Annotated in this window: 51 protein-coding genes, 3 pseudogenes and 1 riboswitch (2 of these 55 cut by a window edge); of the genes and pseudogenes, 30 read left to right on the top strand and 24 right to left on the bottom strand. The window is 70.1% G+C overall.

The features are described 5' to 3' along the window. From FNV62_RS45695 to FNV62_RS45665, 7 genes are all read left to right on the top strand, one after another. Window positions 1–419, top strand: partial view of a 3-hydroxyacyl-CoA dehydrogenase family protein gene (locus FNV62_RS45695; RefSeq protein ID WP_143629502.1) — the final stretch only. Its footprint begins 457 nt before the window's first position; the window shows 419 of its 876 coding nt (coding positions 458–876); its start codon lies off the left edge, out of view; it ends in the stop codon at window positions 417–419. 163 nt (window positions 420–582) lie between these two features. Further along, window positions 583–1,581, top strand: a complete 999-nt coding sequence (gene paaA / locus FNV62_RS45690; RefSeq protein WP_097287706.1) for a 1,2-phenylacetyl-CoA epoxidase subunit PaaA — start codon at window positions 583–585, stop codon at window positions 1,579–1,581. After that, complete coding sequence (paaB, locus tag FNV62_RS45685) at window positions 1,578–1,880, top strand: 1,2-phenylacetyl-CoA epoxidase subunit PaaB (protein WP_054232532.1); 303 nt, start codon at window positions 1,578–1,580, stop codon at window positions 1,878–1,880. The genes paaA and paaB overlap by 4 nt, the downstream gene beginning before the upstream one ends. 10 nt (window positions 1,881–1,890) lie before the next feature. Next, a complete protein-coding gene (gene paaC, locus FNV62_RS45680; RefSeq protein ID WP_143629500.1) occupies window positions 1,891–2,718 on the top strand; it encodes a 1,2-phenylacetyl-CoA epoxidase subunit PaaC in 828 nt (275 codons plus the stop codon). Beyond that, complete coding sequence (gene paaD / locus FNV62_RS45675; RefSeq protein ID WP_054232534.1) at window positions 2,712–3,230, top strand: 1,2-phenylacetyl-CoA epoxidase subunit PaaD; 519 nt, start codon at window positions 2,712–2,714, stop codon at window positions 3,228–3,230. The genes paaC and paaD overlap by 7 nt, the downstream gene beginning before the upstream one ends. Beyond that, window positions 3,230–4,348, top strand: a complete 1,119-nt coding sequence (gene paaE / locus FNV62_RS45670) for a 1,2-phenylacetyl-CoA epoxidase subunit PaaE (protein ID WP_060902497.1) — start codon at window positions 3,230–3,232, stop codon at window positions 4,346–4,348. Before paaD ends, paaE begins: the two co-directional genes overlap by 1 nt. Before the next feature lie 455 nt (window positions 4,349–4,803). Continuing rightward, window positions 4,804–5,688 (top strand): CAP domain-containing protein, encoded by an 885-nt coding sequence (locus FNV62_RS45665; RefSeq protein WP_143604073.1) that lies wholly within the window; start codon window positions 4,804–4,806, stop codon window positions 5,686–5,688. A 368-nt stretch (window positions 5,689–6,056) separates the two neighbouring features. On the opposite strand, the pseudogene FNV62_RS45660 reads toward FNV62_RS45665, so the two are convergent. Together FNV62_RS45660 and FNV62_RS45655 are read right to left on the bottom strand one after the other, a co-directional pair. Then, a pseudogene (locus tag FNV62_RS45660) lies at window positions 6,057–7,214 on the bottom strand (PP2C family protein-serine/threonine phosphatase); the annotation flags it as partial. Window positions 7,215–7,312: 98 nt separating this feature from the next. Next, entirely contained in the window at window positions 7,313–8,071 is a 759-nt protein-coding gene (locus FNV62_RS45655) for an IclR family transcriptional regulator (RefSeq protein WP_097287703.1), read from the bottom strand. Between the two features lie 205 nt (window positions 8,072–8,276). Between FNV62_RS45655 and FNV62_RS45650 the strand changes: the two genes are divergently transcribed. Beyond that, a complete protein-coding gene (locus FNV62_RS45650; protein WP_143604072.1) occupies window positions 8,277–10,706 on the top strand; it encodes a SpoIIE family protein phosphatase in 2,430 nt (809 codons plus the stop codon). A 78-nt stretch (window positions 10,707–10,784) separates the two neighbouring features. Here the strand turns inward: FNV62_RS45650 and FNV62_RS45645 are convergent, their stop codons facing one another. Next, the gene (locus FNV62_RS45645) at window positions 10,785–11,798 is read right to left on the bottom strand and encodes a helix-turn-helix transcriptional regulator (protein WP_143629498.1); all 1,014 of its coding nucleotides are present in this window, start codon (window positions 11,796–11,798) and stop codon (window positions 10,785–10,787) included. Window positions 11,799–11,894: 96 nt separating this feature from the next. Between FNV62_RS45645 and FNV62_RS45640 the strand changes: the two genes are divergently transcribed. After that, a complete protein-coding gene (locus FNV62_RS45640; RefSeq protein WP_143604070.1) occupies window positions 11,895–12,293 on the top strand; it encodes a VOC family protein in 399 nt (132 codons plus the stop codon). Window positions 12,294–12,354: 61 nt separating this feature from the next. Here FNV62_RS45640 and FNV62_RS45635 read toward each other — a convergent pair whose 3' ends face one another. The 4 genes from FNV62_RS45635 to FNV62_RS45620 all read right to left on the bottom strand — a co-directional run bounded on the left by FNV62_RS45635 (window position 12,355) and on the right by FNV62_RS45620 (window position 16,204). Continuing rightward, a complete protein-coding gene (locus tag FNV62_RS45635; protein ID WP_225900620.1) occupies window positions 12,355–13,257 on the bottom strand; it encodes a hypothetical protein in 903 nt (300 codons plus the stop codon). A 335-nt stretch (window positions 13,258–13,592) separates the two neighbouring features. Next, entirely contained in the window at window positions 13,593–14,345 is a 753-nt protein-coding gene (locus FNV62_RS45630) for a CbtA family protein (protein ID WP_054232542.1), read from the bottom strand. Window positions 14,346–14,368: 23 nt separating this feature from the next. Further along, complete coding sequence (locus tag FNV62_RS45625; protein ID WP_054232543.1) at window positions 14,369–14,590, bottom strand: CbtB domain-containing protein; 222 nt, start codon at window positions 14,588–14,590, stop codon at window positions 14,369–14,371. A 34-nt stretch (window positions 14,591–14,624) separates the two neighbouring features. Next, window positions 14,625–14,773, bottom strand: a riboswitch (cobalamin riboswitch). Window positions 14,774–14,893: 120 nt separating this feature from the next. Continuing rightward, window positions 14,894–16,204: an MFS transporter gene (locus FNV62_RS45620; protein ID WP_143629495.1), complete on the bottom strand. Its 1,311-nt coding sequence runs from the start codon at window positions 16,202–16,204 to the stop codon at window positions 14,894–14,896. Between the two features lie 123 nt (window positions 16,205–16,327). On the opposite strand from FNV62_RS45620, the gene FNV62_RS45615 reads away from it, so the two are divergent. Further along, on the top strand, window positions 16,328–17,260 hold the full coding sequence (locus FNV62_RS45615; protein ID WP_097287697.1) for a phytanoyl-CoA dioxygenase family protein: 933 nt from the start codon (window positions 16,328–16,330) through the stop codon (window positions 17,258–17,260). Here the strand turns inward: FNV62_RS45615 and FNV62_RS45610 are convergent. From FNV62_RS45610 to FNV62_RS45580, 7 genes are read right to left on the bottom strand one after another with little or no spacing between them, the layout of a single operon-like run. Next, a complete protein-coding gene (locus tag FNV62_RS45610; protein WP_143604067.1) occupies window positions 17,247–18,365 on the bottom strand; it encodes a GNAT family N-acetyltransferase in 1,119 nt (372 codons plus the stop codon). The two genes, FNV62_RS45615 and FNV62_RS45610, sit on opposite strands and share 14 nt — an antisense overlap. 18 nt (window positions 18,366–18,383) lie before the next feature. After that, on the bottom strand, window positions 18,384–19,559 hold the full coding sequence (locus tag FNV62_RS45605; RefSeq protein ID WP_144316221.1) for a GNAT family N-acetyltransferase: 1,176 nt from the start codon (window positions 19,557–19,559) through the stop codon (window positions 18,384–18,386). A 57-nt stretch (window positions 19,560–19,616) separates the two neighbouring features. Further along, window positions 19,617–20,144: a hypothetical protein gene (locus FNV62_RS45600; protein ID WP_079089826.1), complete on the bottom strand. Its 528-nt coding sequence runs from the start codon at window positions 20,142–20,144 to the stop codon at window positions 19,617–19,619. Next, window positions 20,141–20,956 (bottom strand): HAD family hydrolase, encoded by an 816-nt coding sequence (locus tag FNV62_RS45595; RefSeq protein ID WP_164331855.1) that lies wholly within the window; start codon window positions 20,954–20,956, stop codon window positions 20,141–20,143. Before FNV62_RS45595 ends, FNV62_RS45600 begins: the two co-directional genes overlap by 4 nt. 5 nt (window positions 20,957–20,961) lie before the next feature. Beyond that, window positions 20,962–21,645, bottom strand: a complete 684-nt coding sequence (locus FNV62_RS45590; protein ID WP_054232549.1) for an SAM-dependent methyltransferase — start codon at window positions 21,643–21,645, stop codon at window positions 20,962–20,964. Window positions 21,646–21,678: 33 nt separating this feature from the next. Then, complete coding sequence (locus tag FNV62_RS45585; protein ID WP_143604063.1) at window positions 21,679–23,529, bottom strand: B12-binding domain-containing radical SAM protein; 1,851 nt, start codon at window positions 23,527–23,529, stop codon at window positions 21,679–21,681. A 19-nt stretch (window positions 23,530–23,548) separates the two neighbouring features. Further along, complete coding sequence (locus tag FNV62_RS45580; protein ID WP_060896567.1) at window positions 23,549–24,541, bottom strand: thymidylate synthase; 993 nt, start codon at window positions 24,539–24,541, stop codon at window positions 23,549–23,551. 378 nt (window positions 24,542–24,919) lie between these two features. Between FNV62_RS45580 and FNV62_RS45575 the strand changes: the two genes are divergently transcribed. The 5 genes from FNV62_RS45575 (at window position 24,920) to FNV62_RS45555 (ending at window position 29,415) form a co-directional block, all read left to right on the top strand. Continuing rightward, window positions 24,920–25,615, top strand: coding sequence for a hypothetical protein (locus FNV62_RS45575; protein ID WP_054232552.1), 696 nt, complete (start codon window positions 24,920–24,922; stop codon window positions 25,613–25,615). Window positions 25,616–25,620: 5 nt separating this feature from the next. Continuing rightward, window positions 25,621–26,397, top strand: coding sequence for an energy-coupling factor transporter transmembrane component T family protein (locus FNV62_RS45570; RefSeq protein WP_143612398.1), 777 nt, complete (start codon window positions 25,621–25,623; stop codon window positions 26,395–26,397). Further along, entirely contained in the window at window positions 26,394–27,263 is an 870-nt protein-coding gene (locus FNV62_RS45565) for an energy-coupling factor ABC transporter ATP-binding protein (RefSeq protein ID WP_097287690.1), read from the top strand. The genes FNV62_RS45570 and FNV62_RS45565 overlap by 4 nt, the downstream gene beginning before the upstream one ends. After that, on the top strand, window positions 27,263–28,075 hold the full coding sequence (locus FNV62_RS45560) for an energy-coupling factor ABC transporter ATP-binding protein (RefSeq protein ID WP_144316220.1): 813 nt from the start codon (window positions 27,263–27,265) through the stop codon (window positions 28,073–28,075). Before FNV62_RS45565 ends, FNV62_RS45560 begins: the two co-directional genes overlap by 1 nt. A gap of 359 nt (window positions 28,076–28,434) precedes the next feature. Next, window positions 28,435–29,415 (top strand): NADPH:quinone reductase, encoded by a 981-nt coding sequence (locus FNV62_RS45555; protein WP_144316219.1) that lies wholly within the window; start codon window positions 28,435–28,437, stop codon window positions 29,413–29,415. Window positions 29,416–29,525: 110 nt separating this feature from the next. On the opposite strand, the gene FNV62_RS45550 is transcribed toward FNV62_RS45555, so the two are convergent. Then, window positions 29,526–29,963, bottom strand: coding sequence for an Lrp/AsnC family transcriptional regulator (locus FNV62_RS45550; RefSeq protein WP_143629492.1), 438 nt, complete (start codon window positions 29,961–29,963; stop codon window positions 29,526–29,528). Window positions 29,964–30,042: 79 nt separating this feature from the next. Between FNV62_RS45550 and FNV62_RS45545 the strand changes: the two genes are divergently transcribed. The 3 genes from FNV62_RS45545 to FNV62_RS45535 are packed head-to-tail and all read left to right on the top strand — an operon-like array spanning window position 30,043 to window position 31,994. Further along, the gene (locus FNV62_RS45545) at window positions 30,043–30,810 is read left to right on the top strand and encodes an AzlC family ABC transporter permease (protein WP_144316218.1); all 768 of its coding nucleotides are present in this window, start codon (window positions 30,043–30,045) and stop codon (window positions 30,808–30,810) included. Beyond that, window positions 30,803–31,129 carry a branched-chain amino acid transporter permease gene (locus FNV62_RS45540; protein WP_143656477.1) on the top strand — a complete coding sequence of 109 codons (327 nt, stop codon included), beginning with the start codon at window positions 30,803–30,805 and terminating at the stop codon, window positions 31,127–31,129. The genes FNV62_RS45545 and FNV62_RS45540 overlap by 8 nt, the downstream gene beginning before the upstream one ends. A gap of 58 nt (window positions 31,130–31,187) precedes the next feature. After that, on the top strand, window positions 31,188–31,994 hold the full coding sequence (locus FNV62_RS45535; protein ID WP_097287685.1) for a thioesterase family protein: 807 nt from the start codon (window positions 31,188–31,190) through the stop codon (window positions 31,992–31,994). Between the two features lie 82 nt (window positions 31,995–32,076). Here FNV62_RS45535 and FNV62_RS45530 read toward each other — a convergent pair whose 3' ends face one another. From FNV62_RS45530 to FNV62_RS45520, 3 genes are all read right to left on the bottom strand, one after another. Then, window positions 32,077–33,456 carry a multicopper oxidase family protein gene (locus FNV62_RS45530; protein ID WP_144316217.1) on the bottom strand — a complete coding sequence of 460 codons (1,380 nt, stop codon included), beginning with the start codon at window positions 33,454–33,456 and terminating at the stop codon, window positions 32,077–32,079. A 237-nt stretch (window positions 33,457–33,693) separates the two neighbouring features. Further along, window positions 33,694–34,452 (bottom strand): PIG-L family deacetylase, encoded by a 759-nt coding sequence (locus FNV62_RS45525; protein WP_144316216.1) that lies wholly within the window; start codon window positions 34,450–34,452, stop codon window positions 33,694–33,696. Between the two features lie 166 nt (window positions 34,453–34,618). Further along, on the bottom strand, window positions 34,619–35,665 hold the full coding sequence (locus tag FNV62_RS45520) for a LacI family DNA-binding transcriptional regulator (RefSeq protein WP_144316577.1): 1,047 nt from the start codon (window positions 35,663–35,665) through the stop codon (window positions 34,619–34,621). A gap of 108 nt (window positions 35,666–35,773) precedes the next feature. On the opposite strand from FNV62_RS45520, the gene FNV62_RS45515 reads away from it, so the two are divergent. The 3 genes from FNV62_RS45515 to FNV62_RS45500 all read left to right on the top strand — a co-directional run bounded on the left by FNV62_RS45515 (window position 35,774) and on the right by FNV62_RS45500 (window position 39,264). Then, the gene (locus tag FNV62_RS45515) at window positions 35,774–36,952 is read left to right on the top strand and encodes a phytanoyl-CoA dioxygenase family protein (RefSeq protein ID WP_144316215.1); all 1,179 of its coding nucleotides are present in this window, start codon (window positions 35,774–35,776) and stop codon (window positions 36,950–36,952) included. A 291-nt stretch (window positions 36,953–37,243) separates the two neighbouring features. After that, the gene (locus tag FNV62_RS45505) at window positions 37,244–38,245 is read left to right on the top strand and encodes a Gfo/Idh/MocA family oxidoreductase (protein ID WP_144316214.1); all 1,002 of its coding nucleotides are present in this window, start codon (window positions 37,244–37,246) and stop codon (window positions 38,243–38,245) included. Beyond that, window positions 38,245–39,264, top strand: a complete 1,020-nt coding sequence (locus FNV62_RS45500) for a Gfo/Idh/MocA family protein (protein WP_144316213.1) — start codon at window positions 38,245–38,247, stop codon at window positions 39,262–39,264. Before FNV62_RS45505 ends, FNV62_RS45500 begins: the two co-directional genes overlap by 1 nt. A 155-nt stretch (window positions 39,265–39,419) precedes the next feature. Here FNV62_RS45500 and FNV62_RS45495 read toward each other — a convergent pair whose 3' ends face one another. After that, complete coding sequence (locus FNV62_RS45495) at window positions 39,420–41,267, bottom strand: collagenase (RefSeq protein ID WP_225900619.1); 1,848 nt, start codon at window positions 41,265–41,267, stop codon at window positions 39,420–39,422. A 450-nt stretch (window positions 41,268–41,717) separates the two neighbouring features. Here FNV62_RS45495 and FNV62_RS45490 point away from each other — a divergent pair, with 450 nt between their 5' ends. After that, window positions 41,718–43,151, top strand: a complete 1,434-nt coding sequence (locus tag FNV62_RS45490) for an aminopeptidase P family protein (protein ID WP_144316211.1) — start codon at window positions 41,718–41,720, stop codon at window positions 43,149–43,151. Between the two features lie 37 nt (window positions 43,152–43,188). On the opposite strand, the gene FNV62_RS45485 is transcribed toward FNV62_RS45490, so the two are convergent. Further along, window positions 43,189–44,148, bottom strand: coding sequence for a LysR family transcriptional regulator (locus FNV62_RS45485; RefSeq protein ID WP_097287678.1), 960 nt, complete (start codon window positions 44,146–44,148; stop codon window positions 43,189–43,191). A gap of 95 nt (window positions 44,149–44,243) precedes the next feature. Here FNV62_RS45485 and FNV62_RS45480 point away from each other — a divergent pair. Continuing rightward, window positions 44,244–44,807, top strand: a pseudogene (locus FNV62_RS45480) (transposase); the annotation flags it as partial. Here FNV62_RS45480 and FNV62_RS45475 read toward each other — a convergent pair. Beyond that, the gene (locus FNV62_RS45475) at window positions 44,742–45,428 is read right to left on the bottom strand and encodes a DUF2848 domain-containing protein (protein WP_144316210.1); all 687 of its coding nucleotides are present in this window, start codon (window positions 45,426–45,428) and stop codon (window positions 44,742–44,744) included. The pseudogene FNV62_RS45480 and the gene FNV62_RS45475 overlap by 66 nt on opposite strands. Before the next feature lie 139 nt (window positions 45,429–45,567). Between FNV62_RS45475 and FNV62_RS45470 the strand changes: the two genes are divergently transcribed. Genes FNV62_RS45470 through FNV62_RS45460 form a run of 3 tightly spaced genes read left to right on the top strand, consistent with a single transcriptional unit; the run spans window position 45,568 to window position 48,102 of the window. Then, window positions 45,568–46,932 carry an MFS transporter gene (locus tag FNV62_RS45470; RefSeq protein WP_054232570.1) on the top strand — a complete coding sequence of 455 codons (1,365 nt, stop codon included), beginning with the start codon at window positions 45,568–45,570 and terminating at the stop codon, window positions 46,930–46,932. Between the two features lie 43 nt (window positions 46,933–46,975). Beyond that, window positions 46,976–47,767 (top strand): carbon-nitrogen hydrolase family protein, encoded by a 792-nt coding sequence (locus FNV62_RS45465; protein WP_144316209.1) that lies wholly within the window; start codon window positions 46,976–46,978, stop codon window positions 47,765–47,767. Beyond that, window positions 47,764–48,102, top strand: a complete 339-nt coding sequence (locus FNV62_RS45460) for a cupin domain-containing protein (RefSeq protein WP_054232572.1) — start codon at window positions 47,764–47,766, stop codon at window positions 48,100–48,102. The genes FNV62_RS45465 and FNV62_RS45460 overlap by 4 nt, the downstream gene beginning before the upstream one ends. A gap of 52 nt (window positions 48,103–48,154) precedes the next feature. Here FNV62_RS45460 and FNV62_RS45455 read toward each other — a convergent pair whose 3' ends face one another. Continuing rightward, the gene (locus tag FNV62_RS45455) at window positions 48,155–48,781 is read right to left on the bottom strand and encodes a GntR family transcriptional regulator (protein WP_144316576.1); all 627 of its coding nucleotides are present in this window, start codon (window positions 48,779–48,781) and stop codon (window positions 48,155–48,157) included. Window positions 48,782–49,217: 436 nt separating this feature from the next. Here FNV62_RS45455 and FNV62_RS45450 point away from each other — a divergent pair, with 436 nt between their 5' ends. Continuing rightward, complete coding sequence (locus FNV62_RS45450; RefSeq protein ID WP_054232574.1) at window positions 49,218–50,240, top strand: LLM class flavin-dependent oxidoreductase; 1,023 nt, start codon at window positions 49,218–49,220, stop codon at window positions 50,238–50,240. A 245-nt stretch (window positions 50,241–50,485) separates the two neighbouring features. Then, on the top strand, window positions 50,486–51,379 hold the full coding sequence (locus FNV62_RS45445) for an SAM-dependent methyltransferase (protein WP_144316208.1): 894 nt from the start codon (window positions 50,486–50,488) through the stop codon (window positions 51,377–51,379). 33 nt (window positions 51,380–51,412) lie between these two features. On the opposite strand, the pseudogene FNV62_RS58180 reads toward FNV62_RS45445, so the two are convergent. Then, a pseudogene (locus FNV62_RS58180) lies at window positions 51,413–51,515 on the bottom strand (DALR anticodon-binding domain-containing protein); the annotation flags it as partial. Between the two features lie 441 nt (window positions 51,516–51,956). On the opposite strand from FNV62_RS58180, the gene FNV62_RS45440 reads away from it, so the two are divergent. Further along, window positions 51,957–54,305, top strand: coding sequence for a GH92 family glycosyl hydrolase (locus FNV62_RS45440; RefSeq protein ID WP_144316207.1), 2,349 nt, complete (start codon window positions 51,957–51,959; stop codon window positions 54,303–54,305). 825 nt (window positions 54,306–55,130) lie between these two features. On the opposite strand, the gene FNV62_RS45435 is transcribed toward FNV62_RS45440, so the two are convergent. Beyond that, window positions 55,131–56,078 (bottom strand): GlxA family transcriptional regulator, encoded by a 948-nt coding sequence (locus FNV62_RS45435; RefSeq protein ID WP_144316206.1) that lies wholly within the window; start codon window positions 56,076–56,078, stop codon window positions 55,131–55,133. 288 nt (window positions 56,079–56,366) lie between these two features. On the opposite strand from FNV62_RS45435, the gene FNV62_RS45430 reads away from it, so the two are divergent. Continuing rightward, window positions 56,367–56,669: the beginning of an alpha/beta fold hydrolase gene (locus FNV62_RS45430; RefSeq protein WP_144316205.1), read on the top strand. Its footprint extends 498 nt past the window's final position; the window shows 303 of its 801 coding nt (coding positions 1–303); it begins with the start codon at window positions 56,367–56,369; its stop codon lies beyond the right edge, outside the window.

Here is a 56,669-nt window from a genome sequence, read left to right as displayed (position 1 = left end):
CGGTACCGGCCTCCGAGCTGATCGAGATCGTCGTCGCCCCGGAGACCGAGGACGCGACCGTAGGGCTGGCGCTCACCTGGACGCACGCCCTCGGCAAGAAGGACGTCGTCGTCAAGGACTCCCCCGGGTTCGCCAGCAGCCGCCTCGGCGTGGCGCTGGGCCTCGAGGCGATCCGCATGGTCGAGGAGGGGGTCGCGGGGCCGGAGGCCATCGACGACGCCATGCGTCTCGGCTACAAGCACCCCATGGGCCCGCTGCGCCTGACCGACCTGGTCGGACTGGACGTACGTCTCGCCATCGCCGAGCACCTGCACGCCACGCTCGGGGACCGCTTCGCGCCGCCGCGGCTGCTGCGTGACAAGGTCGCGCGCGGCGAGCTCGGGCGGAAGACCGGGCAGGGTTTCTACACCTGGCCCTGAGCGGCCCCGGCCGCGCCTTGGCCCCGGGTCCCGCGCCCTGGTCCCGGGTTCTGGTCTCGTGCCCCGGCCCCGGGCCCTGCCCGGCCGCACGAAAGTCTTGCCCGTCCGGAAGAAAACCGTCACACTGGAACCGAACGAATGGTCGGTAGGGAAGCTGGTATCGATGACCACGACACACTCCGCCGCCACCGGCGCCGACGGCGTCGGGCCGGCGGCCGAAGAGCGGCTCCAGGAGCACTTCGACGCGACCGTCGCGCGTGACCAGCGGGTCGAGCCGCGCGACTGGATGCCCGAGGGCTACCGCAAGACGCTGATCCGGCAGATCGCGCAGCACGCGCACTCGGAGATCATCGGCATGCAGCCGGAGGGCGAGTGGATCACCCGCGCGCCGTCGCTGCGCCGCAAGGCCATCCTGTTCGCGAAGGTCCAGGACGAGGCCGGGCACGGGCTGTATCTGTACTCGGCGGCCGAGACCCTCGGCGCGGACCGCGCCGACCTCACCGAGCGGCTCATCGAGGGCCGGCAGAAGTACTCGTCGATCTTCAACTACCCCACCCTGAGCTTCGCCGACGTCGGCGTGATCGGCTGGTTCGTCGACGGCGCCGCGATCTGCAACCAGGTGCCGCTGTGCAGGAGTTCCTACGGCCCCTACGCACGCTCCATGGTGCGGATCTGCAAGGAGGAGTCGTTCCACCAGCGCCAGGGGTACGAGCTGCTGCTGACCATGATGCGCGGCACCGACGCCCAGCGGGCGATGGTGCAGGACGCGGTGGACCGCTGGTGGTGGCCGTCGCTGATGATGTTCGGACCACCCGACGACAACTCCCCCAACTCGGCCCAGTCCATGGCCTGGAAGATCAAGCGCCACAGCAACGACGAACTGCGCCAACGCTTCGTGGACATGACCGTCCCGCAGGCCGAGAAGCTGGGCGTCGTCCTGCCCGACCCCGAGCTGCGCTGGAACGAGGAGCGCGGACGCCACGACTTCGGCACCCCGGACTGGGACGAGCTGATGCGGGTCATCAAGGGCGACGGACCGTGCAACGCCGAGCGGATCTCCCGGCGGCGGACGGCCCACGAGGAGGGCGCCTGGGTCCGTGAGGCGGCCACCGCCCACGCGGCCAAGCAGAGCGAGCGAGCCCGGAAGGAAGCGGCGGCATGAACGACATCGACGGCAAGAAGGACGGCTGGCCGCTGTACGAGGTGTTCGTACGGGGCAAGCGCGGACTGAACCACGTACACGTCGGCTCGCTGCACGCCGCCGACGACGCGATGGCCCTGACCCACGCCCGTGACCTGTACACGCGTCGCAACGAGGGCGTGAGCATCTGGGTGGTGCGCTCGGAGTACATCGCGGCCTCCACCCGCGACGAGAAGGACCCGTTCTTCGCGCCGAGCGCCGACAAGGTCTACCGCCATCCGACCTTCTACGACATCCCCGACGACGTCCCACACATCTGAGGAGCAGGGCATGAGTGACGACCACGTCTACCTGACCCTCGCCGAGGGACACGAGGACGACACCCGCTGGGCGTACGGCACCGGCTTCGAGGACCCCCTGCACGGGGTCGACACCACCGTGCCGGACGGGCTGGACGCCGCGGAGCTGGCGGCCTCCTGCGTCGCGCTCGCCGACGACGCGCTCGTGTGCGCCCAGCGACTGGCCGAGTGGACCACCCGTGCCCCCGAGCTGGAGGAGGAGGTGGCGCTCGCCAACATCGGTCTCGACCTGCTCGGCCAGGCCCGCCTGCTCTACGCGCGCGCCGGCCAGGTGGACGGCACGGGCCGCGACGAGGACGCCTACGCCTACTTCCGCGACGCCGACGACTTCCGCAACGTACGCCTGGCCGAACTCCCCAACGGGGACTTCGCGTTCTCCGTCGTGCGGCTCCTGGCGCTGTCCAGCTGGCGGCTCGCCCACTTCGAGCGGCTCGCCGCGCACCCCGACCCGGTGCTCTCCGCCATCGCCGCGAAGGGCGTCAAGGAACTGGCCTACCACCGCCAGTACGCGGCCGAGTGGGCCGTGCGACTCGGCGACGGTACGGCGGAGTCCCACCGCAGGATGCGTGCGGCGCTGGAGCGGGTCGCCCCGTACCTGGGCGAGTTGTTCACGGTCTACGACGTACGGGACGAGGTCGTCGCCGTGCTGCGCCAGGTGACCGAGGCGGGCGGACTGCCCATGCCCGTGTACCGGCCGCTGCCCGGCTCCGGACGCGCGGGCGGGCACACCGAGCATCTGGCGCCGCTGCTCGCCGAGTTGCAGAGCGTGGCCCGCGCCCACCCGGAGGCGACATGGTGAGCGTGCTGACCGACGTACGACGGGCCCGGCACATCGCCGAACAGGTGCCGGACCCCGAACTGCCCATGCTCACCCTCGCCGACCTGGGCGTGCTGCGCGAGGTGTCGCTCAACCCCGACGGCACGGTCGTCGCGAGCCTCACACCGACCTACTCGGGCTGCCCGGCGATGGCGGAGATGCGCGCCGACGTGGCCGCGCGGCTCGCCGCCGCCGGGTACGAGCGCGTCGAGATCCGTACCGTCCTCGACCCGCCGTGGACCAGCGACTGGATCACCCCGGCGGGCCGCCGCAAGCTCACCGAACACGGGATCGCCCCGCCCGGCGCCGCGCCTCGGCGCCCGGCCGGTCCGGTGCCGCTCGTGCTGACCACCACCCGGCGGGCCGCCGTGCCCTGCCCGCGCTGCGGCTCGGCGGACACGGAGGAGACGTCCCGCTTCGCCGCCACGTCCTGCAAGGCGCTCTGGCGCTGCCGCGCCTGCCTGGAACCGTTCGAGTACGTCAAGGAGATCTGATGGACGACCTGATGGAGTCGGCCGCCCCCGCCCCGGCGGTACGCCCGCGTACCCGCCGTCGGCCGGCCTTCCACTCCCTGCGGGTCGCCGCCGTGCAGCCCCTGTGCGAGGACGCGGCCGCGGTCAGCTTCGACATCCCGGCGGAGCTGGCGGAGGAGTTCGCCTTCGCCCCCGGGCAGTCGCTCACCCTGCGGCGCGAGATCGACGGCCGTGACGAGCGCCGCTCGTACTCCATCTGCTCTCCGGCCGGATCGGTGCCGCGCATCGGGGTGCGGGTGGTGCCGGGCGGCCTGTTCTCCGCCTGGCTGGTGCGGGAGGTGCGCCCCGGAGACATGGTCGAGGTCATGGCCCCGACGGGCGCCTTCACTCCCGACCTCGCCACCCCCGGCCATCATGTGCTGATCGCCGCGGGCTCCGGCATCACCCCCATGCTGTCCATCGCCGAGTCGGTGCTGGCCGCGGACTCCCGCTCGACGGTCACTCTCTTCTACGGCAACCGGCGCACCGACACCGTGATGTTCGCCGACGAGCTGGCCGACCTGAAGGACCTCTACCCGGCCCGGTTCCAGCTCGCCCACGTCCTCTCCCGCGAGCCCCGCGAGGCCGAGGTGCTCTCCGGCCGTCTGGACGCCGAGCGGCTGTCGGCGCTCGTCGGCTCGCTGGTCGACGTGGCGGGCGCGGACCACTGGTGGTTGTGCGGCCCGCACGGCATGGTCCGCGACGCCCAGCGGGTGCTGGCCGGGCTCGACGTGCCGGCCGACCGGGTCCACCAGGAGCTGTTCTACGCCGACGACGAGCCCGTGCGGGAGGTGCACCACCAGGACACGGCCGTCGTGGGCCCGGTCAGCGAGGTCACCATCACGCTCGACGGCCGCTCCACGACCGCCGCGCTGTCCCGCGGTCGGAGCATCCTCGACGGCGCCCAGAAGACCCGCCCCGACCTGCCCTTCGCCTGCAAGGGCGGCGTGTGCGGCACCTGCCGGGCCCTGGTCACCGACGGCAAGGCCGACATGCGCCGCAACTTCGCCCTCGAACCCGCCGAGGTCGACGCGGGGTATGTCCTTACCTGCCAGTCGTTCCCGGTCACGGAGACGCTCGCCGTCGACTACGACAGCTGACGCTGTCGTCCATCACCATCGCCATCATCGTCGTCGGGAATGGTTGTGGCAGCTCGGCGTGACATCCGTCACGCCGAGTTCCCGTATCAACGTGGTGCGGTAGTACATGGCGCCTGGGCGATATAGCCAGACTTGCCACCCGCAATCCGACATACACGCGCATGTTCCTCCGGCGTACGCCATACGCGGTCGCGTCACCTCGCCCGCCGGGCACATGAAGCATCCTGACGGAACGTCAGACCATGCCGCGCTCCGGTCAGCCGGGTCTGCACACCCATGCGCCCGATTCAAGGACGTTCAGGTCTACGAGGCCGGGTAGTAGTGACGCTCGTTGCCGCTTCCTCACGCAGGTTTTAACAATGGCGGCCCCAAACGGCGTCACCACAGCTCAAGCACCGTGTCCGTGCGGAGCCGGCCCACCGGTGGCGCCCCCGCGACGACCGAGCGAGGCCCGCATGAGCAAGCACCGCAGGAAGACGCGCCACCGGCAGATCACCATCGCTGCCGTCGTGCTCAGCGCGCTGGCAGTACCGACCGCCGCCATGGCGTGCATGAACGACCAGAGCGGCGCGGGCGCCGAGTCCTCCAGTCACTGGCAGGGCTGGAAGCACTGGCAGAACTGGCAGAACGCGTCCCTGCAGGAGCGCGTGTCCCTGAAGGAGCGGTGGAAGGGCGGCAGGTGGACCGCTCACACCCAGGAGCCGACTTCGCAGGCCACCACCGCGCCCACCGCTCCCGCCGCGCCCGAGGCACCGGCCTCCACGTCTCCCGCCGCACCGGAGGCGCCCGCTTCGACGGCACCCTCCGCGCCCGCGGCACCCAGCTGGACGGCACCGTCCCGGCCCGAGACTCCCGCCTCGTCGGCGCCCGCCACACCCAAGGCACCGGCCTCGACGGCGCCCGCCACACCGAAGGCCACCGCCAGCGCGTCCCCGAGCACCGCGGGCACGACCGCCCCGGCATCCGCCGCCGTGGCTCGCGTCCTGGCCCTGGTCAACAGTGAGCGCGGCAAGGTCGGCTGCTCCTCGCTGACCCTGAACGCGAAGCTCTCGAAGGCCGCCCAGGACCACAGCGCGGACATGGCGAGCCACCAGAACATGTCGCACACGGGCTCCGACGGTTCGGATCCCGGTCAACGCATCACGACCGCCGGCTACACGTGGAGTGCGTACGGCGAGAACGTCGCGTTCGGATACTCCACCCCCGAGGCGGTCATGGCGGGCTGGATGTCCAGTCCCGGCCACAAGCGCAACATCCTGGACTGCGGCTTCAAGGAGATCGGCATAGGTCTCGCACAGCCCGGCAGCTACTGGACGCAGGACTTCGGCACGGCCCGTTGACCTACGCCTCGCGACGGCCTTCGTCAGCCTCCTCCGTTGCGGCCGCACGGCGTGAAGGAGCCGAGCGCAACACCCGGGTCCACCGGTTCGCCGACCCGCTCGGCGAACCGGATGCGGCTGCCCCGGGACGGGACGGAGCCGGGGCAGCCGTCGCGACCGACCTCGGCCGCCGCTTCGGGAACGGCCGAGTACGGAACGCCCGGGTAATGAAGGGCGGGGTCGGCGACTGCCGGGTCGGCAACTGACAGGCCGTGAACCGCCGGCTCGTGAACCACCGCGTCGGCAACCGCCAGGTCGGGAACGGCCACCTCGGCAACTGCCGGGTCTTGGACCTCCCGGTCCTGAACCGCCGGGTCTTGGACCGCCGGATCGGCAACCGCCGGGTCGGCAACCGCCGGCTTGTGGAGCAGGAGCAGTGCCGCGTCGTCGTGCAGTCGGCCGCCCACGTGCGCCAGCAGTTCGTCGTGCAGGGCGGTGAGAGTGCGCGCCGGCTCGTCGCACAGGTGGCGCGCCAGGCCCTCGGCCAGCGGGTAGAACTCACGGCGGTGGTTGCGGGCCTCGGTGACCCCGTCGGTGTAGAGCAGCAGCTGATCCCCGTCGGCGAAGGGCAGCACCTGGAGGCTGGGAGTCTCGCCCGTGAGAGCGCTCAGCCCGAGCGGCGGGGCGGGATGGGTGGGATCCACCGGCACGACACCCCCGGACGCACGCACCAGCAGCGGCGGCGCGTGTCCGCAGTTCACCACCTCCAGATGCCCTGCCTGCGGATATCCGGCCACAACGGCGGTGACGAAGTCGTCGGTACCGAGGTTGCGCGCCAGGCTCCGCTCGATCCTGGCGACGACGGCGAGGAGGTCGGGCTCGTCGTAGGCGGCCTCCTGGAAGACACCCAGGACGAGTGCGGCGGTGCTCACGGCCGGCAGCCCCTTGCCGCGCACATCCCCGACGATCAGCCTGACGCCGTACGGAGTGGGCAGCAGCGCGTAGAGATCCCCGCCGATACGGGCCTCCGCCGCCGCCGCGCTGTAGCGGACCGCCACCTGAAACGGCCCGACCGTCGCCGGTACCGGCCTGAGCAGCGCGTGCTGGGCGGCCTCCGCGACCGAGCGGACGGCCGCGAGCACCCGCTCACGACGTCCCCGCAGAGCGCCGGACAGGCCACTCGCGAGAGTGACGGCCGCCAGCCCGGACAGTACGGCCACCAGTTCGCGGCCCGGCAGACCGTCCCGGATCCCGAGCGCGGCACCCAGCACCGCGGCGAGGAGACCGACGCACAGGACCCCGCGCGGCCCACTCGTGGTGGCGGCCAGCGCGGGCCCGGCCACGAGCAGGGAGAGCCAGATCACGCCTGCTCCGCCGACGAGGCCGACGAGCACGACCCCGAGAACGATCAGCACGGACAGTACCGGCGTACCCGAAGCCAGGTGTGCGGCGGCGCGGGTCCGGGCCGACGCCCCGGGACCGGCCACTCGGTTCCTGAACAGCCCTATCGGCCAGGGGTCGCCACCATGGTCTCGGGCCTGACTCATGTTTCGTCCGCACTCCTCACCGTGCGTCGACCGCACTCCAGAAATGTCCGTTTCATCCAGGAAACGGGTTCGGCTCGGAAGCGACAAGGACAGGGATTTCAGATAGTGAGCGACAGGCTCCTGGTCACGCGGTTCGCGGTCGGCGTCAACCGCTCCAGAACCTCCTCGAGCCGGGAGAGCCGGTTCACCGGCAGCGAGACGCCGAGCGAGCCGAGCGTCTCCCCGCTGTACACCGGCACCGCGACACACACCGTCCCCAGCGCGTACTCCTCCAGATCCGTGACGGCCGGAGCCATCGGCGAGGAGTCCAGCCGCCGCAACAGTTCCCACGGACTCGTGATCGTCCGTGGCGTGAGATCCGCCAGGGGATGCCGCGAGAGGTAGTCCTCGCGCGACTCGTCGTCCAGCTCCCGCAGCACACACTTGCCCAGCGCGGTCGCGTGCCCCGCGTCCTCCATCCCCACCCACAGGTCCACCCGCGGCGCCCGGGGACTGTCGACGATCTCCGCGACCCGGATCTCACCGTCCTCGTAGAAGGTGAGATACGCGGCAGCCGTGACCTCGTCCCGCAGCGCCGCCAGCGTGGGACGCACCCGCCCCAGCAACGCCTGCCCGCGCCCCGAACTGTGCAGCGACTGCACCTTGTCCCCCAGCACGAACCCGCCGTCGTCCAGCTTCCGCACATAGCCGTCGTGCACCATCGTCCGCAGCAGGTGGTACGCCGTGGCCAGGGGCAGCCCCGTCTCCCGCGCGAGATGCTTCGCCGGCACACCGTTCTCGTGCGCGCCCACCGCCTCCAGCAGACGAAACGCCCGCTGCACGGACGTGATCAGCGTGGGGCCCTCACGAACACCCATACGACCAGACTGCGCCGGACACGCCGCACGAGCAAGGCGGCACCGCCCCACCCGACCCCGCGCACGAATCCGGCGTACGGCCGGTGCCCTGGCTTGAGGGTGGAACGGCGCCGCGGGAGGCTGGAGACGACGCCCGCGATGCGCGCCCGGTTTCCTCGGGGCGCGCCTCAGGGCTCCGCCGAGGCGAGGACGAGGGTAAGAACCCATGGATAGCGAGCACGTCGCATCCGGAGGAAAGGTGCCGACGCCCGTACCGGAGGACTCCGCCGTCGTGGTCGACGCCCGGGGGTCGGTCATGGTGTGGAGTGCCGGAGCCACGCAGCTGCTCGGTTACGAACCCGAAGAGATCGTGGGCCGCCACGCCACCGACCTGCTCGCCGCCGACCTGCCCGCCTCCGCGCGGCGCCACATCGCCGAGGGACGCCAGTGGGCCACCGAGGTAGCCCTTCGGCACCGGGAGGGGGGTCGTGTCGTGGTGCGGCTGCGAGGAGCCCCGCTGGTGGACGCGGCGCGCCGGAGGCTCTGGCTCGTGACCGGCGCGGCGCTGACGAACCCTGCCGGACCCACCGACCCGAACGCTGCCGCGATGTGGGGCCGCACGCTCGCGCAGCTCCCGTTGCCGGTGGCGGTCTACGACCTCGATGCGCGGCTCGTGGCCGCCAACGAGGTCATGACACGGGTGATGGGCAGGACCGAGGAGGAGATGCGGGGCCTGACGCTGTGGGAGATCGAGCCGAGCTGGCCCTTCGACGAGTACGACCGCCTCCAGCGGGAGGTGCTGCGCACCGGTGAGATGATCTTCCATGAGCAGCACGGCCAGGCTCCCGGCGAGACGCGGGAGCATGCGTGGTCGATGTTCTTGTCGCCGTTGAAGGACGAGAACGGCACGGTGCACGGGCTGTCCGCGGCCGTGTTCGACACCACCGAGCAGTACTGGGCCCGACAGCGCCTGGCCGTGCTCAACGACGCGAGCCTCCGCATCGGCAGCACCCTGGATGTGACCCGAACGGCCGAAGAGCTGGCCGAGGTGGCTGTGACGGGGTTCGCGGACTTCGTCACCGTGGACCTGCTGGAATCGGTGGCGCAGGGCGAGGAGCCCCGGTCGGTGCCGCCCGGCGAGTCGGTCACGGTCCGCCGTGCCGCGCAGCGCTCGGTGCTGGAGGGATGCCCGGAGTCGGTGGTCGCCGCGGGCGGCACGAGTCTCTACCCGGCGGATTCGCTGCCGGTGCTGGCGCTGGTCAGCGGCCGGGGCACCCGGCACCGGTCGGACGATCCGGCGCTGCGGGCGTGGGTCGAATCGTCCCCGGCCCGTGCCGAGACCGTGGGCAAGTACATGATCCACTCGGTGATGATGGTCCCGCTGCGGGCCCGGGGCGTGACCCTGGGCATGGTGCACTTCCTGCGGCACCGGACGCCGGAGTCCTTCGGCGAGGACGACCTGCTGCTCGCGGAGGAGATCGTCGCCAGGGCGGCGGTGAGTGTGGACAACGCCCGCCGCTACACCCATGAACGCCGCACGGCGCTGGCACTCCAACGCAGTCTGCTGCCCGAGCGGCCACCGGCTCTCACCGCGGTGGAGGTCGCCTACCGTTACCTCCCGGCCGGTTCCGGAGCCGACATCGGAGGGGACTGGCTCGACGTGATCCAGCTGTCCGGCGCGCGGGTCGCCCTGGTCGTGGGCGACGTGGTGGGCCATGGCATTCAGGCCTCGGCCACGATGGGGCGCCTGCGGACCGCCGTACGGACTCTCGCGGACGTCGATCTCGCGCCCGACGAGTTGCTCACCCAGCTCGACGACCTCGTCATCAGGCTCGACCGGGAAGAGGGTCCGGAGGCGCGCGGACGGGCGGAGGAGACGTCGGGTGAGGTCGGGGCGACCTGTCTGTACGCCGTGTACGACCCGGCGTCCCGCCGCTGCACCCTGGCCCGTGCCGGGCACCCGCCGCCCGCCCTGGTCACCCCGGACGGCACCGTGCGGTTTCTGGACCTGCCCGCCGGGCCGCCGCTCGGCCTCGGCGGCCTGCCGTACGAGTCCACCGAGGTGGAGCTCGGCGAGGGAAGCCTGCTCGCTCTCTACACCGACGGCCTGGTGGAGGCCGCCGATTGGGACATCGGCGTCGGGCTCGAACTGCTGCGCCGGGCGCTCAGCAGTCCGGCCGACACGCTGGAGGAGACCTGTGACCAGGTGCTGAGTACCGTGCTGACCGGCCGTCCCACCGACGACACCGTCCTGCTCCTGGCCCGCACCTCCGCGCTCGACGCCCGGCAGATGGGGACCTGGCACCTGCCGCGGGATCCCGCGGCCGTCGCCGGGGCCCGCAAGGTGGCGAGTGAGCAGGTGGCCGCGTGGGGGCTGGACGAAACGGCGTTCGCCACGGAGCTGATCGTCAGCGAACTGGTCACCAACGCCATCCGCTACGGCGAGGCGCCGATCCGGCTACGTCTCATCCGTGACTCCACGCTCATCTGCGAGGTCTCGGACGGCAGCGGCACCGCCCCGCACCTGCGCCGGGCCCGGGTCTTCGACGAGGGCGGGCGCGGGCTGCTGCTGGTTGCCCAGGTCGCCGAGCGCTGGGGCAGTCGCCAGACCCCCACCGGCAAGACCATCTGGGCCGAACAGCCACTGCCCGCCTGACACCGGCACGGCCCCGCGCCGCCACCGGCGCCGACCGTGGCGGTGGCGACGGTGGTGGCGGTGACGGTGGTGGCAGGCTCACGGCACCGGTCGTACGTCGGGCGGGCGCCGCCGGGCGGAGTCCACGAGCCGGTCGGCGAGCGCGACGACGAGATCGCGGAGCTCGTCGGGTCGCTCGATCACGAAGGGCAGATCGAGCGACGCGAGCACCGGAGGCAACCAGTCGAGCCGTTCCACACGCAACCGGACACGCGACCAGAGCTCGGAATCACCGTCCGCCCGGCCCGCCGCCCGCGGCTCCTCGACGATCGCGACGCTTGCCGGAAGCCCGACACGGATCTGCTCGACCGTCCCCCGGATCCACAGGATCACTTCGTGCCGGTACGGAGCCTCGGCGAACCCCGACACGACGCGCCGCGCCGGATCGAATCCCGCGGGCGGCTCGAAGGAGCCGGGCAGGGACCTCGCGTCCGCGATGCGGTCGAGCCGGAACGTGCGGTCCGCGCCGCTCTCGGGCTCCGCTCCGGTGACGTACCACCGGCCCGAGTGGACGACGAGCCCGTACGGGTGCACCGTGCGGACGCTGTGCCGGCCGTCTCCGGCGGTGTACCGGATCGAGATCGGCCGGCGATGGCGGATCGCGTCGGCGATCGAGAGCAGGACCGCGCTCCGCGGTGCGGCTGTCTCGTCGGGCGGCGCGGTGAAGGCGAGGGAGTCGAGCACGGCGTCGAGCCTTCGAGTGAGGCGCTCGGGCAGGACCCGCCGGATCTTGGCCGTGGCCGTCTCATGAGCGGTGCCCGTGGTCGTCGGCAGCCCGGCTCGGCGACCGGCGATCAGGCCGAGCAGCACGGCCAGCGCTTCGTCGTCGCCGAGCATGAGCGGAGGCATGCGCCGACCGGGGGCCAGCCGGTACCCGCCGTAGCGGCCGCGCACCGATTCGACCGGCACGTCGAGGTCGACCAGGTGGTCCACATACCGGCGCACGGTGCGTTCGTCGACGTCGAGCCGCTCGGCGAGTTCGGCGGCTGTCCTGGTGCCGCTCGACTGCAGGAGCTCCAGCAGGGTGAGCACGCGAGCTGTGGGCCTGGGCATGCTCAGAAGTATCCCCGCAATACCGGGCGGAAAGTGTCCGCTATCCCTCCTAGCCTCCGTGAGTACGTATCCCACCCAACTCACCGGGAGATCATCGTGAACCTCGTCTCGATCCGCGTCATCACGGGCGATGTCGCTCGCCTCGTCGACTTCTACGAGCGCGCGACCGGCACCCGGGCGAACTGGTCCAACCAGGACTTCGCCGAGCTCAGGACGGCGTCGGCCACTCTCGCGATCGCCGGCGTGCGCACCGTGCCGCTGTTCGCACCCGACGCCGCCCGTCCGTCCGACAACCGTTCCGTGATCATCGAGTTCCTCGTCGACGACGTGGACGGCGTGTACGAGAACCTGACCGGCTTCGTGGAGGACGTCGTCACCAAGCCCACCACCATGCCTTGGGGCAACCGTTCGCTGCTGTTCCGCGACCCCGACGGCAATCTCGTCAACTTCTTCACCCCGGTCAGCCCTGACGCCGTCAAGAAGTTCGCTTCCTGACGGCGCCGAGGCGGGACTGTCGGGCTGGGCTATGCCACGAAGGTGACCCCTCGCGCCGATGTCATGAGCGGCGTGCGCGGCGGGACGCGTACACCGCCCCGGCACCGAGGGCGACCACCAGGGCCGCGCCGCCCGCGAGGGTGCCGACCGGCGCGCTCGCACCCGTCTCCGCCAGCGGCGGCCCGCTGTCGCTGGGCGACGGCTCGGGGGTGGCGGGCGGCGTCGACGCCAGCGGGGGCACGTCCGGCGTGGTGGGAGGCGTGGTGGAGGGCTTGGGGCTGGTCGGAGGCGGGGTCGTCCCCTCGGCCGGAGGCTGTCCGCCCGCGGGAGTCGTGGGCGTGACCGGGGTGGCGGGAGTGGTCGGGGTCGACTCCGACGGCGTCGGGGTGGGCGAGTCCGACGGGCCGGGGGTGCACGGCTGTTCGCCCCCGTTCCACGCCGCTATGAGGTGGTAGGGGGTGACGACGTTGTCGGGCTCGTAGGGCACGGGGCCGTGTCCCTCCCCCGTCTTCCCGTCGTAGGTGATGTCATCGCCGTACAGGTCGATCTGGCCGTAGCAGTCCGGCGTCTTCACGGAGAGCTTCTGCCAGGTCCGCTTCGCGTCGTCCGTCCCGGCGACGTCGTCGGCGGTGAGGTAGACCGTGGCCTTGTCGACCAGGCTCTGGTGTCCGGAGACGTACCAGTTCGGCCCCTCTGTGGTGTATTCGGCGAGGGACACGGGGTACTTGCAGCCCTCCCCGACCGTCTGGCCCGGAGCCAGCCGGACCTGGACGCTCCCGGGAACGGTGTCCCAGGAATGGAATCCGCCCTGCGAGGTCCAGTCGGCGCCCACGACGTTTCCGTCGGCGCCGACGATGCGGTACTGGACCGTGGCGGACTCGCACGCCCCGGTGGTCGTGGCACTGGCCACCCCCGCGCCGAGCAGGGGCACGGCGGCGGTGGCGAATGCGGTTGTGGCGAGCACAGCCAGAGTTCTGGAGTGTTGCGAACGCGACAAGATGAGCCTCTGTGAAATCGAGAGTGTGGGAGGTGATGGCGCGCGAGTGACCGACGCGGACGGCAGAACTGGATGACCCGACGCGGGATCCGGCGGCAGGCATGCCGCCCAAGCCACTCGTGTCGCTTCGCTCACTTCAGACGCGGCGAAGCGAGCTGGATTCTTCCAACTTTTAACAACTCCCGTCAATCCTTCACGGGTTGGCCACTTCCTCCATGGAACACACCCCGGCGGTAAGGGACTTACGACACGAGAAGGCCCCCGGACGGTTCCGGGGGCCCTCACTCGTGTGGCGGGTCGTGTCAGCTGGGGACGGCGACCCGTCCGCTCGCGGCGGCCGTCACCGGCTTGGGATTCAGCAACCGCTCGGCCAACTCGCCGAAGACCAGGCCGAATCCGCCCCACAGGACGGTCTGGATGGCCAGTGCGGAAAGACGGAACCGCCACAGCAGGGTGGCCGGGAAGTCCTTCGGCACCTCGTTGATGACCGGCAGGAACGCGTACGCCAGACCGATCACGACGGCGAAGGCGGCCACCGCGCCGACGGTGGCGTACCAGGTGCCGATCCTGGGTGCCAGTCGCTTGCCCAGGATGGTGGCGGCGATCGCGAGGAGCACGCTGAGCACCATCATCAGGAAGTACAGGGTGGTCCGCTTGCCGATGGTGTCGGGGTTGCCGACCGACGGCGGGTTGGCCGGGTACTTCAGGAACGGCACGACGTACACGGCCAGCAACGCGCAGCCGGACAGCAGCAGTGCGGTCGCCCGCGGGCTGAAGCGGCCGACGCGGCCGAGCGCGAAGGAGAAGGCGAGCGCGGCGATGCCGCCGAAGGCGACGCCGTAGACCAGGACGCCGGTGGCGAGACCGGCGGTGGACTGCAGAGAGCGGGAGACGATCTCCATCTCGTGCTCGTGGGAGTGGGCCGCCTCGAAGCTGATCGCGCTGTCGACGTTCGGCTCACCGAGGAAGTAGGCGGCAACCAGGGCGAGCAGGCCGGCGCCGAGGCCGGCCAGCATGCCCCGCACGAGCAGATTTCTTACCGTTGCGGAGTTCATGGCAGTGCTGGGGTTCCCCTCGGTCAGTGGCAGGGGAAGCCGAGAAGGTGGCGGGCGTCGTGGACCCACTCGTGGACGTCCGAGCCGGAGACGACGGAGGTGGCGCCCTGTTCGGCACCGACGAAGTACAGCAGGACGAGCATCAGGATGCCGAAGAAGACCGCCCACGGAGCTATCGCCTTGAGCGGCAGCTTGGCGGGGACGACGGGGGTGGTGGTTGTCGGCTGGGCGACGGTCTGCGCCATGGCAGGACCTCCTCGGGAGTTCGCGTCCCATCTCGGTGGTGCACTGGACGACGGCTACGGGTCTGACTCACGAGAGGTCCCAGCGGGCTGGAGCCTCTCGTTCACAGTGGCGCGACCGTGCCGGTTTCCCACCGGCTTCCGTCTTGCCGTCATCGATATCGCACCGACCGTACCGCGTGTCGGGTGCGGGGCCAAGACCGCGCCACCTGGCGTGATCTTCCTCTCGCACCAGGTGGCCTGTCCCGCGTGAACAGCGGGTCAGCGGTGGCGGAACCCAGCTGAGTTCGGGCCCCGGCCTCGCTCTCAGACCGAGGGGGACCGGTCCGCGTCCTGGGACTCGGGCGTGTCCGTCGTACGACCGAGCTTCTGTGCCTCCTCCAGCGTGCGAGCCCGGCGGAGGGGGGAGAACGTGAGCCAGAACGAGACGACGAGGTAGGAGATCCCGACGGCCCACAGGGCCCTGCCGGGTGACAGGGCGTCGGCCAGGGCACCGCCGACGACGGCTCCCAGAGGCAGCGTCCCCAGGGCGACAAGGCGGTAGCTCGCGGTCACCGCGCCGATCTGGTGCTCCGGCGGAATGGCCTGTCGCAGGCTGACGGCGAACACGTTGAACAGCGCGACACCGAAGCCGTTCACCATCATGGCGACCGACGCGAGCACGGCGACGTACCCGCCGACCTGGCTGACGGCGGGTACGAGCAGCAGACCCACCGCGGCCAGCACCGCGCCCAGCGCCAGCACACCGCCGACGGCCCACCGTCGGGTGAGCCGGGTGGCGCAGAGCGAACCGATCAGGGCACCCACACTGCCGATGCCGGTGATCACGCCCACGGTGGTGCCGCTCATGTCGAGGTCACGGACGGCGAACACCAGGAAGACGGTCAGGAAGGCCTTCTCGTGCAGGTTCGACAGGCCGGCCTGAACGCACAGGTCCCGGATCGGGCGCAGGGACCAGGTGTAGCGGAGCCCGGAGCCGATCGCCTTCAGTGCCGACTCACGTGGCTGTTCGGGGGCCTTGACGCCCCGCAGCAGCAGACCGCTCACGGCGGCACCGGCGGAGCACGCGGCGGCCACCGTCAGGGTCGGCGACACCCCCAACTGGCCGACGAGGAAGCCGGCCGCGGCCGGACCGGCGAGGGTGCTGACCGAATACGTCGCCTGGTGCAGGCCGTTGGCCGCGGCGATGGAGTTCAGCGGCAGGAGCCTGGGCAGCGTGGACTGGTAGGCGACTTCGTAGAAGACGGTGGCGACACCGATCACGGCGGCGGCGACGACAAGTTGGCCGAAGTTCAGCCCGTCGGCCGCCTGGAACGCGGCGAGCACCGCGAGCGCCGCGCCCTGGGCGACACTCGCGGTGACGAGGGTGCGGCGCGGCGGATACCGGTCGACCATGACACCGGCGATCAGCGAGAGCACCACGACGGGGACGAACTGCACCGCCGAGACGAGTCCCACGCCCGTGCCGTCGGCATGGAGGTAGGTGACCGCGATCAAGGGTAGGAGAAAACTGGTCAGCTGTCCGCCGAAATGCGCCGAGGTTTCTCCGAGCCAGATGTTGCGGAAGTCTTTGTTGTCCGCGATCAGGATTCGAATATCCTTGTCGAATATGGCCACCGCAACCCCCGGTCAAGTCTTCATGAAAAAAATCACGGCAACGCTAGCATGGCGCACCATGGTCCGCTAGCGTGCGGGGGGATGTCGTTGTTGCACCCCATTCACGGTAACAGGAGTCGCGGAATGTACGACCATTCAGGACTTACCGCCGAGGAAGTCGAACTACTCCCGTCCGAGGAAGATGTCCGACTTTATTCGGAGCGTGGCTGGTATTTGTCCGAGAAGCTGCTCACCGACGCCGAAGTGGACACCCTGACCGACGCGAGCGAGCGCTACTACGCTGGTCAGCGCGATCGGGAACTTCCGAAACGGCCTGACCGACTGGCCGATTGGACCCCCGCCGACGGAGATGTCCAACGCAACAACGACTACATCCACTACCAAGACGAAACGATGCGGAAAATCCTGAGGAAACCCATCATCGGGGCGGTGGCCGCCCGCTTGGCACAGACACCTTCAATACGCGTCTTCCAGGCCACCCTGATCTACAAGCCGCCCATCGCCGAGGAGAAGTCGAACATTGTCTCCTGGCACTTCGACAAGTATTTCTGGCCCACCTGCTCCTCGGACGAAATGCTCACCGCCTTCATTCCGTTCCACGACTGCACCGAGGAGTCGGGCACGATCACCATGGTGAACGGAAGCCACCACTGGCGGCATCGGCACGGCGCCGCCCGGCCGGTCGGTGATCCGCGGGACGTGGGACGCGACTATCTCCTGAACGGTGACGCGGAGCGAAACGGCGCCGTGGTCGAGAAGGTTCCGGTGCACATTCCCAAGGGACACATGACCTTCCACCACTGCCTCCTCTATCACGGCAGCGGCGCCAACCGCAGTCCGCGGCCGCGCCGGGCCATCTCGTTCCATCTCCAGGACGGGACGAACGCCTACCGCGACCACACCCTGTCCGACGGCCGGCAGGAGCCCTACAAACACGACTTCCTGGTCCGCAGGACTCCCGCCGGTCAACCGGACTACTCCGACCCGGAGTTCTGCCCGGTGCTGTGGCCCGTCCGCGAAGGCGACGGCCCGGAGGCCTCCTTCACAGGGGAGTGACGCGGGTCAGGTCCCACTCCTCCTCGCTCATGCCGGCACCCGCCTCCTCACGGACCGCGTCGGCGAGAGCCTGGTCCGCCACCGTGTCCCGTCGCAGTCCGGCGGGCGCGGTGGCCGGCAGGGGAACGACGGCCGCCCACAGGGGGTGCAGCGAGGCCCCCCGGTGAACCTTCGCCTTCAGGGCGGAGGGCCCGAGGTGGAGCGTGGTCATCGCGTTGCGTTCCATGTGGTGGAGCGGTTCGTAGTACACGGCGTTGAAGTACTCGTAGGCGTTGCGCGTCCGCTCGTAGTCGAAGCCGGCCACCCGGGCGTAGAAGGTGTCCCGCCAGGCGAAGCACAGGCTGGCGCCGACCAGTTCCCCCTTCTCGTCGACGCAGCGGAACACGGTGCTCAGGTCGTCCAGGCAGTTCGCCTGGACCGTGAGGAACGTGTGGATCTCCGCGAGGTCGAGGGAGGCGTTGTACCGGTCCATGGTCTGGGCGACCAGTGGCGCGAACTCGTCGACGCACGCGGACAGCGGGGCCGTCTCCACCCGCAGCCCGGAGTCCGTGAAGCGCCGGATCTCGTACTCGCGCTTACGGACGTTGCGGCCGAGCAGCTCACGGTAGGACTCGAAGGTGCCGCCGTCGTTGTGCACCACGGCCTCGGCGGCTCGCAGCTGCGCCCGCACCCCGAACCGGCCCGCGAGCAGCCGCAGACTGTCGGTGGTGAGGAAGTCGAAGAGCAGTGCGTCGCAGCCGAGCGCCGCGGCCCTCTCGGCGGCACCGGCGACCAGGGCGTCGAGTGCCTCCTCTGCCGTTCCGGGGTCCTTCGGCAGCAGAAACTCGTTGTGGTAGCCGGTACGGGTACCGAGTCTGAGCACAGTGTGGCCCTCGGACACGTCCGGCAGGGGCGGTGCGTTCTCCGACGGGAAGTCGTAGTACGGCGTCCCGGCGAGGAGTTGGCCGTCGGCCTCGACGGTGAGGTAACCCGGGGTGGCGAACTCGGGCCGCTCCTGACCCCGCAGCCAGGCATGGCTCTGGTAGAAGCGACTGCCCGGCGCGAGCGCGTCCCAGGCCTCCCGGTCGATGTCGTCGATCGTCTCGAAGTGCCTCACATCAGGCATCTGTCTTCCTCCCCTTGCTCACAGCAGCCAGTCGTCGGTGTTCAACCCGCCCACCACGTACTGGCCGTACTCGGCGCCGAACGCCTCCGCCTCGGCCCGGTTGCGTTCGCTGACCTTCGTCGCGTCCGCCGCCAACGGCCGGTCCACTCCCACGAACACGCTGTACAGGGGATGCGGCTGGGCGCCGCGCGCCAGCTTTGCCTGGAAGGTGCCCAGACCGAGGTGGATCGCCCGCACGGTGCGGCCGGCGCCCGACTCGATGGGGTGGTAGAAGACCAGGTTGAAATAGTCGGCCACGTTGGGCACCGAGTAGTCGAATCCAGCCACGCGCGCGTACAGCGTGTCGCCGTGCCGGTATCGCAGCGCGAAACCGATGGGCTGCCCGGCGTCCTCGTCCAGGAGGAGCGTGCTGCGGTCGCCGAGGTGACGGCCCTGGCGGTCGTACACCGCTGCCGCGCGCTCCTCGCCGTACGCGTGTCCGTGCTTGCGCATCAGCGCGCTGTTGAGCGGGGCGATCTCTTTGACGACCTCGGGGAGGGAGACCTCACGGATGGTCCGCCCGCTGCGGCCGAAGTCCCTTCTCTCCCGCCGGGCCCGGGGCCGTCGGCCGGAGGGCAGCCAGGCGAAGTAGTCGTCGAGGCTCTGCCACAGACCGACGGGCAGGACCGTCTCCACGTCGTGATAGAGGACCACCGCCCCGTCCTCGGCATGGGCCTCGGCGACCTCCAGCGCCTCCGCCCGGGGCAGGTAGTAGTACCCGAGCACGTCCGCTTCGGAGGTTCGGGCGAAGTCGAGGGTCCGCGCGGTGAGCGCCCGCACCGCCTGCGCGCGCTCCTGTGCCGATACTCCCTCGCGGCCCGGCAGTTGGCCGCGGAACTCCGACCAGCCCGCGCCGAACACCATGGGACGGGCAGCGAGTTGGGCGTGCCGCTCGTCGTCGATCAGACCCGCGAGCAGGTCGGCGGGGGTGTAGAGCAGGTGCGGCGGACGGGTGAACGCGTACGCCTCGGCTCCCGCGACCGGCGTTCCCTGCGCGTCGCGCGCCAGCAGATAGCGGGTGGTGGCTCCGGGCGGCAACTCCTCCGCGCGTACGCCGGCGAAGCCGCTGCTGGAGTAGATCGTTCCGCCGATCACCAGAGCATCCCATTCCGCCGCCGGCAGCTGGTCGACGGAGTCGTACGAGGAGACGTGCATGGGGGAAACTCCAGAAAAGGTGGATCGGATGAGTGTAGGGGGAAACGGTGCCGGGGTTCATTCCAGCAGAGATCGCACATCGCTGTCGCGCGTGTGCAGGAGCAGGATGCCGGTGTCGCTGAGCTCGTCGAACAGCCGCTGGTTGGCGAGCCGTTGGGAGTTGCGGACCTGCACGGCGTACCAGAGGATGGACCGGGGGCCGACGACGGTCCAGAACGTTTCCCGGACACCGCCCCAGAGTTCCTCACGGCGTATCCAGCGCCGTACGGTACGGCGCAGCAGGCGCGGCCAGGTGACACGCAGCGGCGGATCCGTCCACACCACGCAGTCGGCGCGGTCGGCGAAGGCCTCGACGCTCGCGGCGAACTGACCGTCGACGACCCAGGTGTCGGCCGTCAGTTCCCGTTCGACGCCGGCGAGGAAGACCTCCGTGGGCACCGGTGTCCAGGCCGGTCCCCAGAAGAGGGCGTCGAGTGTGACGGGCGGGATGCCACGCCGTTCGGCGAGGGCGCGGGCGAGGGTCGACTTGCCGCAACCGGGACCACCCACGATCCACACCCGGCGGGCCTCCGCAAGGGTCTTCACACGTGGCACAGACACATTCCCTCCAACCAGGCGGCCACGCCGTCTTCGTCGTTGCACGCGGTGAGGGCGTCGGCGGCCTCGCGTACGTCCGTGCTCGCGTTCGCGACGGCCACGCCGAGGCCCGCGGCGGCGAGCAGCCCCGTGTCGTTGGGCGCGTCGCCGAAGGCGACGACCCGCTCCCAGCCGATGCCGAGGTCGGCGAGGACCGACGCGACCGCGGACACCTTGTCCGCCTCCGGGGCCGACACCTCCAGCAGTCCCGGCCCCGAGGAGGTCCACCGCACCGCGCCACGCACCCCGAGCGCCGCGGGCGGAGCGGCGGAATCGATGTGCACCATCAGGCACAGCACCGGCGAGCCGTCCGGCACGTCACCGACGCGCAGGGCCGTCCCGGCACCGCTCGCCAGGATGTCGGGCCAGCCAGGGCCGATCAGTCGGTCGTGCTCCCGGTCCACGGCCCAGGGGCGCTGCCCGAGCGTCGCGATCTCGGCGCGGACGGTGGCGGGTGTCATCGCCCGGATCCGTCGTACGCCCCCGCCGTCCAGGTCGCTGACGACGGCGCCGTTCGACGACACCAGGAAGGCGCCCAGACCGGACGCGGCGGACAGCAGCCCGCGGGCGGACCAGGCCGGGCGGGCCGTCGCGAAGACGACGCGGGTCCCCTGTGCGGCGACCGCTCGGAGCGCCGCCACCGCGCGCTCGCTCACGCTGCCGTCGGACAGCAGCAGTGTGCCGTCGAGATCGGTGACCACGACGGCCGGGCGGCTGTCCCCCCGGATGCGGGGACAGCCGCTGAGATGCGTTCCGGTCACGGAGGTCACTTCTCCCGAGCGGGCTCACGAGGCGGCGGCATGCGGTGGGCGATGGCGGCCGCGTACCGGTGGTAGTGCCACTGCTCGTAGCCCAGGTGGCTCTCGCCGCGGATGCCCAGGTCGGCGTTCTCGAACAGCTCCCAGCCGGGCCGGGTGACGATCCGCTCCATCTCCGTGGCGGTCGGGTAGTAGCCGCAACTCCGCTCGTCGTCGTTGAGCCCGATCAGGTACTCGCCGAAGAAGAGTCCGCCCGGAGCGACCATGTCCATCGCGTGGTGGACGAGGGCTTCCATCGTGTGGGCCCGGTTGGGCGGCATCGACCACAGGCCGCTGCCCAGTACCAGTTGGAAGTCGCCCTCGGCAGGCAGGGTCATGTAGTCCTGCTCCACCACGGTGCACCGGTCCTCCAGGCCCTCGGCGGCGAGCCGTTGGCGCAGGCCCACGACATCGTGGTGGCCGTCTACGAGGTCCAGTTCACCGCCGTTGAGGAAGAGGTCGTCGCTCTCCACGCCGACGACCTGCCAGCCCGCGCGCAGCAGCGGCAGGGCGAACTTGCCGTCGGAGACGCCCAGGACGCAGGCGCGCGGCTGGACGCGCCGGGCGTATTCGCCGAGCGGGATGTAGCGGGCCAGGGCGGGGAAGTAGGAGTAGTAGTCGCCCCAGTAACTCTTGCGATCGACGTCAAGCACGCGCCCTCCCAAGGCTGTTGTCGGTGCCGGTGGTCATCTGGCCGCCTCGGTCAGTGGCTCGGCCGCGCTGTTGCGGACGGTCCCCCAGCGCTCGGCCGCGGACTTGTGGATGTACCAGATGTCGTCCTCGGTGAGCAGTTGGGAGACGACTTCCGGATAGGCCTCCTCGAAGTACGTGTACGGGGGCCTGTTGTCCTTGCGCGAGTGATAATCCAGTCGGTCCTGGCCGTGTGCGGCGGTGATCGCCGTTCCCGGATGGTAGGTGAGGATGTTGGGGCTGGCCATGACGAGCAGTTCGTCGTCGATCAGCCGGCCGATCTGCTCGATCGTCTCCTCGATGGTCTCCCGGCTCTCGCCGTCCAGACCGAAGAGGACCGAGCTGCCGACCCGGATGCCGTGGCCCCGGATGATCGCGAGTGCCTCGCGCACCTTGCCCACCCAGGCCTCGGGGTTGCGGCGCAGCAGGTTCTTGCCCACGTGGGCCATCACGCTCTCGGCCATGCTCTCGATGCCGATGTAGATGTAGGTGCAGCCGCTGCGGCGCATCAGTTCGAGCGCGGCGTGCACCTCGTCGGCCTTGGCGCGGTTGAGCACCACGTCGACGGTGAGCTGTCCGCCCCACTCGAGGCGGCTGCCCCCGGGCAGGTCCGTGCCCTGGCGCAGCAGGTCCTGGCAGAACTCGGTGATCGCCTTCCAGTTTCCGCCCCAGAACACCGGGTCGTCGAAGAACACGGCCTCCGCGCCCCAGTCCATGAGCCGGCGGACGCGCTGTGCCACGTGTTCCGTCTCGCTCACCGCGAAGCGGGTGGGCCGCTGGGAGACCTGGATGCTCTCCGAGCAGAAGGTGCATTTGAACGGGCAGGAGTCCAGCGTCATCATGTGCGCCGTGCGGCTGCCGAGGGGGTGGCTGCCCGCCTCGGTGAAGACGCCGAAGCGCGCGCGGATGGAGAACGCCTCGTACGGCGACGGGAGTTCGGCCGAACCGAGCCTCTCGCCCCGCACCGGCACCACCACCGCCTCGCCGGGGCATAAGCCCACGATCGTGCCCGAACCGCGGAGTGTTTCCTCGGCGTCGGCGACCAGCGCAAGGGCGTCGAGCACCGCCGCGTTGTCGGTCGGACCGAAGCCGGGCGTGACGGTCAGCGACAGGGCGCGCAGCAGCAGGTCGAGCAGAGGGGCGCCGTCACCGGCGACCACGAAGTCGACGACCTGAGCCGCGCGGCCGTCGCGGACGACCTCCACCGTGCTGCTCCAGGAGAAGTCCGCCGTGCCGTCGGCGTCGCGGTACTTCATCGTTTCGTCGGCGTGCCGGCCGCCGAGGACGACGACGCAGTGGGGTGCGTGGACCTTGGCCAGCTCGGCCATCTCCAGGGCGTACCGGTGCGCCGCCGACACCGCGCTGAGCAGGAGGACCTTGGGCTGGAGCGCGCGGAGCTCGGCGATGAAACGCTCCTGGGCCACCTCGTCCCAGATGCGGGGGTCGAAGACGTGGCCGTCGGTGGTCCGGCTGTCGGCGATCAGCGTGGTCCGGGGGCCGTTCGCCGTGCGGCGGTAGTCGTCGTCCGGGCAGTGCCCCCAGTCGGGGCAGACGTCGTCGAGGGAGGGCTCCTCGGGCAGCCCCGCGCTCAGGCGGGCCACCGAGCGCTGGATGGTGAGGGTCAGTGCCGAGTACAGGCACATCGGATCACCCGGATAGGCGACCTCCCCGCCTCTGCTGGTCGCCACCGGGACCAGTGCCGCCATGACCGGATAGGTGAACCGGGCCTCGCCCGGGTGCGCCGTGAACAACCGGCGCCGCCGGACGACGAGTTCCGTCACTTTCCCGCCTGATGCCGCCGCGTCCGGACGGCGCGGCTTCAGCGGGGTACGAATCGTAGTCCTCACGTGTGATTCCCCGGCGCGATCAGATCGCGGCGATGAGGTTCGCGACGCCACCGTTGGACGCCGGGCTGGTCACGAGCGACGTCGTGTCGCCCAGCTTGCGGTAGGCGTGGGTGGCCAGGCAGGCCCGGGCCACGTCGGCGAACTCGGTGTTCGCCTTGTGCGTGGCGATCTCGTCCACGGTGGAGACGTCGCCCGACTGTGCCGCGAGCCGAAGCCGCCGCTCGAAGTCGATGAGTTCGCGCGCGGTCTCCCGGCCGCCGTCCGGGGTGCCCGGGAACGAGGGCAGCGCCACGGCCTCCACGGGCGCTTCGGTGATCTTCCGGGCCAGCTCCACCTCGTTCTCGTAGAAGTGGAAGGTGCCCGACTGGTGTATGTACGGGCCGCTCGGGACGTTCAGCAGCGAAGCCGCGTACTGCTGCATCCCCATGAAGAGGAAGGCGTCGTACGGCAGGACCGTCAGCGCCTGCTGGGCTCGCATGACGGTGATCCAGGTGAGTGCGCCGTCCCGGAGGAAGAGGTGGACGCCCACGGCGCACGGGTACTCCCGCGACTGGCGGAAATTGTCCTCGGGCTGCAACACCAGGGCGAACGCACGCCGGTGGGCGGGGTCGCGCTCGATCCGGCCGACCACTTCCTCCAGCTGGTTCCCCCTGGAGGTCAGCAGCCGATGGCCGAAAGCACCGCTCAGCGTGTGCTGGTCGTCCGAGTACTCATGGGCTCCGCGGCGGTAGTACGCCGGGGTGTCGACGTCGTTGCGGCCGTCCAGGGACCAGGCGAGCAGACCGAAGCAGTAGGAGAGATTGACCGGAAGGTGCGGGGTGACCGCGAGACAGGAGGTCGGGTCCGCGATACGGCTCTGGTAGGCCAGGAGTTCGCGGTACGGGCGGTCGTTCTGGCCGAAACCCGAGGCTTTGGAGAGCGGATCGCGCACCGAGTCCACGTCATTGCCGTCCGCGAGTACGTCGCGCAGCCCGGCCGTGTAGGAATCCGCAAACGACTGGTAATTGGCCATGACATCTTCCCCGTTTCTGGTGATAGACGAAAAACTCGCCACCTGCCTTCAAACCGGACATAGCGACATCCGTGGCGAGCTCGGTTCCAATCGAGTAGAGCGTTGGAGATCTTCGTTTGTCAATGACGTTTTCAATTCCCTGACGAAGGGAAATACGTCCCCGTCGGGCGGACGCGGGTCGGTGTTGACACCGACGACTCGGTCTCTGCATGATGACCGGCGGCCAATGGGGCCTGCCAACACACGGGGGTGGCAGATCAAGTGACAGGCCGGATTTTGTTAAATCCTTGGCGCCTCTCTCCACGCTGGCGTATCGGGATCGGCGCGGTAATCGTCGCCATCACTTACGGGGGGCTGATTTCAGCCAAACCCGATTCCGTGCACGGCGGCGTGGGCGGTCCGGCCGCCCTGCTCGCCCTGTGCGGTTACACCCTCGGGGCGATGCTGATCGTCTCCGGCGCGGTGGCGGGGCTGCCGACGACGACCGTGGCCCTGCTGCCGGTGGCGATCACCATCAACATCGTGATGGGAAAGATCGTCTACTTCAGCGGCCTGCCGCTCCAACTCGACTCGATCGGCACCGTGCTCGTCGGCGTCCTGGCCGGACCGGCCGCGGGCGCCGCCACCGGGGCTCTGGCCAGCATCGTCGTCGGGATGACCATCACTCCCGGAGCCCTGCCCTACGCGGTGACCGCCGCCCTGATCGGCTTCATCGCGGGAACCCTGGCGCGGGCCGGCTGGTTCCGGCGCCTGCCGACCGCCCTGCTCGCGGGCGGTGTGATCGGCGTGGCCGCCGGCATCGTCTCCGCCCCCATCACCGCCTTCGTCTTCGGCAACGCCGGCGGCACGGTGGGGCAGTCGGCCGTCATCGCGACGTTCCAGGCCTACGGAAACAGCATGCTGAAGGCCGCCAGCCTGCAAGGGCTGGTCGCGGACCCCCTGGACAAAGCGCTGACCGTCGCGCTGGCCCTGACCCTGCTGGCAGGCCTGCCCTCCGGCTATGTGCACCGTTTCCCCTTTGTGCAGAAGCATCGGGTACTGGCGGTTCACCGCCTCATGCCGAGAAGGACGTGACCCGCATGGACATATCCCCGCGCGCGACCGACGACTCCCCCGTGCACCGGCTGAATCCGCTCACCAAGCTGACCTTCGCGGTCACCGTCACCGTATCCGCATTCGCCCTCACCATGACCTGGTGGCCGCTGCTGCTCTTCTGCGCCACGGTACTTCCCCTGGTGATAATTTCAGGAACCCTTCGTAAATTCGCGCCCATGCTTCTTGCCCTGTGGGTGCCCGTCGCGCTCACGGTTTACCTGATTCAGGGCTTCTTTTATCCGGACACTCACCGGGTGGTGGCTGAAATCGGCCCCCTGGAATTGAAATATGAGGGCCTGGTTTTTGCCACGCAGACCGCACTGCGTCTCCTGGCGCTCATGGGGGGATTCTTCCTGCTTCTCCTCACCACGCAACCCGGCGCGCTGATGAGCGCGATGACACAGCGCGGCATGTCGCCGAAGACTGTCTACGTCGTCTCGGCCGCCCTGCAGATCGCGCCCGCCCTCACCACCCGGGCCCAGGGCATCATGCACGCCCAGCAGGCGCGCGGCCTGCCGGTCACGGGGCTGCGCGGCCGGGTCCGGGCCCTGGTTCCGATGGCCGGGCCGCTGATCCTCGGTGCCCTCACGGAAGTGGGGGACCGTGCGGTGGCCATGGAGACCCGGGGTTTCGGCACCACCCGCCGCCCCACGTATCTGACCGAGGTGTCGGACACCGCGACACAACGGGTCGCGCGGACCGTCATGGGCCTGTGCGCGCTCGCCGCCGTCGTCACCAACGTACTCGGAGTGCTCCGGTGATCGAATTCAGGGACTTCTCCCTCACCTATCCGACCGGCTCCCGACCCGCCCTCCAGAACATCGATCTCGTGGTGCCGCGTGGCCAGTTCTGTGCCGTGGCCGGTGCCGACGGCGCGGGCAAGACCACCCTCGCGGGAGTCGTCAGCGGCGTCGTCCCGCAGATGACCGGCGGCGAGACCACGGGATCGGCACGGGTGGGTGGCCGGCTGTTGGCGGAGACGCAGCCGTCCGAACTCGTCGGCGAGGTCGGCCTGGTCATGCAGAATCCGTTCAACCAGCTGTCGGGAGCACGGTTCTCGCTGCGCGAGGAGCTCGCCTTCGGTCTGGAGAACCTCGGCGTCGAGCGGGCCGAGATGATCCGACGCGTCGATCGCGTCATGGCCGACCTGAGGCTCACCGCCCTGGCCGACCACTCCCCGTACGAAATCTCCGGTGGACAGCAGCAGCTACTGGCCATCGGATCGGCGTTGGTGATGAGGCCGGCCGTCATGGTGCTCGACGAACCGACCTCACAGCTCGACGCGGTGGCGACCGGCGTGGTGTTCGAGGCGCTGGAGACCCTGCGGGCGCAGGGCGTCACCGTCATCCTGTTCGAGCACCGGCTGGAACGGCCGGCCCGGTACGCGGACCGCGTCGTGATTCTCAACGAGGGGCGGATCGCCGCCGACGGGCCGCCGACCGATGTCCTCACCGACCCCCGGCTCGCGGAGTGGGGAGTGGCTCCGCTGCGCTACACGACGGCCGCACGCCGCGCCGCCGGGCGCGGCCTGTGGGAGTCGGACCGTCCGCTGCCGGTGACCCTGGAGGCGGCCGCGGAAGGATTCACCGCCTCGCTCAAGAGCACGAGAACCGCCGGAGGCATGTGATGGTGCTGCGCGTCGACTCCCTCTCCCATCGCTATCCGAACGGAACGACCGCGCTCGCGGACGTCTCACTGACCGTCAGGGCCGGCGAACGTGTGGCGGTCGTGGGTCCCAACGGAGCGGGCAAGAGCACGCTGGCCCGGCACCTGATCGGCATCGCCCGCCCCACGTCGGGGACGGTCACGGTGGACGGCCGCGATGCCGCCGGGCTCGAGATCGCCGAGCTGGCCCGCAGCGTGGGCTTCGTGTTCCAGAACCCGGACGACCAGCTGCACGCCGCCACGGTGGCCAAGGAAGTCGGCTTCGGCCCCCGCAACCTCGGCTTCCCGGCCGACCGCCGGACCGCCCTCACGCAGTGGGCACTGCAGGTCACCGGTCTGACCGGGGAGGCGAACAGCCATCCCCGTCATCTGTCGTTCGGCGAGCGCAAACGGGTCGCCTTCGCCTCGGTCCTCGCGATGGACACCCCGATCATCGTCCTGGACGAACCCACCACCGGCCAGGACCACCGCTCCGTCGTCCTGCTCGAAGAGCTCGTCACAGACCTGCACGAGCGGGGAAAGACGATCCTGGCCATCACCCATGACACGGACTTCTGCGCGGAGAACTTCGACCGGGTCGTCGTCCTGTCCGAAGGCCGCGTGCGGTGGGACGGTCCTGTGGAGCGCTGGCTGGAGGGAGACAGGAATCCGTCCATGTCCGCCTTCGAACAGCCCCAGATGGCCCGGCTCGGCCGACGACTCGGCTGGCCGACCCCCGTGGCCACAGTCGACGGCTTCCTGGACCAGCTGACCGACCACGCCGCCACTCGGTGAAGTCGCGGGCGCCGTCCGCGTTCTTCTCCACGCTCACGGTCCCGCCACCGAACTCGATCGCGTGTACGGCGGATTCCGTTCCACCAGAGGCCCTGGCGACCGTCTGTACACCCGCCGTGCGGCGGGAACCGACCCGCGCGGCCGCCGACCGGAACCCAGCGGCCGCGCCTGGAGCGCGATGCCCCTGGCAGGGCCACTGAGGTGCCGGTGGGCGGAGAGCGGTCGCGCGCTTCGGGAGGAGGAACCGGCGGGCTTCTTCCACGACGGCGACCGGCCCCTGTGTGCGCCGGCGCCGCGCGCACCGGGAACACTCCCCTACGCTCGAAGAACCCCGAGCTGAGAGACGACGGAGGTCCCACATGCTTGCGTCCTGGTACGACGAACAAGGCCCGGCCGCGGCCGTGCTGGGCGTCGGCGAACTCCCCGACCCCGAGCCCGGCCCCGGTGAGGTTCGGGTCCGTGTCACCGTGTCGGGGGTGAATCCCGGGGACACGAAGAAGCGGCGCGGGTGGCTCGGCTCTTCGATGCCGTATCCGCGGGTGATTCCGCACAGCGATGCCGCCGGGGTGGTCGACTCCGTGGGGGACGGTGTCGACGCGCGCCGGGTCGGACAGCGGGTCTGGGTCTACGGCGCCCAGTCGTACCGGCCCTTCGGCACCGCCGCCCAGTACACCGTCGTACCCGAGGACCTGGCCGTACCCCTGCCCGACCACCTCGGCGACGAACTCGGCGCGAGCCTGGGCATTCCCGGGATCACCGCGCACCGGACCGTGTTCGGCGACGGGGCGGTGGACGGGAGGACCGTGCTGGTGCACGGAGTGCTCGGCGGGGTCGGCTCCCTGGCCGCTCAGCTCGCCCGTTGGGGCGGAGCCACCGTGCTCGCCACCGTCCGCCGCGGCGACGACCTGGACCGCGTCGACCCGGCCGTCGTGTCCCACGCCGTCGCCCTCGACTCCGCCGACCCGGCGGCGGCAATCCGCACGTACGCGCCCCGGGGCGTGGACCGCATCATCGAAGTGGCACTCTCCGACAACGCCGACCTGGACACCGCCGTCGCCGCGACGGACGCGGTCATCGCCGCCTACGCCACCCGCGCCGACCGCACCGAAATCCCCTTCTGGCCACTGCTGTTCAACAACGTCACCCTGCGGCTGCTCGGCAGCGACGACTTCCCCGCCGAGGCCAGACGCCAGGCCGCCCGCGACCTCACCGCCGCGGCCGCCGTGGGCGCCCTCACCGTCGACGTCGGCGACCGCTACCCGCTGGAGGACATCGCCAAGGCCCATGACCGCGTCGACGCCGGCGGCCGGGGCCGGGTGCTGGTGACCATCCCCCACTGACCGTCCCCGACCGACCGGGCCACCGTCACGGGGCCACCGTCACGGGGCGGCCGGTGGGACGGCCGACGGGACCGCCGGTCGTCGGGCCGTGCCGTCAGGCCATCAGGCCGTCAGGCCGTCTTCACCACCTTCATCGTGAAGTGTGAGGTGACGTTCTTGATCCGCGGGATGGTCATCACGTGCCCGCTGAGGAAGGTCTCGTAGGCGGACAGGTCCGCGACCGCCACGCGCACGAAGTAGTCCGGGTTGCCGAACAGCCTCCTCAGCTCGATGACCTCCTCGGCCTGCGCCATGGTCTGCTCGAAGCGTTCGACCGTCTCCGCGTCCTGGGCTTCGAGGCTGAGGTCGATGAGCACCTCGAAGGAGCGGCCCACGGCAACGGGGTCGATGACGGCCCGGTAACCGCGGATGACACCGTCGGCCTCCAGCCGCTGCACGCGCCGCAGGCAGGGCCCTGTCGTGAGCCCGACCCGCTGCGCCAGCTCGACGTTGGTCAGCCGCCCGTCCCGCTCCAACTCGGCGATAATTGCCAGATCGATCGCATCCACGTAAGAAGATTGCACTCCAGACTGCCGAGCGCGCAATCTTCGCAACCACATGGCGCACGTTTTCCGGGACGATGAACACATGCACCACGACGTTCCGTCCCGCGCGACCACACCGGAACCCGCCCCGGTCGCGGCTCGGGCCCCCGCCGAGCGGCGCCGGCAGATCACCCTGGGAGTCCGCGACTCCTTCTCCGCAGGCCTCGGGATCTTCCCGCTGGGTATCGCTCTCGGCCTGCTGATCATGCAGGCCGGCCTGCCCTGGTGGCTCGCCCCCGCCCTGTCCCTGGCCGCGTTCGCCGGCTCCCTGGAGCTGCTGCTGGTCGGCATGATGGCCACCGTCACCCCACTGGCCGCGGTCGCGCTGACCGTCCTCGTGGTCAACTTCCGGCACGTCTTCTACGCCTTCTCCTTTCCCCTCCACCTGGTCAGGCACCCGGTCGCGAGGGCCTACGCCGTCTACGCCATGATCGACGAGGCATACGCCGTCAATGCCTCCCTGCCCGAGGCGGAACGCTCGGCGCCCCGGCTGCTGGCGATGCAGATCGCCTGCGAGACCTACTGGGTCGGCGGCGGTCTGGTCGGGGTCGCTCTCGGCGCCGCGCTGCCCGCGCCGGTCAAGGGCCTGGAGTTCGCCCTGTGCGCCCTGTTCACCGTGCTCACCCTTGACGCGTTCCGCTCCCGCAGCGAACTCCCCTCCGTCCTGCTCGCGGGTGCCGGCGCCGCGCTCGCGCTCGTACTGACCCCGGGCCTCGCCATGTTCACCGCGTTGCTGATGTTCGTCGGCCTGCTCCTGGTGCGCCACACGCTCACCACTCGCCGACCCGCCCAGGAGACCACCGATGCCTAGCACCTCGTATCTCATCACCGTCCTGGCGATCGTCTTCGCTCTCACCTTCGCCCTGCGCGCCCTGCCGTTCGCGGTCCTGCGCGCCCTGCGCGGCTCGGCGCTGGTGCGGCACCTGTCCGTGTGGATGCCGGTCGGCATCCTCGCGATCCTCGCCGTGACGGCCCTGCACGGCACGATCACGCGCGACCCGCACGGAACGGGGTACGCGCTGCTCGCGGTCGCCGTCACCATCGGCGTCCACCTGGCCTTCGGCCGCCGCACGATCCTGAGCGTGGGCATCGGCACCGCCGTCTACGTCGTCCTGCTCAATACTCTGTGATCAGCCCCGTGATCAGCCCTTTGAACAGCCCCGCGAACCGCCCGAGGAGAGACGTCCGTTGAACACCGGCACCCCGGTCCCCGACAGCTACTACGAGCGCATCGACGAGCACCGCTACAAGCCGACCGCCCACGCGGGCGGAGCCTGGGACCCCGACGAACAGCACTTCAGCCCGCTCGGCGGCCTCGTCGTCCACGCCATCGACCGTCATCTGGCCGGGCGGCCGGACTCCGGCCTGGCGACGGCCCGGATCAGTTACGACATCCTGGGCCGACCCGCTCTCGACGAGTGCGAGATCCGGGTGGAGACCATCCGCCCGGGCCGCACCATCGAGTTGATCGAAGCCGTCGTGCTCATCGCCGACCGGCCCGTGGTCCGTGCCCGCGCCTGGCTCCTCGCCACCGTCGACACGGCCGCCGTCGCCGGGGGCCCCGACGACCGGCTCACCCCTCCTCAGGCGCTCACCCCGTGGCCGATGGCCTCACTGTGGCCCGGCGGATACATCGCCTCCCTGGACGTCCGCCCGCTCGCACCACCCCGGGCGGGCCGTACGACCGCCTGGATCTCCACCCCCCACGCCCTCGTCGCCGACGAGCCCAGCAGCACGCTCGCGTCCTACCTCGCCCTCGTCGACACCGCCAACGGCATCGCCGTACGACAGCCGCCCACCGCCTGGATGTACCCCAACGTCGACCTGACGGTCCACCTCCACCGCCAACCCGAAGGCCATTGGACCGGCCTGGACACCACGGTCACCTTCGGCCCCACCGGCCAGGGCCTCACCAGCACCGTCCTGCACGACCTCAACGGCCCGGTCGGACACGCACAACAGATCCTCACCGTCCGTCCCGTACCGGGCAGGTGACACCGGACGACGCCTGCGCGCACACGGGCGGTCCTTGTCCGAGGGCCTGAGTGAGACGCGCGGTGGCTCAGGAGCGGGGCGCCTACTTGTCGATCTGGAGTACCGCCATCATCCCCTCGTCCTCGTGGTTGAGGATGTGGCAGTGCAGGACCGTCTTGCCCGGATAGTCGAGGAACCGGATACGGACGACCATGTTTCCGCGTGGAGGGACGTCGACGGTGTCCCGCAAGCCGTAGTTGACCTGCGGCTTGCCGTTGATGCCCAGCACCTGGAAGTCGTTGGTGTGGATGTGGAACGAGTGGACCTCGTCGCTGTCGTTCTTGATCGTCCACTCCTGGACGGTGTGGAGCTTGGCCCGGAAGTCGACGCGGTTGTGGTCGAACTGCTTGTGGTTGATGTAGAAGAGCGTGCCCGCCTTGTTCTCCGTGAAGATGACCGTCTTGCGTGCCGCGACGGGCTCCTTCGACAGGTCGACCACCGGGGCGAAGGCGGTGGGCAAGGCCGCGGGTCGCATCGGTTCACCCCCGGACTGGACCGTGGCCAGTGTCGCTTCGGGGAACTGGTTTCCGGCCTTGCCGGAGTTGTACGGCAGGGTCCGCAGTTCCGACACGCCGGCCTTCGGACCCTGTACGAGCACGTCGTAGCGGGCACCGGCCGGGATGACCATGGAGTCGACGGAGTAGACCCTGTTCACCGGGTAGCCGTCCTGGGCGACGATGTGGAACTTGGTGCCCGGCAGCGTCACTTTGTAGAAGATGTTGGCCCCGATGTTCGCGAGGCGCCACAGCTGGGTCTCGCCGGGCCTGATCCGGATCCGTGGGTTGAGCTGCCCGTTGACGGTGCGTGTCGTGGGTGCACCGATCTTGAGATGCGAGGTCTTGATCTGGTCGCCCACGAGTTGGAAGTCCTTGAGCGCGACGGCGTGCTCGGTGATCCCGCGGAGCGGCGCGGGCAGATACCTGTCGAGGCCGTCCACCACGATCAGTCCGGACATGCCGCCGGCGGTCTGGGGGGCGGAGAGCGTGTGCGGGTGCGGGTGGTACCAGTACGTTCCCGGCTCCAGGCTCTTGGGGAAGGTGTACTCGTAGGTGAACGTCTTCCCCGGCTCGACCTTGAGGAAGATGTTGTCCGCATGGCCGACGGGCGAGACGTGCATGCCATGGACGTGCAGATTCGTCTGATGGTCGAGCTTGTTCTCGAAGGAGATCTCCATCCGGTCCCCCGGCCGCAGACGCAGCGTGGGCGGCATGTACATCCCGTTGTACGTCAGGGCCCACAGATCGCGGCCCGCCAGGCGCACCTTCTTGCGTTCGACGACGATCCTGGTCCTGAGCAGTCCGTTCCGGCTCACGATCTGCGCGGGGTCGCGCAGATCCTGCGTTGCCCGCGCGGTGAGGGCCGGCGACGGGGACACGCTCTGCAGGGGACCCGTCGACAGCTTCGGATGGCCGAGTGCGCTCATCCCGGTATGCGGGGTACACCCCGCAGCCAGTGCGAGTGCGGCAAGTGCGGATCCGATGACGGTCCGGGTGCGGCGGGCATGTGGGGACAAGCTGAACTCCCATGCACGGCACATAGGCAGAACGGGCGGCCGTGAGCTGTCATCATGCATCTGGAAATCAGGCTGAATCGGTCACGACCCCAGTGAACGGGGCAGGCATCACCTTGATGAGCGAGCCGGTTCCCCAGGACCGCACGGTCAGGCGGTCAGCTCCGTCTGGGCCGGGGCCGCAGCAAGGGGGGCGTGGCGGATGTACCACTCGGTGGCGAACAACCGCTCCCGTGCCTCCGGCGAAAGACCGGCGATCACCCCCGGCAGAGCTCCCCGTTCGACCTCGGAGCGATGCGCCAGTACGGCGGCGATCTTCCGCTCCATCCAGGGGCCGACATCGACAGTCGCGGTGACCTGTTCGTCCGGAACGCTGTACACCGTCTTGCGCGCACCGATCGCGGCTCGCAGCGCCGGCACGGCCGAGTGCGGGTGCGTGGCCAGGTAGAGGGCATGCGGCTGCCAGGGGGCACCGGCATCCGGGTAGAGCTGCCCAAGCCCTGCCGCTTGGGCAGCGAGCACGGTCACCCGATGGGTGTGGACGTGGTCCGGGTGACCGGGCAGCCCGCCGTAGGCGTCATGGGTGACCATGATGTCCGGGCGGAATGCGCGGATGTGCGTCACCAACCGCCGCACCGTCTCGTCGAGCGGCGCCTCGCAGAGCCGCACACAGCCCGGGGCCGAGTGCGGTACACGCGCATCGGCGTAGCCGAGCATGCGCGGTTCGCCGGCGCCGAGGATCCGCAGGGCCTCGGCCAACTCCGCGGCCCGCGGGGTGTCCGCGGCCCAGGTCGCCGTGACAACCGCGGTGCGCGCGCCCGCGGCCGCGTGACGGGCGAGCACCCCGCCGGCCGACAGTGACTCGTCGTCCGGGTGCGCGAAAACCGCGAGCAGACTCGGCACGGGCATGGGCAGACCACCTTCCGGCGCGAAGGAAGCCCGATCGTACGTCCCCCAGGGGGCGCGCTGTTGACCCCCGGCCCGCCGGAGCGCGGGCGGCTCCCGAGTCGCCCCGCGGGCGGCCTGGTTGAGGGCCCGTCGCGGAATCCGCGGGGCGGCGTCGAACCTGTCGGTTTCAGTCGGCGACCGGTACGGACGGAGCACCCGGTGGCATGTTGAACGGCGTGACCACCTGGATGGCCGAGGGCAGCGACGGTCCGTCGTCGGGGAGTGCCTTGTGGGCACGCATGATGATCTGGCAGGCGCGGCGCATGTCCTGGCGCAGGTCATGGTGGAGGACCGCGGACAGGCGACGCTCGCGCAGCAGCCGGGTGTTGTCGTGGTCGAGGTCGTGGGCGATGAACGCCTCGCACTCCCGCCCGAGCGCGTCGAAGGCGCCGAGGGTGGCGAGGTTGCCCCCGCCCGCGGAGTAGACGGCGATGATGTCCTCGTCCCGCTTCAGTGCCTCCAGGACGAGATCGTGCTGGGTGGCGTCCAGGCCGTCGCTGTCGGTGACCTCCACCAGGGATCGTCTGGGGTCGGCGAGGCGCATCGCGCTGCGGAAGCCCATCTCGCGTTCCTCCTCGCCCCGGAAGGAGCCCCGGCTGATGGTGGTGAGCACGTTGCCGGGCCGCTTGCCCAGCCACTGTCCGAGGAGGTAAGCGGCGGTGGCCCCGGCCGCGCGGTTGTCGATCCCGACGTACGCCAGGCGTGCGCTGTGGGGCAGATCGGTCACCAGGGTGACGACGGGGATGCCGGCCGCGACCAGCCGACCGACCGCGGCCGCGATCTCCGGCTCGTCGGGGGCCTTGAGGATCACGCCCTGCGTACCACGCTTCGCGATCTTGTCCAGGGTGCCGATCAGTTCGGCGGGAGGGCAGGTCTCACGGAAGTGGAAGCGCGAACGTACGAGAGCGGGATGCAGAGAGGGCAGTTCGGCTTCGAGTGCGTCCCGTACCGCGGTGGAGAACCGCTCCGGAGCCTGCATCACGATGTCGATCATGAAGGTGCGGCCACCGAGCCGGACCTGGCTCTGCTGGCGGTCCAGGTCCTTGATGGCTTCGTGCACCTCCCTGACGGTGCTCTGCGTCACGTTGCCCCGCTCGTTGAGGACGCGGTCGACCGTGGCCGTACTCAGTCCGGCCTGCCGGGCGATTTCCCTGATCGGGTAGCGGTGTCGCATGACTGATCCCAAGAGCCGATGATGCACTTTTGATGTACCGACAAGCATTGAATGATGGGTTGAGGTTCTCAAGACTGGCAGAAACGCACGGACTGCGAAAGGACCCGGATGTCTCCCACAGCCGCAGGATCGCGGACTTGGCTGACCGAGGCGGACTGCGATCTCGACGCGTTCCGCTCGCTCGTGGAGCAGCGCACCGACCCCGCCGACCACCCCTCGGCCGAGCGGGTCGAACAGAACGTCCCGCTCTACGACAGCGATCGGCTCCGTTCTCTGGCGATCTCCCCGGAGGGTCGTCGGAGCGTGCAGGACGAGTTGGTCCGGGCTCTGTGGGACGGGCCCGGCATCGTGGTCCTCAAGGGCGCTTTCCCGGACGCGGCCGTGGTGGACGCGGCGTCCGAGGCCTTCTGCGCGCTGATCGAGGAGGAGCGCGCGAGCGGCACGGCCCGCGGCGACCACTTCGCCAAGCCCGGCGCGAACGACCGCGTCTGGAACGCCCTGGACAAGGTGGCCGTACGGGCGCCCGAGGTGTTCGCCGACTACTACGCCAACGACATCCTGGAGCTGATCGCCGAGGCCTGGCTCGGCCCCGCCTACCAGGTCACCTCACAGGTCAACGTGGTCAACCCGGGCGGCGCGGCACAGAACGTCCACCGCGACTACCACCTCGGTTTCCTCTCCCAGGAGCGCGCCGCGACCTACCCGGCGCACGTCCACCGGCTCTCGCCGGTGCTGACCCTGCAGGGCGCGGTGGCCCACTGCGACATGCCCGTCGAGTCCGGCCCGACCCTCTACCTGCCGCACTCGCAGAAATTCGAGCCCGGCTATCTCGCCTGGCGACTCCCGCGGTTCGTCCAGTACTTCGACGCCCACCACGTCCAACTCCCCCTGGAGAAGGGCGACGCGGTCTTCTTCAACCCGGCGCTCTTCCACGCCGCCGGGCACAACCGTTCGGCCGACATCAGGCGCATGGCCAATCTGTTGCAGATCTCCTCCGCCTTCGGCCGCGCCATGGAGTCGGTGGACCGCGAGGCGATGGCGAACGCACTGTTCCCGGTGCTGCTGCGCCGAAAGTCCGAGGGCGTCTCGGAGGACTGGCTGCGCCGCGTGATCGCGGCCACCGCCGAGGGCTACCCCTTCCCCACCAACCTCGACCTCGACCCGCCGGTGGACGGTCTCGCCCCGCCCTCCCAGGCGGACACCGTCCGACAGGCCGTCGCCGAGGACTGGGACCCCGAGCGGCTGCGCCAGGAACTGCAGGCGGGCGCCAAGCGCCGCCAGAGCTGAGAGCGACACGGCACTCATGGGATTTCTCGAGGACAGGGTGGTTCTCGGGAACGGCGGCAGTCAGAGCGTCGGTGCGGGCATCGTGCGGGCCGCCGCAGGGGAAGGTGCGACCGTCGTCGGCGTCGGCTCCCACCACGCCCACGGCGGGCCGCCCCGCCTGGCGCCGTGCTCCGCGGCCAAGGCCGCTCTCGCCGGCCTGACGCGCGAACGCCGCCCCCGCCCACCACTGGGACCGGATCGTCTTCGGCGGTCAGGACCGAGCCGCCCTCGGGCAGAAAGAGCACGCATCTCATGCGCATAGGAATCATGGGGCTGGGCCGCATCGGCTCCTTCCATGCGGAAACCCTCGCCGGGCTGGACGGGGTGGACTCCCTGGTGGTCACCGACCCGGTGGCCGCGGCCGTCGCCACGGCCACCGAACGCTTCGGGGCCACCACCACCGACTCCCCCGAGGCCCTGCTCGCCGCCGGCGTCGACGGCGTCGTGATCGCCGCCGCGACCGACGCTCACCCCTCCCTCATCCTCGCCGCCGTGCGGGCGGGCATCCCCGTCTTCTGCGAGAAGCCCGTGGCCCTCGGGGTCGAGGAGAGCCTGGAGGTGCTGCGTGCGGTGGAGGGCAGCGGCGTCGAGGTGCACATCGGCTACAACAGACGCTTCGACGCGGGCTTTGCGGCCGCGCGCCGGGCCGTGCTGAGCGGTGAGCTCGGCGACCTGCACACCGTACGGTCCACCACCCTCGACCCCGCCCCGCCGCCACCCGCCTACGTGGCCGTCTCCGGCGGCATCTTCCGCGACTGCGGCGTGCACGACTTCGACATCGTGCGCTGGGTGACCGGCCGCGAGGTGGTCGAGGTCTACGCGACCGGTGGCAACCGCGGCGCGGAGTACATCCGTGAGGCGGGCGACGTCGACACTGCGTCCGCCCTGCTCACCCTGGACGACGGCACCATCGCCGTCATCTCCGACTCCCGCCACAACGCCCGCGGTCACGACGTGCGCCTGGAGCTGCACGGCATGAAGGACAGCATCGCGGTGGGCCTGGAGGACAGACTGCCGCTGCGCTCCGTGGAACCGGGCACCGCCTTCCCGGCCGGAACGCCGCACACCTTCTTCATGGACCGGTTCGCCGACGCCTACCGCGCCGAACTCACCGCGTTCACCGAAGTCGTCGCCGGCACCCGTACCTCCCCCTGCACGGTCGCGGACGCCATCGAGGCGAGCTTGACCGCCGAGGCGTGCACCCTGTCCCTGCGTGAACACCGGCCCGTACGACTCGACGAGGTGCGCAAGTGATGACGGACGAACCCCTGCGGATCGGAGTCCTGGGCGCGGCCCGGATCGCCGAGCTGTCGATCGTGGGACCGGCCCGGGCGACCGGCCACCGCCTGGTCGCGGTGGCCGCCCGCGACCGCGACCGGGCCGAGGCCTTCGCCGCCAGGCACGGCGTGGAGCGGGTGGCGGACTCCTACGCCTCGCTCGTCACCGACCCGGAGATCGAGGTCGTCTACAACCCGTTGGCCAACAGTCTGCACGGGCCGTGGAACCTGGCCGCACTCCAGGCGGGCAAGCACGTCCTCACCGATCAGCCGTCCGCGAGCAACGCGGCGGAGGCGGCCGAGGTCCACGGGGCCGTCGCCAAGGCGGGCACGGTGTTCATGGAGGGCTTCCACTACCTGTTCCACCCGGTCACCCGGCGCCTGCACGAGCTGCTGGACAGCGGGGAGTTGGGCGACCTCCGGCACGTCGAGACGACGGTCGCCATGCCCGCGCCACCTGACGACGACGTACGGTGGCAACTCCCGTTGGCGGGCGGCGCGTTGATGGACCTCGGGTGCTACAGCCTGCACGCCCAGCGCATGCTCGCGCCGTGGGCAGGTGGGGCGCCCCGGCTGGTCGCCGCGCGCGGCGGTGAGAAGGCTCGGGCGGCGGGAGTCGACGAGTGGCTGGACGTCGATCTGGAGTTCCCGGGCGGCGCCACGGGCAGCGCCCGCTGCCACATGGCCCACCGCACATGGCAGATGAGCTGCCGTGTCGTGGGTTCGCGCGGCGAAGCCACGGCGGTGAACTTCGTACAGCCGCACCTGGACGACCGGGTCGTCGTCCGTACGGCCGCTGGTGAGCGCACCGAGGAACTCGGCCGCCGGTCCTCGTACACCTACCAACTCGAGGCCTTCGCCGCCCATCTGCGGCGCGGGACGCCGCTGACGCTCGACGCCGCCGACGCGCTGACCACGATGCGGCTCATCGACGACTGCTACCGGGCGGCCGGGTTCCCGGTGCGGCCACGTACGGTCCTGCCGGCCACGGCATGACGAGGAGCGAACGGGAGAGGGCGGTACCGCCCTCTCCCGTTCCCTGTGCGGCCTGCCGGTAGCAGGCGGGCCGCTCGATCAACTCGACCTCCACACGTCGCCGCCTCGGCAGGCCGCGGAGTGACAGGGAGAGGCAGGGTCAGTTCGCGGCTCGCTCAGCCGTCGGCGCTCGGTCGGCTGCCGCTCCCCCGGCAGGCGCCGGCCGCGCAAGTGTCGAGCCAGTCGGCGAAGTCCGCGTCGTAACGGGTGCCGATGCCGGTGCTGTAGACCGCATAGGCTCCGGCGTAGTCGCCGGTGCGGAACTTGCTGAGCATGGCCTGCACGTCGTCCGGGTGGTTCTCCATCATGTAGCGGACGGCCAGGTAGCCCCACGGGTAGGTGCGGGTCAGGTCGGAGTTGGCGTACGTGCTCTGCCACAGGGTGCTCAGGGCGTAGGTGTGCTTCCCGGCATCGGAGAGCGCCTCGGTGTCGGGCACTCCCCGGTAGCTGTACGAGACGTACTCGGCGAAGCCCTCGATCCACCAGATGTCCGGGACCGTCTGGCCCGCGGAGAAGTCGCCGTACGTGTCGTAGCGGCCGTCGAGGTAGTGGGTGTACTCGTGGTTCAGGTTCCAGATGTCCGCCGGGAAGCCGTCGCCCACGCTCTTCACATAGGCGACGAAGCGGGCCTGGTTGTCGGGGTCGGCGGGGTTGCCCTCCAGGTATTCGCCGCCGTTGTCGGTGCTGTTGCCGAAGATCCAGCCTGAGTAGGTCCGGTACTCCCTCGGGCTCGCGAAGACGACGATCTGGATGGTGGTGTTGCGGTCGTCGGCGACCGGGCCGCTGTCCCTGACCATGCCGTGGAAGTAGGCGTCCTGTCCCTGCACGCTCTTGCAGGCCTCGGCGAGCGCCGAGTCGGTCAGGGACTGGGCCAGGAAAGTGTGCCCGTCATCGCACTTGTAGGTGATGGGGAGTGCCGCCGCGGTGAGCTTGGACGTCAGGTCGCAGGTGTCGTAGTACGAGCATTGGGCCGCGTCGTGCGCGGAAGTCATCTCGGCGGCGCCGACCCACAGCGGAGCGGTCGGGCCGGTGATCGAGGAGGCGCCGAGCAGGCCCTTCACCATCGGCCGCACCTTGTCGTCCAGCCCGGCCGTGTCGAGGAAGCGCGCCGTCTCGGCTCCGGCGTTGGCGGCCATGAAGTACCAGGTCCCGCTCAGCATCGAGATGTGGTTCAGGGTGAATGAGTTCAGCGTGTCGATGATGCTCGGGTCGGCGGTGACCGCGCTGATGAACGCGGGATTGAAGTGGCCGCGGAAGAGCGGGGTGAAGACGTCGTTGACGGCCGTGTCCATGCTCCAGTAGGCGTCGTAGGAGCTGTCGTAGGCGTTCAGCACTCGCTGGTACGTGTCCAGGTAGCGGGCCTGCTCGTTGGCGCTGTCCGTCAGGATGATGACGTCGCCCAGGACGTTGCCGTGTTCCGAACTGACGTCCATGAAGTGGGAGTTGGCGATGAACGCGTCCAGTCCGCAGGCGATGGCCGCGGCCAGGGTCGGGCCGTATTCGCCGACGTCGGCCGCGTCGTTGTACTGCACGTAGTAGCCGGCGCGCAGGAACAGCACGAGCTGCCACACCTGGGTGGAGTTGTCGCCGGGATACGTCTGCGACGCGTCCTGGAAGGCGTCTGCGACGGTCACCATCTGCGCCTCGCGGAACACGTTGCGGGCGTCCGTGCCGGTGACGCCGAACAGCGTGTTGATGCAGTCGGTGGTCGAGTCCTGGATGTACGCGACCAGTTCGGATCCGGTACGGGTGCCGAAGTCGGCCGGGGTGCACGACGCGGCTGCCGCGTGTTGCGTGGCTTTGGGAGGTCGCACGGCCTTCGAGGTCGAGGAGGTCTGCGGCAACTGCGGGCTGAGCGGCCGGACATGGGCGGCTGCCAGTCGCCCGCTCTGGACGTCTGCTTGGTCGGACGCAGCGGTGTTCGCGCCGAGCGGCGACAGCGCGCGCGGCTTGGGCTCGGTCACGGCGGTGGTCGTGGGAGCAGCCGTTGCGACGGCCTTCGGTCCGGCTGCCGCAAGGGCCGGTACGGCCGGCAGGCCTGCTATCAGGGCACTGACCGCCAGGCTGACGGCCAGGAATCTGGACGCGAATCTGGACGGACTTCCGGGACGGAATCCGGGCAGGGCAGGTCGACGACGCATCAATGCTCCTTCGTGAGTGGGGGTCGCTTCGAGCACGAGCGGCGAGCGTGGGGGGAACGTCCCACTCACAGTGGCCAGTGACAACGGACTGAGGGATACGACAATGGAGGGGCGGGCCATAACATCCGTGCCCGCAGAGGTAGTTGACGATCCGTGCCCGCAGAAGCAGTTGACGGTCAGGGCGGGGCGCCGAGCAGGTCTCCACCTCGTGTTATGCGTGCGGCGGAAAAACGGTATGGGGCGGGCCGGCCCCTTGCTCCCTACGATCCCGGTATGACGACGAAGAAGCCGCTGCACACGGGTTCGCACGACCTTCCGGTCTCCTCCGCGCTCGCCGAGTTCCTCATGGGGAACTGGGAGTCCTCGCCGCGAGCCGACCCGCCCCCGCAGTCGATCGCACCGTGGGCGGCCAAGCGACGCGACCGGCTGTCCGCGCGCTTCCCCGGCGAACGGCTCGTCGTTCCCTCAGGCGTCCTCAAGGTGCGCAGCAACGACTGCGACTACCGGTTCCGGCCGCACACCGCGTTCTCGTACCTGACGGGTGGGACCGAGCCGGGCAGCGTCCTGATCCTCGAACCGACCGCCTCGGGTCACGAGGCGGTGCTGCACGTCCGCCCGCGATCCCCGCGCGACACCGGGGAGTTCTACCGCGACCGTCGCTACGGCGAGATCTGGGTCGGCCGCCGCGCCACCCTCGACGAGGCCTCCTCACTGCTCGGCGTGGCGACCCAGGGCCTCGACGACGTGCCCGCCCGGCTGAACGGCGCGCGACCGACCCGCTTGCTGCGCGGCGTCGACCCGGAGATCGACACGCTCGTCGACAGCGCCGGCCGTGAAGAGGCCGACCTCGAATTCGCCTCGTTCCTGTCCGAGATGCGCCTGGTCAAGGACGAGTGGGAGGTCGAGCAGTTGCAGATCGCGGTGGACGCCACGGCGGCCGGATTCACCGACGTCGTGCGCGCACTGCCCGAGGCCGTCCGCCATCCGCGTGGCGAACGCTGGGTCGAGGGCGTCTTCGGTCTGCGCGCCCGTCTCGAGGGCAACGGCCTCGGCTACGAGACAATCGCCGCCGCCGGAGCGCACGCGTGCGTACTGCACTGGATCGCCAACGACGGTCCGGTCCGTCCCGGTGACCTGCTGCTGCTCGACGCCGGCGTCGAGTCGGACACGCTCTACACCGCCGACATCACGCGCACCCTTCCGGTGAGCGGCACCTTCACCGCCGCGCAGCGCGACCTCTACGACCTCGTGCTCGCCGCGCAGGACGCCGGTATCGCGGCGGTCCGGCCGGGCGCGCGCTTTCGTGACTTCCACCTCGCTGCGATGCGGGTCATCGCCGAGGGGCTGCACTCCTGGGGCCTGCTCCCGGTGACGCCGGACGAGGCCCTTGAGCCCGAGAGCGGTCTGTTCCGCCGCTACACGTGGTGCAGCAGCGGCCACATGCTGGGCATGGACGTCCACGACTGCGCCGCGGCCCGTGCCGAGCAGTACCTGGACGGCGTCCTGGAGGCGGGCCACGTCCTGACCGTCGAGCCGGGCCTGTATCTCCAGCCGGACGACCTGACGCTGCCGCCGGAGCTGCGCGGCGTCGGCGTGCGCATCGAGGACGATCTGGTCGTCACGCAGGACGGCGCCCGCCTCATGTCGTCGGCGCTGCCGCGCACCGCGTCGGCGATCGAGACGTGGATGGGTGAGCTTCTGGCCTGACCTGCGTCCCAGGGCTCGGGCGCCACCGTAACTGGCCCTAGGAACGCGGCAGATGGAATGACTGCGCCGCCCACGCCTGGAAGTGCGCCGACCGCGTGATGAGGGCGCGGTAGGACGCGTGCGCGGAGCTGAACAGTGTCTCCGTGATGTCCTCCGTGACCTGGTCGCGGCGCCATGCGAGCAGATAGCGGGTCCACAGCGGTGTGCCGGTCAGCGGTTTGACGATCACGCCCTGGCTCGGCCGGGTCGTAGCCTGCACGATGGAGACGCCGAGTCCCTCGGCGATCATGTCCTGGAGCTGGAGCCGGTCACCGAGGTACTCATGGACGGCCGCGGGCGTGAACCCGGCCGCCGCGCAGGCCGCGTAGAACACGCCCGGCCAGCCGGCACCGTCGTCAGGGGTCAGGAACCAGGCCTCGTCGGCGAGTTCGGCGAGGGGGACCTCCATGCGGTGCTTGAGGCGATGACCGGAGGGCAGGGCTACGAACGCGGGTTCGTTGACGATCTCGCGATGCGCCACGGCCGCGGAGTGCCGCAGCTCCATTCCCGGGTAGTCCGCGGCGATCGCGGCGTCCAGCTCGCCCTTCTCCAAGTGCTCGACTATCTCCGACGAAGGGTAGACGCTGCTCACCGTCAGCGTGAGATCAGGCCTCCGGCTGCGAATGCGGACGACCATGCCGGACAGGACGGGCGAGTTGGTGGCCGCAAGGCGCAGGACCCGGGGTGCTTTGACGCCGTCCCCCGCCGGACGGCGCCTGATGGCATCCGCACGGGCCAGAATGTCGCGCGCCTGAGTCAGGACCTCGAGGCCGTACTGGGTCGGCTCGACGCCCGACGCGGTACGCACGAACAGGTCCTCACCGAAGAGCCGCTCGATCCGGCGCAGTTGGGTGCTCATCGCCGGCTGCGAGTACTTCAGGAGTGCCGCGGCCCGCCCCAGACTCCCGGCGTCGGCGATCGCACACAAGGTCCGTAGATGCCGAAGCTCCAGGTCCATCGTCCGGGCTCCTCGTCTCGACGCCCCTGCCGTCCGCGGTCATCGGGCGACTCTAGCGGTGGTTCATCACGGGGTCAGTAAGCGGAGGGTGGAGTGAATACGTCGTGGAGCACCTCGGAGACCGGGATGCGGTCCCGCTCGTGGACGACACCGGCTTTCCGAAGAAGGGTGTCCGCTCGGCGGGAGTGCGGCGGCAGTACTCGGGCACCGCGGGGCGCACGGGGAACCGCCGGATCGGTGTCTTCCTCGCCCATGCGGCTCCCCGCGGGCGGACGTTGATCGACCGCGCCTGTATCTGCCCACCTGATGGACGGACGACCGTGAACGGTGCCCGGGCTCCCGCGCCAGAAGTGGAAGCACCACTCGTGCGGCGAGGGAGCCCACGGCTTGCGGATCTTCGACTGGGCCCGGGTCGAGGTACGGCCCTTGCACCGGCCGGATCGCCGCACTGGATGATCGCCCGCCAAAGCGTCAGCCGTCCGCGGGAGATCTCCTACCGCGTCGCCCACTGCCCCGCCGAGACCCCCTGGGCGAACTGATCCGTGTCGCGGGCCAGCCGATGGGCTGTTGAGGAACGCTTCCCGTCAGGCGCGTCAGCCGATGGGCTCCGGCATGGGCCGGACGTCGTAGGCGAGGCTGATGACGTCCCCGTCCGTCGGGTCGCCCAGTTCGACGCGCCAGCCGTCGGCGAACTGGTCGACGCCGGCAGCCATGGGAATGGTGCCGGAGATCAGGACGGTCCCGGGCGTCAGCTCGCCGCGGGAACGCAGGACGTCGACCCAGTAGGCCGGGGCGAGGAGTTCGGCGAGTGTCCCGGCCTGGATCACGGTCTCGGTGCCGCCGTGGCTGACCCAGGCACGCAGGGTGAGCTCGTCGATGCGGGACTCCACGTCGGCCAGGCGCCAGGCGCGGCGGGCGAGGACGTCCGGGCCGGCGTTCTTGCTCCACGCCACCCCGTGCACCTCCAGGTCGCGGTCGGTGTGGTCGCAGGCGGCGGTCAGCAGCAGTTCCCCGCCCTCCGCGACGACCAGCGCCCACTCGGCCTCGCCGGAGGTGCGGCCGTGCTGGACCGCGACGCGTTCGGTCTGCTGGGCGAGGTACGGGGAGACGGGGTAGAGCGCCGGCGTCACGGACGGGCCCGGTACGCCCAACTCGGCGAGCTCCGCGACGTGCGCGGCGACGTCGTCCTGGCTGCGCCCGGCGTACCCGGCGTTGAGGACCTGGACGACATCGACCTCGCGCGTCGATCCGTCGGGCAGTTCGAAGGTCAGCACGGCCATGAGGGCACTCCCAGGGATGGGGGGACGGTCCGCGGATCCTGATTTCTCCACGGTTAACTTCTGGCGCAGGCTTGCGCATACGACCTGTATACAAGAAGTATGCCGGAAGGTCGATGTCCCCGGAGCAAGGATGGAAACCATGCACGACACCCCGAAGAGCGACGCCGGAGCGGCGGAGAGGCGCTCCGGCGTCCGCCGCGCCTTCGTCGCGAGCCTCACCGGCACGGCCCTGGAGTGGTACGACTTCGCCGTCTACTCCGCCGCCGCCGCGCTGGTCTTCGGTGACCTCTTCTTCCCGTCGGAGGACCCCCTCACCGGCACTCTCCTGGCGTTCTCCACCTACGCGGTCGGCTACGTCTCCCGCCCCATCGGCGGATTCGTCTTCGGCCGGCTCGGGGACGTGATCGGCCGCAAGAAGGTGCTGATCGCCACACTCGTCCTGATCGGTGTGGCCACCTTCCTGATCGGCCTGCTGCCCGCATACGGAACGATCGGCGTGGCCGCGCCGATCGCCCTGGTCGTGCTGCGCTTCGCCCAGGGCGTCGGCGTCGGCGGCGAGTGGGGCGGTGCCGTCCTGCTGTCCAGCGAGTTCGGCGACCCGCGCCGCCGGGGCTTCTACGCCTCCGCCGCACAGGTGGGCCCGCCCGCGGGCAACCTGCTCGCCAACGGTGTACTCGCCGCCCTCGGCGCGCTGCTGACCGAGGCGCAGTTCGAGTCGTGGGGCTGGCGGGTGGCGTTCATGCTGTCCGGCGTGCTGGTCGGCTTCGGGCTGTGGATCCGGGCCAAGCTGGAGGAGACCCCGGTCTTCAAGGCGATGGAGGCCGAGCAGACGCGACCCCAGGCCCCGATCCGCGAGGTCTTCACCACCCAGCCCCGCGCCTTGACCGCCGCGATCCTGTGCCGGGTCGGCCCCGACGTGCTGTACGCCATGTTCACCGTCTTCGTACTGACCTACGCCACCCAGGAACTCGGCATGTCGCGCGGCTCCGCCCTCGCGGCCGTCCTCATCGGCTCCTCGGTCCAGGTCTTCCTGATGCCACTGGCCGGCGCGCTCTCCGACCGCGTCAACCGCCGCCTGCTGTACGGCATCTCGGCGGTCGCGGCCGCCGTATGGCCGTTCGTGTTCTTCCCGATGGCCGCCGGCGGTTCCTGGCTGCCGCTCGCCGCCGGGGTCCTCGTCGCCCTGGTGATCCACTGTTGTCTCTACGGACCGCAGGCCGCCTTCATCGCCGAGCAGTTCTCGCCCCGGCTGCGCTACACCGGCTCGTCCCTGGCCTACACCCTGGCCGGGATCATCGGCGGCGCCATCGCCCCGCTGCTGTTCACCACCCTGCTCAGCGCCTACGGCAGTTGGGTGCCGCTGGCCCTGTACATCGCGCTCGCCTCGGCGGTCTCCCTGGTGGGCGTCCTCCTGGGCCGCGGTCCCGATGCCGCCGTCGACGAGGACGTACGGCTCGCCGCGCCGAAGACCCGGGCCGCGGCGGACGCCCCCCTTTCCCGCTGAAAACGGCCACAGAACCCCGACCCAAAGAAGGAGGCGCCGCACCGTGCGGATCGCCCTGAGTCAACTCACCACCGGCCCGGACCCCGGGAAGAACCTCCGTCTCGTCGAGGAGTGGACGCGTCGCGCCGCGGACGCCGGAGCCCGTGTCATCGTCTTCCCGGAGGCGTCGATGGCCTGTTTCGGCACGCCGCTGGCCCCGCTCGCCCAGCCCCTCGACGGACCGTGGGCCGACGGGGTCCGCGAGATCGCCGAGGCGACCGGCACGGTCGTCGTGGCCGGCATGTTCACCCCGGCCGACGGGGGACGGGTGGCCAACACCCTGCTGGCCACCGGACCCGGCGTCGAGGAGTCGTACGACAAGATCCACCTCTACGACGCCTTCGGCTTCCGCGAGTCCGAGACCGTCGCCCCGGGCTCCCGCCCCTCCGTGATCGACGTGGACGGCATCCGGCTGGGCCTGGCCACCTGCTACGACGTCCGCTTCCCCGAGCTGTTCCGGGCGCACGCCGACGCCGGGGCGGTGGGAACGCTGCTGGCGGCCTCCTGGGGGGCCGGCCCCGGCAAGCTCGACCAGTGGGAGCTGCTGGTGCGGGCCCGCGCGCTGGACGCCACCGTCTGGGTCGCCGCCGTCGGCCAGGCCGATCCCGGCACCGGTCCGAGCGCCGTGCCGACCGGCATCGGGCACAGCCTGGTGGTCGGCCCGGACGGGACGGTACGGGCCTCCCTGGGCGCCGAGCCGGAGCTGCTGGTGACGGACTTGAACGTGGAGGAGGTCGGCGCGGTCCGCGAGAAGACGTCCGTGCTGGCGAACCGGCGGCCGGAGGTGTGGCGATGAGCGGGCCCGAGCTGGAGTTCCACCGCCCCGACGGGCCCTGGCGCGCCCCGGCCGGCGCCGGACCTGGTGTCGAGGAGTGCGTCCTGGCCGAGGACCCCGCGAGCGGTCGGCGCACCGCGCTCGTCCGCTGGGCGCCGGGCACCGACACCTCGGCCGCGGGCGTGGCCCGGCACGACGTGTGGGAGGAGGTCTACCTGGTCGAGGGAGCGCTGTACGACCGGACGCTGGACCGGACCTTCACCGCGGGCATGTACGCCTGCCGTCCCCCGGGCATGCCGCACGGACCCTGGACCTCGCCGGACGGCGTGACCATGCTCGTGATCACCTACCCCTGATCCCGGCGGGCACGGGAGCGTCCCTCGGCAGCGGGGACGCTCGCCCGGCCCGCTAGCCCGCGAGCAGCACCTTGAGGGTCGACTCCAGGTGGTGGTCGATGGCCGCGCACACGGCCTGCGCGTCACCGCCGGCGAGGGCGTCCAGGATGGCCTCGTGCTCGTCGAGCACCGCCTCCTGCCGTCCCTGCTGGTTGTAGACGGCGACCACCCCGGCACAGACCTGGCGGCTGCGCAGGCTGTCATAGTGCCGGTCCATAAGGGCGTTGCCGACGGCCGACACCAGGGATGCGTGGAACCGGTGGTCCACGGCGATGAACTCCCGGGTGTCCTCGGCGCCGGTGAGCGCGCGCTGCTGTTCCAGCAGGGAGCGCAGTTCCTCCAGGGGCACTCGCTCCGCCGCGACGAGCTGCTGGGCCGCGTACCGCTCGACGACGCCACGCAGCTCCATCAGCTCCCGGACCTCCCGCCCCGTCAGGGGTGTCACCCGGGCACCGCGCTTGGGCACAAGTTCGACCAGGTCCTCGGCGGCGAGCAGCAGCAGCGCCTCCCGGATGGGGGTGCGGGAGACACCGATACGATCGGCGAGCTCCTGCTCCGACAGGAAGGCCCCCTGCATCTCGGGGTCCGTCAGCACCGTGTCCTTGAGATACGCGTAGGCCTTCTCCCGACCGGACGCCACGGCAACCCCCAGACATCGCATACAGTTTGTATACCGACGCTACCACGCACTTTGCCACGGAGGGACGGGTCGCGCACCGTGTTGGGGGACGCTCGGGCCCAGAGGACGTCGGCATCAGGCCCCGGCACGAAACCGATGCCGGTCCCGTGCCGGATGATCTCAGCCGCGTCGATCACAGACGGCCTCCGTCGGTGAACTCGTCACGCCAGGGCACGATCCGGCCCTTGGCCTGCTCGGGGGTCGGGTGACCTGGGGAAATCTCACCCCATTACCCGGCGCGAGTGTGCTGCGGAGGACCAGCTGATCAAGAGCAGTCCTGGTCTTCGATGTCCAGGTTCAGCAGAAGGGTGAGGGCCTCGTATTCGGGTTCGCCGTCCCCGTTCGCACCCTGCCCACGCGGGGAATCAAACGCGGCCGCCGGACGCTTTGACCTGGAGTGAAGAAGATAGGTTTCCTCTCGTTCGGCCACTGGTCGCCGAGTGCCCACTCCAAGACCCGGTCCGCGGCCGACTTCCTGCTCCAGTCCATCGACCTGGCGGTCGCTGCGGAGGAGCTCGGCGTGGACGGTGCGTACTTCAGGGTGCACCACTTCGCGCGGCAGGCGGCCAGCCCGTTCCCGCTGCTCGCGGCCATCGGTGCACGGACCTCGAAGATCGAGATCGGCACCGGCGTGATCGACATGCGCTATGAGAACCCGCTGTACATGGCCGAGGATGCCGGCGCTGCCGACCTCATCTCCGGCGGTCGGCTGCAACTCGGCATCAGCCGCGGATCACCGGAACAGGTGATCGACGGCTGGCGATACTTCGGCAACACCCCCGCGGAGGGCGAGACCGGCACGGACATGGCCCGCCGACACACCGAGACCTTCCTCAAGGTGCTCGACGGCGAGGGCTTCGCGAAGCCGAACCCGCGGCCGATGTTCCCCAACCCGCCGGGTCTGCTGCGCATCGAGCCGCACTCCGAGGGGCTGCGCGAGCGGATCTGGTGGGGCTCCGGCTCGAACGCGACCGCCGTCTGGGCCGCGAAGCTGGGGATGAACCTGCAGAGTTCCACCCTGAAGGACGACGAGACGGGCGAGCCGTTGCACGTCCAGCAGCGCAAGCAGATCGAGGCGTACCGCGAGGCGTACAAGGCGGCAGGCCACACACGAGAACCGCGTGTGTCGGTCAGCCGCAGCGTCTTCGCCCTGACCAACGACCTGGACCGGGCCTACTTCGGCCAAGACCGCAACTCGCGGGACCAGGTCGGCATGATCGACGACACGACCCGGGCGATCTTCGGACGCTCGTACGCCGCCGAGCCGGACGTACTGGTGAAGCAACTCCAGGAAGACGAGGCCATCCAAGCCGCGGACACCCTGTTGCTGACCATCCCGAACCAGCTCGGTGTCGACTACAACGCCCATGTACTGGAGAGCATCCTCACCCACGTAGCACCGGAGCTCGGCTGGCGCTGAGTGTTCTACCGCCCTGTGTGGGAGGCGACTCGGCACCGTGGTGGTCGGGCTCACGGCTGGGCCGAGCCCCGGGCCCGGACTCGGCCCTGATCGGGCACACCGACCGGGGAGGAAAAGGCGGAAGCCCAGCTTCACTGCCCGTCAGGTGAACTCGCGCTGTGGGGTGTGGCGGCCGGGCCGACGGACACCTATGTGCATGTGTCTTGTTTGCCCTTGAGTGACGCGGCTCTCCGGGGAGAAGCTTGATGTTCGGTGATGCTTTGGGCCAGGACGCCTCCGTGCTGAGATGGCGGGTCGACATCGCCAAGGCGCACCCGGCGCGCGTCTACGACCTGTTTCTCGGGGGCACGGACAACTACCCGGTCGACCGGGCCGCGGCCCTCGCCGCCAACCCGCGGGGTTACCTCGACATCCGGCACAACCGGGACTTCTTGCGCCGGGCGGTGACCACGCTGACGGCGCAGGACGGCATCCGGCAGTTCCTGGACATCGGCACGGGGCTGCCGACGCGGGAGAACGTCCATCAGATCGCCCAGCGGATCAGCCCGGACTCGCGGGTCGTGTACGTCGACAACGACCCGGTGGTCCTGGCCCAGGTGTACACCCTGCTGACCAGCCGGTCCGAGGGCCGTACGGACTACATCGACGCGGACCTCAAGCAGCCTGCTCGGATCCTCGAACAGGCTGCCAAGACCCTCGACTTCGACCAGCCGGTCGCGCTCGTGCTTGCGGCCGTCCTGCACTTCGTCGAGGACGAGGAGGCCTACCGGGCCGTGCGTGAGCTGGTGGACGCGTTGCCGTCGGGCAGCCGGCTCGTCCTCAGCCATCTCACCGAGGACGTCAACCCCGAGGCCATCCGCGCGGTGCGACGGACGTACACCGAGCACGGTTTCACCTTCGTCCTGCGCTCGAATCGGGACGTCGAGCGGTTCTTCACGGAGGCCGGGCTCGTACTGGAGGAGCCGGGTGTCGTCCCGGTCCACCGCTGGCGCCCCGATGGCGCAGCCCCCTCGCCCGAACAGGCCGACCCCGCCCGCCTCGCCACCTTCGACGCCATCGAGATGATCCGCTTCCATGACATCAACGACGTCACGGACGCGGACATCAACATCTACGCGGCGACGGGCCGCAAGGCCTGATCAAGGTTTGATCAGGCCTTGACCAGGGATCGGTCAGAGGCGCTCGGGCGTCCTTGACGCCCAGCGGGGCCATGCCCTGGTGCAGGGTGCGGGCCGTGAGCTCGCACAGGAACAGGCGGTTCTCGACCTGGTCAGCGATCTGGACCGGTGCCGGTGCATGCCCGTGCGGGTAGCGGCCGAGCGACGGCACGTGCAGCTCCCGCGCCTTCGCACGCCGGGCCCGCGCGACGGGCCGCTCCCTGTGCGACGTCCGAGGCTCGGCGGGCACCGCCGGCTCACTGCCCCCGACCAACGTCGAGTCGTCGGCACGACTTGCCACCAGCGCGAACACGCTGACTACCTGGCCTTGGCGGGAAGCCCCAGGATCCGCTCGCGTTCGTCCTGCTCGGCACCCCCGAGTTGTGCCGACGCGCCGGCGACCGGCTCGCGACGTCGGTCACGGAAGACTGCGGGCTCGCGTGATCCGCTGAACTGCCGCCCCGCCCGGAACACTTGACGATTACGTGTACACGACGAAGAATGATCGCGCTCCACGCTTTGACAACGTTGTCCAGGCTTTGAGGAGGCGTTCCCGCCCATGGGATGGACTCAACGGCTACGCGATGCGGGGATGGTGGTGGCGACCACCATGCTCCTCGGCGGCTCCCTCGCGGTTCCGGCGGCCCGGGCGGCCGTCCCGCCGAGCGCCCCGCTCACCGATCTGGTCAACCCGTTCATCGGAACGGAGAACGAGGGCAACACCTACCCCGGCGCCGCCGTGCCCTTCGGCATGGTGCAGTTGTCGCCGGACACCGGCCACAACACCGGCTACGACTACTCCCAGAATCACATCCGCGGCTTCTCCCTCGTCCATCTCTCGGGCGTCGGCTGCGGCTTGGGCGGCGACCTGCCCGTGCTGCCGACCACGGGTGACGTCACCGAGACGGACTACGCCAAGTACGAGGCGGAGTTCAGCCACGACAGCGAGCGGGCGAGCCCCGGCTCGTACCGGGTCGACCTGAAGACCGGCATCAAGGCCGAGCTGACCGCGACCGCCCGGACCGGGGTGCAGCGCTACACCTTCCCGGCCACCGACAAGGCCAACGTCCTGCTCAACGCGGGGCAGTCGCTGCACAGGACGATCTCCACCAAGGTCGAGATCCTCGACAACCGCACGGTGCGGACCGCCATCACCGGCAGCGGCTTCTGCCAGGACACCAAGCCGTACACCGTCTACACGGTCACCCGTTTCAACCGCCCGTTCACCACTTCGGGCACCTGGAACGGCGATGCCGTCACCGAGGGTTCCAAGGAATCCGTCAGCGCGGGACGCAACGGCGCCTTCGTCCGCTTCGACACGACCAAGGACCGGACGGTCGAAGCGACCACCGCGCTCTCGTACGTGGACGCCCGCGGCGCCGCCCTCAACCTCCGCTCGGAAGGCGGCCGTTCGTTCGACGCCGTCCGGAGCCAGGCGCACCGCACATGGGAGGACCGGCTCGACGACGTACGCGCCCAGGGCGGCGGTGACACCCTGCGCCGCACGTTCTACTCATCGCTCTACCGGTCCTTCCTCGCGCCCAACATCGGCAGCGACGCCGACGGTCGCTACACCGGCTGGGACCAGAGGGTCCACCGCGCACAGGGCTTCACCTACTACCAGAACTGGTCACTGTGGGACACCTACCGCACCCAGTCGCAGCTCCTCTCCCTGCTCGCGCCGCGCGAGGCCAGGGACATGGCGATCTCCGTCATCAAGATCGACGAAGACAGCGGCTGGCTGCCCAAGTGGGGCTACGGCACGGTCGAGACGAACATCATGACCGGCGACCCGGTCACCCCGTTCCTGACCAACGCCTACCAGCAGGGCCTGCTCAAGGGATATGAGGAACGGGCCTACCGCGCCCTGAAGAAGAATGCCGACGGAGTGCCGCCCGCCGATTCGCCCGCGGTGGGCCGCGAAGCCAACAAGGAGTACATCGCGAAGGGCTTCGCGCCGTACATCAAGGGCCGCCCGCACGCGAAGCCCGGCGACTCGGACTACGACCACGGAGCCTCCGCGACCCTGGAGTACGCCCTGTCGGACGCCATGCTCGGCGCGATGGCACGGGATCTGGGCCACGACGCGGACGCCGCACGCTATGCCGCACGGTCCCAGAACTACCGGAAGATCTACGACGGTTCGACCGGCTTCTTCCGCGCGAGGGATGCCTCCGGCGTCTTCACCGGACCGGCGGACCCGGCCCTGAGTGAGGGTTTCCACGAGGGCACGTCCTGGCAGTACCAGTGGCTCGTGCCGCAGGACCTGCCGGGCATGGTCGACCTGATCGGCGGCAAGCAGACGGCCAACGACCGGCTCGACTCGTTCTTCGCGTACGAGCAGCTTCTGAAGGACCCGGCGAAGACCGCACGAGAGGTGTGGGTCAACGGCCCGTACGACTACTACAACGCGGACAAGTACAACCCGCAGAACGAGCCCGACCTGATCGCCCCGTACACGTATCTGTCGACCGGTCAGCCGTGGAAGACGACCGATGTGGTGCACGCCGCGCTGACCTTGTTCACGGACGCGCCGACCGGCATGACCGGCAACGACGACCTCGGCACGATGTCCGCCTGGAACGTACTCTCGTCCATCGGGATCTTCCCGGTGCAGCCCGGCTACGACACCTGGGGCCTGTCGACGCCCGTCTTCGAGCGGGTCGATCTGACGCTCGACCGGCGCTACTACCCGCGCGGCGCCCTGACCATCAAGGCCACCGGCACCTCCGACCGTGACCGGTACATCCAGTCGGCGAGGGTCGACGGTTCCTCCTACGGCCGTACGTATCTGACGACCGAGTCGCTCCGGGGCCTGCGGGCGCTCTCCTTCACCGTTGGCGCCGAACCGTCCGACTGGGGGACGTCCGCCGACGCCGCCCCACCCGCCCTGGGACCTGCACGGTGAGACGGTCGTTGGGCAGTGCGTCGAACGGCGTACGTGGGTCGGAGGGTTCCGGACGGGTTGCGGGAAAACACATAGCTGTTGATCCCCGGCCGAAGGTCCGACCGCAGCACTTCGACACACACCACATCCCATGACGTGACGCCACGTGACGCGGTCGCGGCAATCGCCCATGCGCTGGTCAACGGATGCGTAGGGCGGGTGCCGCGGCCGTCAGTCGACGACCTCCGCCGCCTCGGACCGGGAGAATTCCGGCAGCAGGCTGGGCTGTGGCTTTCACACCCCCCGCCGAGCAAGGATGCGAGCGTGATGGCAGCAGCGACGGCGACGGCGGTCAGCGGCGGGTGCCATCGCGTTGCCCCGGTCTTGGGGTTGGCGTAGTCCCCGGCCTTTGCGTGGAAGCGCACGGCTCCGATGAGCAGGAGTCCGAATACCACGGGGGCGGCGATGCCGACGGGCTGCCAGAAGAGGCCTATGAGCAGTCCTGCGGCGCTGGGCACGGCGGCAGAGATGAACACGCCGCACCACCACCGGCTGCACGGCCCCCGCCGCGTGCAGGTGGCGGGTGAGATTTTCCTTGTCCCGCCGCAGGCGGGCGATGGTGGCGCGGTCCGTGGTGGTGTCGCGCGGGCGTGGCGATCTGGCCAGAGAAGTCGCGGTGGCGGTGTGGCGGTTGACCTGTAGGTGGCTGACGAGGGCGAAGCCGGTGGCCGCGCGGTCCGTCCTCGGCTTCGGCTTCGCGCACCAGGGTTTCTGCCCTGAACACTGCCGGGGCGGACGCGCGCCCGGGTCGACGGACTCTGTGACCTCGCAGTCCGGCCTTCGCCGTCAGGCGGCCTGGTGCTGGAAGGTGCGGCGATAGGCCGTGGGGGTATTGCCGACAGTGTCACGGAATCGGGCGCGCATGTTGGCGCCGCTGCCGAGGCCGCATCGCATGGCGATCTGTTCCACCTGGAGGTCGGTGGTCTCCAGGAGTTCTCGCGCGCGGTTGATGCGGGCGGTCAGGAGCCATTGGTGGGGGCTGACGCCGGTTTCCTGGCGCCATAGGCGGGTCAGGGTGCGTGGGGAGACGCCGGCGTGGTCGGCCAGGTGGGGGATGGTGAGGCCTTCTTCGAGGTGGAGCAGGGCCCATTCACGAGTGTCGGCGAGCGTGGTGGCCTGGGGGGTGGGGAGGCTCCTGTTGATGTACTGGGCCTGTCCGCCGTCGCGGTGGGGGGCGGCGACGATGTCCCTGGCGATGTCGTTCGCGACGGCTGCGCCGAGGTCTTTGCGGACCAGGTACAGACACAGGTCGATGCCGGCCGTGAATCCCGCGGAGGTCAGGATGGTGTCGTTGTCGATGTAGAGGACGTTGCGGTCGACGCGCAGCCGGGGGTAGAGCTCCTCGAGGTCATCCGCCTTGGCCCAGTGGGTGGTGACGGTGCGGCCGTCGAGCAGCCCGGCCGAGGCGACGGCGAAGGCTCCGGTGCAGATGGAGGCGATGCGTATCCCGGCGCGGCCGGCGAGCTTGAGAGCGGCCCTCACCCGTGGGTGCGGAGGGCGCCGGAAGTCCTCGAAGCCCGGGACGATGATCGTGTCCGCTTCGGCGAGCGCCTCGAGACCCGCGGTCAGCCCGAGGGTGAAACCGGCGCTCGTGGTCACGGCCGCCTCGGTGTCGCCGCACACGGTGAGCTCGTAGGGAGTGTTCGGACGGGCGTTGAAGATCTGCGTGGGGATCCCCAGATCCATGGGCAGCACACCGTCGACCGCCAGAACCATGACCCGGTGCTTGTTCATGGCCGCAATATTACGTCCGCCTCTCATTTCGCAGGGTGGGCCAGGAAGCCACCGTGCTCCGGCCCAGGGATGCTCATGGGATGAAACACCTGGTCAGACAGCTGATCGTGTGACCGGAAACCATGGGTCCACCCGCACGGTTCTGGCCCAAAAGATGCGCATGCTGGCAGATGAGCCGTGGTCTGGAAGGGAGGTTCCGGAGCAGGATCGAGGAGCGAGCGCGGGGCAGCCGACTCCACACACCGGTGGAGCGGTCCGAGAGCCCCGGCCGTGGACGAGGAGCCGGCAATGACTTCGCAGAATGTGGTGGGCCGTTTCTTCGACGTGCGGGGCGGCCAGGTGTACGCCCACGTCCGCGAGGGTGACGGCCCGGTGCTGATCTTCCTGCACTACTGGGGAGGCTCACGCCGCACCTGGATCCCGGTGCTGCAGCGTCTGGATCCCGGGCAGGGCTTCGTGGCCTACGACCAGCGCGGATGGGGCGACTCCACGAGCGTGCCGGGACCTTATGACCTGGACCAGCTCGCGGACGACGCGCAGCGGGTCATCGACGCGCTCGGACACCCCAGCTACGTGCTGGTCGGGCATTCC

Source organism: Streptomyces sp. RLB3-17 (genome assembly GCF_007113425.2).
Lineage (GTDB): Bacteria > Actinomycetota > Actinomycetes > Streptomycetales > Streptomycetaceae > Streptomyces > Streptomyces mirabilis_D.
This window is presented reverse-complemented; position numbering and strand designations above follow the sequence as displayed.

Excerpts from the sequence above, each read along its gene's own strand:
- paaA (WP_097287706.1), top strand. The coding sequence starts at position 583 with ATGACCACGACACACTCCGCCGCCACCGGCGCCGACGGCGTCGGGCCG.
- paaB (WP_054232532.1), top strand. The coding sequence starts at position 1,578 with ATGAACGACATCGACGGCAAGAAGGACGGCTGGCCGCTGTACGAGGTG.
- paaC (WP_143629500.1), top strand. The coding sequence starts at position 1,891 with ATGAGTGACGACCACGTCTACCTGACCCTCGCCGAGGGACACGAGGAC.
- paaD (WP_054232534.1), top strand. The coding sequence starts at position 2,712 with ATGGTGAGCGTGCTGACCGACGTACGACGGGCCCGGCACATCGCCGAA.
- paaE (WP_060902497.1), top strand. The coding sequence starts at position 3,230 with ATGGACGACCTGATGGAGTCGGCCGCCCCCGCCCCGGCGGTACGCCCG.
- FNV62_RS45665 (WP_143604073.1), top strand. The coding sequence starts at position 4,804 with ATGAGCAAGCACCGCAGGAAGACGCGCCACCGGCAGATCACCATCGCT.
- FNV62_RS45655 (WP_097287703.1), bottom strand. The coding sequence starts at position 8,071 with ATGGGTGTTCGTGAGGGCCCCACGCTGATCACGTCCGTGCAGCGGGCG.
- FNV62_RS45650 (WP_143604072.1), top strand. The coding sequence starts at position 8,277 with ATGGATAGCGAGCACGTCGCATCCGGAGGAAAGGTGCCGACGCCCGTA.
- FNV62_RS45645 (WP_143629498.1), bottom strand. The coding sequence starts at position 11,798 with ATGCCCAGGCCCACAGCTCGCGTGCTCACCCTGCTGGAGCTCCTGCAG.
- FNV62_RS45630 (WP_054232542.1), bottom strand. The coding sequence starts at position 14,345 with ATGAACTCCGCAACGGTAAGAAATCTGCTCGTGCGGGGCATGCTGGCC.
- FNV62_RS45625 (WP_054232543.1), bottom strand. The coding sequence starts at position 14,590 with ATGGCGCAGACCGTCGCCCAGCCGACAACCACCACCCCCGTCGTCCCC.
- FNV62_RS45615 (WP_097287697.1), top strand. The coding sequence starts at position 16,328 with ATGTACGACCATTCAGGACTTACCGCCGAGGAAGTCGAACTACTCCCG.
- FNV62_RS45610 (WP_143604067.1), bottom strand. The coding sequence starts at position 18,365 with ATGCCTGATGTGAGGCACTTCGAGACGATCGACGACATCGACCGGGAG.
- FNV62_RS45605 (WP_144316221.1), bottom strand. The coding sequence starts at position 19,559 with ATGCACGTCTCCTCGTACGACTCCGTCGACCAGCTGCCGGCGGCGGAA.
- FNV62_RS45580 (WP_060896567.1), bottom strand. The coding sequence starts at position 24,541 with ATGGCCAATTACCAGTCGTTTGCGGATTCCTACACGGCCGGGCTGCGC.
- FNV62_RS45570 (WP_143612398.1), top strand. The coding sequence starts at position 25,621 with ATGGACATATCCCCGCGCGCGACCGACGACTCCCCCGTGCACCGGCTG.
- FNV62_RS45560 (WP_144316220.1), top strand. The coding sequence starts at position 27,263 with ATGGTGCTGCGCGTCGACTCCCTCTCCCATCGCTATCCGAACGGAACG.
- FNV62_RS45555 (WP_144316219.1), top strand. The coding sequence starts at position 28,435 with ATGCTTGCGTCCTGGTACGACGAACAAGGCCCGGCCGCGGCCGTGCTG.
- FNV62_RS45545 (WP_144316218.1), top strand. The coding sequence starts at position 30,043 with ATGCACCACGACGTTCCGTCCCGCGCGACCACACCGGAACCCGCCCCG.
- FNV62_RS45540 (WP_143656477.1), top strand. The coding sequence starts at position 30,803 with ATGCCTAGCACCTCGTATCTCATCACCGTCCTGGCGATCGTCTTCGCT.
- FNV62_RS45530 (WP_144316217.1), bottom strand. The coding sequence starts at position 33,456 with ATGAGCGCACTCGGCCATCCGAAGCTGTCGACGGGTCCCCTGCAGAGC.
- FNV62_RS45525 (WP_144316216.1), bottom strand. The coding sequence starts at position 34,452 with ATGCCCGTGCCGAGTCTGCTCGCGGTTTTCGCGCACCCGGACGACGAG.
- FNV62_RS45520 (WP_144316577.1), bottom strand. The coding sequence starts at position 35,665 with ATGCGACACCGCTACCCGATCAGGGAAATCGCCCGGCAGGCCGGACTG.
- FNV62_RS45515 (WP_144316215.1), top strand. The coding sequence starts at position 35,774 with ATGTCTCCCACAGCCGCAGGATCGCGGACTTGGCTGACCGAGGCGGAC.
- FNV62_RS45505 (WP_144316214.1), top strand. The coding sequence starts at position 37,244 with ATGCGCATAGGAATCATGGGGCTGGGCCGCATCGGCTCCTTCCATGCG.
- FNV62_RS45500 (WP_144316213.1), top strand. The coding sequence starts at position 38,245 with ATGACGGACGAACCCCTGCGGATCGGAGTCCTGGGCGCGGCCCGGATC.
- FNV62_RS45490 (WP_144316211.1), top strand. The coding sequence starts at position 41,718 with ATGACGACGAAGAAGCCGCTGCACACGGGTTCGCACGACCTTCCGGTC.
- FNV62_RS45485 (WP_097287678.1), bottom strand. The coding sequence starts at position 44,148 with ATGGACCTGGAGCTTCGGCATCTACGGACCTTGTGTGCGATCGCCGAC.
- FNV62_RS45475 (WP_144316210.1), bottom strand. The coding sequence starts at position 45,428 with ATGGCCGTGCTGACCTTCGAACTGCCCGACGGATCGACGCGCGAGGTC.
- FNV62_RS45470 (WP_054232570.1), top strand. The coding sequence starts at position 45,568 with ATGCACGACACCCCGAAGAGCGACGCCGGAGCGGCGGAGAGGCGCTCC.
- FNV62_RS45460 (WP_054232572.1), top strand. The coding sequence starts at position 47,764 with ATGAGCGGGCCCGAGCTGGAGTTCCACCGCCCCGACGGGCCCTGGCGC.
- FNV62_RS45445 (WP_144316208.1), top strand. The coding sequence starts at position 50,486 with ATGTTCGGTGATGCTTTGGGCCAGGACGCCTCCGTGCTGAGATGGCGG.
- FNV62_RS45440 (WP_144316207.1), top strand. The coding sequence starts at position 51,957 with ATGGGATGGACTCAACGGCTACGCGATGCGGGGATGGTGGTGGCGACC.
- FNV62_RS45435 (WP_144316206.1), bottom strand. The coding sequence starts at position 56,078 with ATGAACAAGCACCGGGTCATGGTTCTGGCGGTCGACGGTGTGCTGCCC.